54 protein-coding genes (2 of these 54 running past the window's edge) are annotated in these 55,763 nt (G+C 72.8%); 25 read left to right on the top strand and 29 right to left on the bottom strand.

Annotated elements, in window-relative coordinates; translation table 11 throughout:
• Positions 1–750, top strand: the 3' portion of a protein-coding gene (locus VKA29_RS06690; protein WP_420718450.1) for a CDP-alcohol phosphatidyltransferase. It extends 1,047 nt beyond the left edge of the window; the window shows 750 of its 1,797 coding nt (coding positions 1,048–1,797); its start codon lies off the left edge, out of view; the stop codon is at positions 748–750.
• Positions 751–805: 55 nt separating this feature from the next.
• On the opposite strand, the gene dusB is transcribed toward VKA29_RS06690, so the two are convergent.
• On the bottom strand, positions 806–1,975 hold the full coding sequence (gene dusB / locus VKA29_RS06695) for a tRNA dihydrouridine synthase DusB (protein ID WP_324784272.1): 1,170 nt from the start codon (positions 1,973–1,975) through the stop codon (positions 806–808).
• Between the two features lie 105 nt (positions 1,976–2,080).
• Between dusB and VKA29_RS06700 the strand changes: the two genes are divergently transcribed.
• On the top strand, positions 2,081–3,526 hold the full coding sequence (locus VKA29_RS06700; protein ID WP_324784273.1) for an MFS transporter: 1,446 nt from the start codon (positions 2,081–2,083) through the stop codon (positions 3,524–3,526).
• A gap of 50 nt (positions 3,527–3,576) precedes the next feature.
• Here the strand turns inward: VKA29_RS06700 and VKA29_RS06705 are convergent, their stop codons facing one another.
• Positions 3,577–3,804, bottom strand: coding sequence for a hypothetical protein (locus tag VKA29_RS06705; protein ID WP_324784274.1), 228 nt, complete (start codon positions 3,802–3,804; stop codon positions 3,577–3,579).
• Between the two features lie 191 nt (positions 3,805–3,995).
• Here VKA29_RS06705 and VKA29_RS06710 point away from each other — a divergent pair, with 191 nt between their 5' ends.
• Both VKA29_RS06710 and VKA29_RS06715 read left to right on the top strand, forming a co-directional pair.
• The gene (locus VKA29_RS06710) at positions 3,996–4,190 is read left to right on the top strand and encodes a hypothetical protein (protein WP_324784275.1); all 195 of its coding nucleotides are present in this window, start codon (positions 3,996–3,998) and stop codon (positions 4,188–4,190) included.
• Complete coding sequence (locus tag VKA29_RS06715) at positions 4,191–5,633, top strand: hypothetical protein (protein ID WP_324784276.1); 1,443 nt, start codon at positions 4,191–4,193, stop codon at positions 5,631–5,633.
• Between the two features lie 96 nt (positions 5,634–5,729).
• On the opposite strand, the gene VKA29_RS06720 is transcribed toward VKA29_RS06715, so the two are convergent.
• Together VKA29_RS06720 and VKA29_RS06725 are read right to left on the bottom strand one after the other, a co-directional pair.
• Positions 5,730–5,951: a hypothetical protein gene (locus VKA29_RS06720; protein WP_420718451.1), complete on the bottom strand. Its 222-nt coding sequence runs from the start codon at positions 5,949–5,951 to the stop codon at positions 5,730–5,732.
• 90 nt (positions 5,952–6,041) lie between these two features.
• Positions 6,042–7,424 (bottom strand): glycine--tRNA ligase, encoded by a 1,383-nt coding sequence (locus VKA29_RS06725; protein WP_324784277.1) that lies wholly within the window; start codon positions 7,422–7,424, stop codon positions 6,042–6,044.
• 162 nt (positions 7,425–7,586) lie between these two features.
• Here VKA29_RS06725 and VKA29_RS06730 point away from each other — a divergent pair, with 162 nt between their 5' ends.
• Genes VKA29_RS06730 through VKA29_RS06745 form a run of 4 tightly spaced genes read left to right on the top strand, consistent with a single transcriptional unit; the run spans position 7,587 to position 10,719 of the window.
• Positions 7,587–8,543, top strand: coding sequence for a metal ABC transporter substrate-binding protein (locus tag VKA29_RS06730; RefSeq protein WP_324784278.1), 957 nt, complete (start codon positions 7,587–7,589; stop codon positions 8,541–8,543).
• Positions 8,544–8,560: 17 nt separating this feature from the next.
• Positions 8,561–9,337, top strand: coding sequence for a metal ABC transporter ATP-binding protein (locus VKA29_RS06735; RefSeq protein WP_324784279.1), 777 nt, complete (start codon positions 8,561–8,563; stop codon positions 9,335–9,337).
• The gene (locus tag VKA29_RS06740) at positions 9,337–10,239 is read left to right on the top strand and encodes a metal ABC transporter permease (protein WP_324784280.1); all 903 of its coding nucleotides are present in this window, start codon (positions 9,337–9,339) and stop codon (positions 10,237–10,239) included. Before VKA29_RS06735 ends, VKA29_RS06740 begins: the two co-directional genes overlap by 1 nt.
• Positions 10,240–10,296: 57 nt before the next feature.
• The gene (locus VKA29_RS06745) at positions 10,297–10,719 is read left to right on the top strand and encodes a Fur family transcriptional regulator (RefSeq protein WP_324784281.1); all 423 of its coding nucleotides are present in this window, start codon (positions 10,297–10,299) and stop codon (positions 10,717–10,719) included.
• 1 nt (position 10,720) lies between these two features.
• Here the strand turns inward: VKA29_RS06745 and VKA29_RS06750 are convergent, their stop codons facing one another.
• The 3 genes from VKA29_RS06750 to recO form a co-directional block, all read right to left on the bottom strand.
• Positions 10,721–11,257 (bottom strand): YcxB family protein, encoded by a 537-nt coding sequence (locus tag VKA29_RS06750; protein ID WP_324784282.1) that lies wholly within the window; start codon positions 11,255–11,257, stop codon positions 10,721–10,723.
• A gap of 106 nt (positions 11,258–11,363) precedes the next feature.
• Positions 11,364–12,215, bottom strand: coding sequence for an isoprenyl transferase (locus tag VKA29_RS06755; RefSeq protein WP_324784283.1), 852 nt, complete (start codon positions 12,213–12,215; stop codon positions 11,364–11,366).
• 33 nt (positions 12,216–12,248) lie between these two features.
• Positions 12,249–12,995 (bottom strand): DNA repair protein RecO, encoded by a 747-nt coding sequence (recO, locus tag VKA29_RS06760; RefSeq protein WP_324784284.1) that lies wholly within the window; start codon positions 12,993–12,995, stop codon positions 12,249–12,251.
• A gap of 122 nt (positions 12,996–13,117) precedes the next feature.
• Here recO and VKA29_RS06765 point away from each other — a divergent pair, with 122 nt between their 5' ends.
• The 3 genes from VKA29_RS06765 (at position 13,118) to bla (ending at position 17,528) form a co-directional block, all read left to right on the top strand.
• Entirely contained in the window at positions 13,118–14,848 is a 1,731-nt protein-coding gene (locus VKA29_RS06765) for an FAD-dependent oxidoreductase (protein ID WP_324784285.1), read from the top strand.
• Positions 14,824–16,503, top strand: a complete 1,680-nt coding sequence (locus tag VKA29_RS06770; RefSeq protein ID WP_324784286.1) for an NAD(P)/FAD-dependent oxidoreductase — start codon at positions 14,824–14,826, stop codon at positions 16,501–16,503. The genes VKA29_RS06765 and VKA29_RS06770 overlap by 25 nt, the downstream gene beginning before the upstream one ends.
• Before the next feature lie 143 nt (positions 16,504–16,646).
• Positions 16,647–17,528: a class A beta-lactamase gene (bla, locus tag VKA29_RS06775; protein WP_324784287.1), complete on the top strand. Its 882-nt coding sequence runs from the start codon at positions 16,647–16,649 to the stop codon at positions 17,526–17,528.
• On the opposite strand, the gene VKA29_RS06780 is transcribed toward bla, so the two are convergent.
• Complete coding sequence (locus tag VKA29_RS06780) at positions 17,525–17,968, bottom strand: protein phosphatase (RefSeq protein WP_324784288.1); 444 nt, start codon at positions 17,966–17,968, stop codon at positions 17,525–17,527. The two genes, bla and VKA29_RS06780, sit on opposite strands and share 4 nt — an antisense overlap.
• Positions 17,969–18,063: 95 nt before the next feature.
• Here VKA29_RS06780 and VKA29_RS06785 point away from each other — a divergent pair, with 95 nt between their 5' ends.
• Positions 18,064–18,999, top strand: coding sequence for a dihydrodipicolinate synthase family protein (locus tag VKA29_RS06785; RefSeq protein ID WP_324784289.1), 936 nt, complete (start codon positions 18,064–18,066; stop codon positions 18,997–18,999).
• 168 nt (positions 19,000–19,167) lie between these two features.
• On the opposite strand, the gene VKA29_RS06790 is transcribed toward VKA29_RS06785, so the two are convergent.
• The 6 genes from VKA29_RS06790 to leuA form a co-directional block, all read right to left on the bottom strand.
• Positions 19,168–20,391 (bottom strand): JmjC domain-containing protein, encoded by a 1,224-nt coding sequence (locus tag VKA29_RS06790; RefSeq protein ID WP_324784290.1) that lies wholly within the window; start codon positions 20,389–20,391, stop codon positions 19,168–19,170.
• Between the two features lie 244 nt (positions 20,392–20,635).
• A complete protein-coding gene (locus VKA29_RS06795; protein WP_324784291.1) occupies positions 20,636–21,298 on the bottom strand; it encodes a response regulator transcription factor in 663 nt (220 codons plus the stop codon).
• The gene (locus tag VKA29_RS06800) at positions 21,295–22,527 is read right to left on the bottom strand and encodes a sensor histidine kinase (protein WP_324784292.1); all 1,233 of its coding nucleotides are present in this window, start codon (positions 22,525–22,527) and stop codon (positions 21,295–21,297) included. Before VKA29_RS06800 ends, VKA29_RS06795 begins: the two co-directional genes overlap by 4 nt.
• A 153-nt stretch (positions 22,528–22,680) precedes the next feature.
• Positions 22,681–24,774 (bottom strand): MMPL family transporter, encoded by a 2,094-nt coding sequence (locus VKA29_RS06805; RefSeq protein ID WP_324784293.1) that lies wholly within the window; start codon positions 24,772–24,774, stop codon positions 22,681–22,683.
• Positions 24,775–24,947: 173 nt separating this feature from the next.
• Positions 24,948–25,643 carry a TerB family tellurite resistance protein gene (locus tag VKA29_RS06810; protein ID WP_324784294.1) on the bottom strand — a complete coding sequence of 232 codons (696 nt, stop codon included), beginning with the start codon at positions 25,641–25,643 and terminating at the stop codon, positions 24,948–24,950.
• 185 nt (positions 25,644–25,828) lie between these two features.
• Positions 25,829–27,550, bottom strand: coding sequence for a 2-isopropylmalate synthase (gene leuA, locus VKA29_RS06815; protein WP_324784295.1), 1,722 nt, complete (start codon positions 27,548–27,550; stop codon positions 25,829–25,831).
• A 319-nt stretch (positions 27,551–27,869) separates the two neighbouring features.
• Between leuA and VKA29_RS06820 the strand changes: the two genes are divergently transcribed.
• The 4 genes from VKA29_RS06820 to VKA29_RS06835 are packed head-to-tail and all read left to right on the top strand — an operon-like array spanning position 27,870 to position 31,864.
• Positions 27,870–28,943 carry a M4 family metallopeptidase gene (locus VKA29_RS06820; RefSeq protein WP_324784296.1) on the top strand — a complete coding sequence of 358 codons (1,074 nt, stop codon included), beginning with the start codon at positions 27,870–27,872 and terminating at the stop codon, positions 28,941–28,943.
• 21 nt (positions 28,944–28,964) lie between these two features.
• Positions 28,965–29,231: a protealysin inhibitor emfourin gene (locus tag VKA29_RS06825; protein WP_324784297.1), complete on the top strand. Its 267-nt coding sequence runs from the start codon at positions 28,965–28,967 to the stop codon at positions 29,229–29,231.
• A 57-nt stretch (positions 29,232–29,288) separates the two neighbouring features.
• Positions 29,289–30,596 (top strand): GH1 family beta-glucosidase, encoded by a 1,308-nt coding sequence (locus VKA29_RS06830; protein WP_324784298.1) that lies wholly within the window; start codon positions 29,289–29,291, stop codon positions 30,594–30,596.
• Positions 30,593–31,864, top strand: a complete 1,272-nt coding sequence (locus VKA29_RS06835; protein ID WP_324784299.1) for an MFS transporter — start codon at positions 30,593–30,595, stop codon at positions 31,862–31,864. The genes VKA29_RS06830 and VKA29_RS06835 overlap by 4 nt, the downstream gene beginning before the upstream one ends.
• 124 nt (positions 31,865–31,988) lie before the next feature.
• Here VKA29_RS06835 and era read toward each other — a convergent pair whose 3' ends face one another.
• Entirely contained in the window at positions 31,989–32,948 is a 960-nt protein-coding gene (gene era, locus VKA29_RS06840; protein ID WP_324784300.1) for a GTPase Era, read from the bottom strand.
• A gap of 174 nt (positions 32,949–33,122) precedes the next feature.
• Between era and VKA29_RS06845 the strand changes: the two genes are divergently transcribed.
• The gene (locus VKA29_RS06845; RefSeq protein ID WP_324784337.1) at positions 33,123–34,433 is read left to right on the top strand and encodes an ammonium transporter; all 1,311 of its coding nucleotides are present in this window, start codon (positions 33,123–33,125) and stop codon (positions 34,431–34,433) included.
• The gene (locus VKA29_RS06850) at positions 34,430–34,768 is read left to right on the top strand and encodes a P-II family nitrogen regulator (RefSeq protein ID WP_324784301.1); all 339 of its coding nucleotides are present in this window, start codon (positions 34,430–34,432) and stop codon (positions 34,766–34,768) included. The genes VKA29_RS06845 and VKA29_RS06850 overlap by 4 nt, the downstream gene beginning before the upstream one ends.
• Here the strand turns inward: VKA29_RS06850 and VKA29_RS06855 are convergent.
• From VKA29_RS06855 to VKA29_RS06865, 3 genes are all read right to left on the bottom strand, one after another.
• Entirely contained in the window at positions 34,662–35,768 is a 1,107-nt protein-coding gene (locus VKA29_RS06855) for a WxL protein peptidoglycan domain-containing protein (RefSeq protein ID WP_324784302.1), read from the bottom strand. The two genes, VKA29_RS06850 and VKA29_RS06855, sit on opposite strands and share 107 nt — an antisense overlap.
• Before the next feature lie 162 nt (positions 35,769–35,930).
• A complete protein-coding gene (locus VKA29_RS06860) occupies positions 35,931–37,280 on the bottom strand; it encodes a beta-xylosidase (protein WP_324784303.1) in 1,350 nt (449 codons plus the stop codon).
• Positions 37,281–37,532: 252 nt separating this feature from the next.
• Positions 37,533–38,009, bottom strand: a complete 477-nt coding sequence (locus VKA29_RS06865) for a hypothetical protein (RefSeq protein ID WP_324784304.1) — start codon at positions 38,007–38,009, stop codon at positions 37,533–37,535.
• A 396-nt stretch (positions 38,010–38,405) separates the two neighbouring features.
• Between VKA29_RS06865 and VKA29_RS06870 the strand changes: the two genes are divergently transcribed.
• The 5 genes from VKA29_RS06870 (at position 38,406) to VKA29_RS06890 (ending at position 42,071) form a co-directional block, all read left to right on the top strand.
• The gene (locus VKA29_RS06870; RefSeq protein WP_324784305.1) at positions 38,406–39,479 is read left to right on the top strand and encodes a PhoH family protein; all 1,074 of its coding nucleotides are present in this window, start codon (positions 38,406–38,408) and stop codon (positions 39,477–39,479) included.
• A gap of 13 nt (positions 39,480–39,492) precedes the next feature.
• Positions 39,493–39,990 (top strand): rRNA maturation RNase YbeY, encoded by a 498-nt coding sequence (ybeY, locus tag VKA29_RS06875; RefSeq protein WP_324784306.1) that lies wholly within the window; start codon positions 39,493–39,495, stop codon positions 39,988–39,990.
• Positions 39,987–41,291: a hemolysin family protein gene (locus tag VKA29_RS06880; protein WP_324784307.1), complete on the top strand. Its 1,305-nt coding sequence runs from the start codon at positions 39,987–39,989 to the stop codon at positions 41,289–41,291. The genes ybeY and VKA29_RS06880 overlap by 4 nt, the downstream gene beginning before the upstream one ends.
• Complete coding sequence (locus tag VKA29_RS06885) at positions 41,288–41,647, top strand: MmcQ/YjbR family DNA-binding protein (protein ID WP_324784308.1); 360 nt, start codon at positions 41,288–41,290, stop codon at positions 41,645–41,647. The genes VKA29_RS06880 and VKA29_RS06885 overlap by 4 nt, the downstream gene beginning before the upstream one ends.
• 70 nt (positions 41,648–41,717) lie before the next feature.
• A complete protein-coding gene (locus VKA29_RS06890) occupies positions 41,718–42,071 on the top strand; it encodes a cytidine deaminase (RefSeq protein WP_324784309.1) in 354 nt (117 codons plus the stop codon).
• 208 nt (positions 42,072–42,279) lie between these two features.
• Here VKA29_RS06890 and VKA29_RS06895 read toward each other — a convergent pair whose 3' ends face one another.
• From VKA29_RS06895 to hrcA, 11 genes are all read right to left on the bottom strand, one after another.
• Complete coding sequence (locus tag VKA29_RS06895; RefSeq protein ID WP_420718452.1) at positions 42,280–43,410, bottom strand: carbohydrate kinase family protein; 1,131 nt, start codon at positions 43,408–43,410, stop codon at positions 42,280–42,282.
• A 169-nt stretch (positions 43,411–43,579) separates the two neighbouring features.
• A complete protein-coding gene (locus tag VKA29_RS06900) occupies positions 43,580–44,569 on the bottom strand; it encodes an adenosine deaminase (protein WP_324784310.1) in 990 nt (329 codons plus the stop codon).
• A 20-nt stretch (positions 44,570–44,589) separates the two neighbouring features.
• The gene (locus tag VKA29_RS06905) at positions 44,590–45,495 is read right to left on the bottom strand and encodes a ribonuclease Z (RefSeq protein ID WP_324784311.1); all 906 of its coding nucleotides are present in this window, start codon (positions 45,493–45,495) and stop codon (positions 44,590–44,592) included.
• A gap of 6 nt (positions 45,496–45,501) precedes the next feature.
• On the bottom strand, positions 45,502–45,855 hold the full coding sequence (locus VKA29_RS06910; RefSeq protein ID WP_324784312.1) for a histidine triad nucleotide-binding protein: 354 nt from the start codon (positions 45,853–45,855) through the stop codon (positions 45,502–45,504).
• 93 nt (positions 45,856–45,948) lie between these two features.
• Positions 45,949–49,146, bottom strand: coding sequence for a S41 family peptidase (locus VKA29_RS06915; RefSeq protein WP_324784313.1), 3,198 nt, complete (start codon positions 49,144–49,146; stop codon positions 45,949–45,951).
• Between the two features lie 75 nt (positions 49,147–49,221).
• Entirely contained in the window at positions 49,222–49,767 is a 546-nt protein-coding gene (locus tag VKA29_RS06920) for a hypothetical protein (RefSeq protein ID WP_324784314.1), read from the bottom strand.
• A 121-nt stretch (positions 49,768–49,888) separates the two neighbouring features.
• The gene (locus VKA29_RS06925) at positions 49,889–50,281 is read right to left on the bottom strand and encodes a VOC family protein (RefSeq protein WP_324784315.1); all 393 of its coding nucleotides are present in this window, start codon (positions 50,279–50,281) and stop codon (positions 49,889–49,891) included.
• 31 nt (positions 50,282–50,312) lie between these two features.
• On the bottom strand, positions 50,313–51,071 hold the full coding sequence (locus tag VKA29_RS06930; RefSeq protein WP_324784316.1) for a 16S rRNA (uracil(1498)-N(3))-methyltransferase: 759 nt from the start codon (positions 51,069–51,071) through the stop codon (positions 50,313–50,315).
• Positions 51,068–52,141 carry a nitronate monooxygenase gene (locus VKA29_RS06935; protein ID WP_324784317.1) on the bottom strand — a complete coding sequence of 358 codons (1,074 nt, stop codon included), beginning with the start codon at positions 52,139–52,141 and terminating at the stop codon, positions 51,068–51,070. The genes VKA29_RS06930 and VKA29_RS06935 overlap by 4 nt, the downstream gene beginning before the upstream one ends.
• A 76-nt stretch (positions 52,142–52,217) precedes the next feature.
• Complete coding sequence (dnaJ, locus tag VKA29_RS06940; protein ID WP_324784318.1) at positions 52,218–53,354, bottom strand: molecular chaperone DnaJ; 1,137 nt, start codon at positions 53,352–53,354, stop codon at positions 52,218–52,220.
• Positions 53,355–54,371, bottom strand: coding sequence for a heat-inducible transcriptional repressor HrcA (gene hrcA, locus VKA29_RS06945; protein WP_324784319.1), 1,017 nt, complete (start codon positions 54,369–54,371; stop codon positions 53,355–53,357).
• A gap of 256 nt (positions 54,372–54,627) precedes the next feature.
• Here hrcA and VKA29_RS06950 point away from each other — a divergent pair, with 256 nt between their 5' ends.
• A complete protein-coding gene (locus tag VKA29_RS06950) occupies positions 54,628–55,359 on the top strand; it encodes an MBL fold metallo-hydrolase (RefSeq protein ID WP_324784320.1) in 732 nt (243 codons plus the stop codon).
• Positions 55,360–55,390: 31 nt separating this feature from the next.
• Positions 55,391–55,763: the 5' end (the start) of a DUF3097 domain-containing protein gene (locus tag VKA29_RS06955; protein ID WP_324784321.1), read on the top strand. 434 nt of this gene lie beyond the right edge of the window; only the first 373 of its 807 coding nucleotides appear in the window; the start codon lies at positions 55,391–55,393; its stop codon lies beyond the right edge, outside the window.

Raw genomic sequence — 55,763 nt, forward strand, 5'->3', positions numbered from 1 at the left:
TGGATCGACAACCAGCAGCGGTACCGCACGGTCATGGCCGGCGACCACCTCAGCCTCACCAAGGCGTTCCGGAAGACCGGCGCCTGGGACACGGTGGGCATCATGCCGGGCGTGCAGAAGGCCTGGCCGGAGGCGAAGTTCTACGGCCTGGACAAGGTGCGCAACGCCTTCCAGCTCGGCTACCGGGGGCCGAAGTTCAGCTGGTCGACGATGCCCGACCAGTACGCCCTGGAGGCCTTCCAGCGCCTGGAGCACGGCAGGAAGCGCGACAAGCCGCTGATGTCGGAGATCATCCTCACCTCCAGCCACCAGCCCTGGGCGCCGGTCCCGAAGATGGTCGGCTGGGACCGGCTCGGTGACGGGTCGGTCTTCGACGCGATCCAGAAGGCCGGCACGAAGCCGTCGGACATCATCACCAGCCCGGACAGGTCCCGCGCGGAGTACGGCAAGTCCATCCAGTACTCGGTGACCGCGCTCACCCAGTGGCTGGAGCGCTACGGCGACGACGACACCGTCCTGGTCTTCCTCGGCGACCACCAGCCGATCGCCCGCGTCAGCGGCGAACACGCCAGCCGTGACGTGCCGGTCTCGATCGTCGCCAAGGACCCGCGGGTCCTCGACAGGATCCGCTCCTGGGGCTGGACGGACGGCCTGCGCCCGGCCCACGACGCCCCGGTGTGGAAGATGAGCTCCTTCCGCGACCGCTTCCTGACGGCGTACGGATCGACTCCGCATCCGAAGGAGGGCTGAGGGCTGCCAGCCGGAGCGTCACGGCCAGCGGCGCCGGGCGCCGTCGACGGGCGGGTCAGCCGCCCGACGTGTCCAGTTCGGCGTCCTCGCCGACGCCCGCGCAGTCGTACGGGTCCTTCAGCCAGCCGTCCGGCAGGACCACCCGGTTGTTGCCGGAGGTGCGGCCGCGGGGGCCGTCGGCGCCGGCCGGCCAGGGCTGGTCGAGGTCCAGTTCGTCGAGGCCGGCGCGGAGCTCCTCCAAGGAGGAGGTGACGGCGAGGCGCTTGCGCATCTCGCTGCCCACCGCGAAGCCCTTCAGGTACCAGGCGACGTGCTTGCGGAAGTCGATCACGCCCCGCGAGGCGTCGCCGAGCCATTCGCCGAGGAGGGCGGCGTGCCGGACCATCACGTCGGCGACCTGGCGGAGGGCGGGCCGGGCCATGTCGTCGTCGCGGCCCTCGAAGGCCGCCACCAGGTCGGAGAACAGCCACGGGCGGCCCAGGCAGCCGCGTCCGACGACGACTCCGTCGCAGCCGGTCTCCCGCACCATCCGCACGGCGTCCTCGGCCGACCAGATGTCGCCGTTGCCGAGCACCGGGATCTCCGGGACGTGCTCCTTCAGGCGGGCGATGGCGTCCCAGTCGGCGGTGCCGCCGTAGTGCTGGGCGGCGGTGCGGCCGTGCAGGGCGATGGCGGTGACGCCCTCCTCGACGGCGATCCGGCCGGCGTCGAGGTAGGTGAGGTGGTCGTCGTCGATGCCCTTGCGCATCTTCATCGTCACCGGGAGGTCCCCGGCGCCCGACACCGCCTCGCGCAGGATCGCGCGCAGCAGGTTGCGCTTGTACGGGAGGGCCGAGCCGCCGCCCTTCCTGGTCACCTTCGGCACCGGGCAGCCGAAGTTGAGGTCGATGTGGTCGGCGAGGTCCTCCTCCGCGATCATGCGGACGGCCTTGCCGACGGTCGCCGGGTCGACGCCGTACAGCTGGATCGAGCGGGGCGTCTCGCTCGCGTCGAAGCGGACCAGCTGCATGGTCTTCTCGTTGCGCTCGACCAGCGCCCGGGTCGTGATCATCTCGCTCACGAACAGGCCCTTCCCACCGCCGGCTGCATCCGTTGAGTCGCCCCTGGCGAAGGACCGGCACAGGGTGCGGAAGGGCGCGTTGGTGATCCCGGCCATGGGGGCGAGGACGACGGGCGGCTGGACGCTGTGCGGGCCGATCTGCAGGGGCGTGGTGGGCGTGGGCATTCCCCCATTGTCCCGTACGACGGGCGTTGCCCGTGACTGGCCGGGGAACGACCATGCACAGGCCATTAGTTAGCCGCACTATCGACATCGCCGTACCATGACCGCATGCCCGAGCTCAGCCATCGCCGGCGCTTCCTGGTCCTCGCGATCTGCTGCATGAGCCTGCTGATCGTCAGCCTCGACGTCACCGCCCTGAACGTCGCCCTGCCCTCGATGCAGCGCGGACTGGACGCGAGCACGGCGGGCCTGCAGTGGGCCGTCGACGCGTACACGCTCGTGCTGGCCGCGCTGCTGATGCTCGCGGGCTCCACGGCCGACCGGATCGGCCGCAAGCGCGTCTTCGTCTCCGGCCTGGCGGTCTTCACGATCGGCTCGCTGCTGTGTTCCCTCGCCCCGAACCTCCAGGCGCTCGTCGCGTTCCGCATGCTCCAGGCGGTGGGCGGCTCGATGCTCAATCCGGTCGCCATGTCGATCATCACCAACACCTTCACGGACCCGCGCGAGCGCGCCCGCGCGATTGGCGTGTGGGGCGGGGTGGTCGGCCTCTCGATGGCCGCGGGTCCGCTGGCCGGCGGGCTGCTGGTGGACTCGGTCGGCTGGCGCTCCATCTTCTGGGTCAACCTCCCGGTGGGCCTGGCGGCCCTGCTGCTGACCCTGCGCTTCGTCCCGGAGTCCCGCGCTCCCAGGGCCCGCCGCCCGGACCCGGTCGGCCAGGTGCTCGTCATCGCCCTGTTCGGCTCGCTGACGTACGCGATCATCGAGGCGCCCGCCTCCGGCGCGGCCTCCGTCCTGCCGTTCGCCGCGGTGGCGCTCGCCGCGCTGCTGGGCCTGCTGTGGTACGAACCCCGTCGCGCAGAGCCCCTCCTCGACCTGCGGTTCTTCCGCTCGGCCCCGTTCAGCGGCGCCACGGTGATCGCGGTCAGCGCGTTCGCCGCGCTGGGCGGTTTCCTGTTCCTGTCGACGCTGTACCTGCAGAACGTGCGCGGCTACGACGCCCTGCACGCGGGCCTGTGGATGCTGCCGATGGCGATCCCCTGCTTCCTCTTCGCGCCCCTGTCCGGACGGCTGGTCGGCAGCCGCGGCCCGCGCCTGCCCCTGCTGGCCGCCGGGGTCACGATCACCGCGAGCGGGGTGCTGTTCGCGGCGTTCGAGGCGGAGACCTCGGACGTCACCCTGTTCCTCGGGTACGTCCTGTTCGGCGTCGGCTTCGGCCTGGTGAACGCTCCGATCACGAACACGGCCGTCTCGGGCATGCCGCGCGCCCAGGCGGGCGTCGCCGCCGCCGTGGCCTCCACCAGCCGGCAGCTCGGCCAGACGCTGGGCGTCGCGGTGGTCGGCGCGGTGCTGGCCTCCGGGGCGGGCTCGTCGCCGTACCGGGAGGTGTTCGTCCGGGCGGCCCGTCCCGGCTGGTGGATCATCACGGCCTGCGGCGCCGCGGTGCTCGTCCTGGGCGCCCTGACGAGCGGCCGCTGGGCCCGGCGGACCGCGGAACGCACGGCGGAGCGGCTGGAGTCGGCCGAGGCGCGCGAGGCGGTGCGGGTCGGCGCGTGAGCCGGCCGCCCGACGCCCGGTGTCACCGCCGGACCGCTCGGCGCCCGGTGTCACCGCCGGCCGACGAGCTGGTGCAGCGCCACGACGGCGAGTCCGGCGGTCCCGCCGGCGCTCATCACCGCCTCGGGCCACGTGTGGCCCGAGGTCAGCGCGAGCCCGCCGGCGACCGCACCCAGCAACAGAGCGCCCAGGCAGACCACGGCGGTCCGGACACTGAAGAGCCCCGCCTCCGCATTCGGATCTCCCTGCTGACTCCCGTTCGACGATGACACACTCATTCCCGCTCCTCGGTCCCTTGACGTCCGAACGCCTCAAAAACCATGCTGCGGTGGGGACTTGCGCGCAGACCGATTCCCCGGGGAAGTCACCGGAAATCAGAACGGGGACGGGCCGACGGCCCCCGTTCGACACGCGAAACCGAATGAACCGAACGAAGGCAGTGAACCCGAACGAGCAGCGGAGAGTGCCGATGGGAACCGTCGCGAAGCCGGACCCCGAGTCCATCCGGACCAGGGAGCAACTCGTCCGAGGCCTGCAGCGGTTGTACGAGGCGTCCGGGAAGACCTTCGCCCGGATCGCGGGCGACGCACAGCTGTCCGTCTCGACCGTCCACGGCATGTACAGCGGCAAGTTCACGCCCCGTGTCAGATCGCTGCAACTGTAGGTGGCTGCCTGCGGCGCCGACCCCGAGCCCTGGACGGCGGCCCACGCGCGCGTCCGGCACGGTCGCGGGCAGCAGCCGTCCGCCGAGGCGCCCGCCTCCGGCGACCCGGGCGCGGACGTGTCCGTCAGGCTCGCGCCCTGGGTGAAGTTCTACGACCGCAGCCCCTATGCCGAGGCCCTGCTGCGCCGCGTCCCCAGGGCGCCGAAGCCGGACGAGACGGCCGGTGACCTCACCGAACTGCCCGCCCTCCTGGGACGCCTGACGAACTCCCTGGTGACCGTCGAGGCCGTCACCCCCTACCGGGGCGTGACGCTGCCGGTCGACTCGCCCGAGCGGTTCTGGGCGCTGGTGGGCGCGGCCGTCGTCCTGCGCCGGTTCGAGGGCTCACGGATGTGGCTGCTGCAGGAGACCGAGGAGATCGCCAGAGGGAACAACCCCCGGCACCTGCGCCAACTGCGTTCGGTGTGGGAGGCGCTGTTCGATCTGCTGCTCCGTGCGGACACGCTGGAGCAGTGCGCCTGGCCGCCGAGGCAGGTCGTCGAGGACGTCGACCGGGCGACGAACTCCCGTCCCCGGCGCATCCGTCTGATCATGGACTGGCTGTTCGAGGTCTTCCCCGCGGAGCACGTCGTCGGCAGCGGACTGCGCCGGGCCGCGGCCGGGAAGTTCCCGGGCCTGCCGGTCACGGCCTCGCGCGCGTTCGCCCCGCCGCTGGTCTCCATCGACCCGGTGTTCGTCCCCACCCGGCAGGGAGGACGCAGCTACTCCTTCGAGGCCATGCGCTATCCGCTCACCGTCGGCGACATGCAGGTTCTGTGGCGGAACCGGGTGGGCACCGCGCGCCCTTCCGATCTGCGTCTTCCCTATGTCCTCGGCGGGCACGCCGACGAACGCGGCACCGGACCGGGGCGGTTCCTCCAGGAGCTCGTACGCCGCTGCCTGCTGACGTCCGACGACGACGATCTCGGCGGGGAACGGGTGTGGGCGGTGCCCACGGCACCCGAGTGGCTGGCACTGGCGGGATGCGCGGAGGACGGCCGCCCGTACCCCTGGGGCACGACACCGCCCACCCCTGAGCACGCCAACCTGCGGTTCCCGGACCGGCCCCAGCGGGCGCAGACGGTGGACAGCCACGGAGCCGGAATGTCGGACGACGGGGTCTGGGACTGCTGCGGCAACGTCCACGAGGTCGTGGAGTGGCAGCTGGGCGGCATGGAGCGGGAGGCGCCCACGCCGGCCGACTTCCGGCTGGCCGGCGCGAGTTTCCGCAACCGTCCCGAGAACGCCTCCTGCCGCGCGTTCCGCCTGTTCGCCCTGGAGCCGGAGCCCCGGCACAACGTCGGCGTACGCCTCGTCCGGTACCGCGCCGAGGACGCGGGGCTGCGCAAGGACGCGCTCAGGCGGTTCCACCAGCGACGGTCGGCGGGGCGCGGCCGGGCCTGAGTCAGCGGCCCCGGGCGCGGCCGGCATCCCCGCTCCAGGGCGATGGCGGGCAGCCGCTCCGGGCGCTGCCGCGACTCCCGTCCGCCGGGGCGTAGGTCACCCTGCGGGGCCCGGCTCCGGGGCGAGCCACAGGCCCGTGTGGCCGACGGTGACACGGCCGACGCAACGGTTGCGGAACTCCTTGCGCTTGCCGCGGTGGGCGACGACCTCGTGGCGGTCCCGGACCGCGCGGAACTCCGCGGACTCCGCGCACAGCCGCCCCTGCGGGTCCGGCGTCGAGGCCGCTGACCCGCCGCCGCGGGACGACACGGCGTCCACCGGCGGCGGCACCCCGCCGCACGGCACGAGGCCGGCCCCGACGGGAACTCCGTCGGGGCCGGCCTCGTGCGTGCGCGGGAGCCGGGGCGGCTAGCAGCCCAGCAGGCGGCCCGCCAGGTAGCCCTCGATCTGGTCCAGCGACACGCGCTCCTGCTTCATCGAGTCGCGCTCGCGCACCGTCACGGCGTTGTCCTCGAGGGTGTCGAAGTCGACCGTCACGCAGTACGGGGTGCCGATCTCGTCCTGGCGGCGGTAGCGGCGGCCGATGGCGCCGGCGTCGTCGAACTCGATGTTCCAGTTCTGCCGCAGCGCCTGGGCCAGGCCCTTGGCCTTGGGCGACAGCTCCGGGTTGCGGGACAGCGGCAGGACCGCGACCTTGACCGGGGCGAGGCGGTGGTCGAGGCGCAGGACGGTGCGCTTCTCCAGCTTGCCCTTGGCGTTGGGCGCCTCGTCCTCGACGTAGGCGTCGAGCAGGAACGCCAGCATCGCGCGGCCGACACCGGCCGCGGGCTCGATGACGTACGGCGTCCAGCGCTCGCCGGCCTCCTGGTCGAAGTAGGACAGGTCCTGGCCGGAGGCCTTGGAGTGCGCGCCGAGGTCGTAGTCCGTGCGGTTGGCGACGCCCTCCAGCTCACCCCACTCGTTGCCGCCGAACTGGAAGCGGTACTCGATGTCGGCGGTGCGCTTGGAGTAGTGGGAGAGCTTCTCCTTGGGGTGCTCGTACCAGCGCATGTTCTCCTCACGGAGACCCAGGCCGGTGTACCAGTTCCAGCGCTGCTCCATCCAGTACTCCTGCCACTTCTCGTCCTCGCCCGGCTTGACGAAGAACTCCATCTCCATCTGCTCGAACTCGCGGGTGCGGAAGATGAAGTTGCCGGGCGTGATCTCGTTGCGGAAGGACTTGCCCATCTGGGCGATGCCGAACGGCGGCTTGCGGCGCGAAGTGGTCTGCACCTGGGCGAAGTTGGTGAAGATGCCCTGGGCGGTCTCGGGGCGCAGGTAGGCGATGGAGCCGGAGTCCTGCGTGGGGCCGAGGTGGGTGGAGAGCAGGCCCGAGAACTGCTTGGGCTCGGTGAACTGGCCCTTGTTGCCGCAGTTGGGGCAGTTGACGTCCGCCAGGCCGTTCTCCGGGAGGCGGTTGTGCTTGGCCTCGTAGGCCTCCTCCAGGTGGTCCGCGCGGAACCGCTTGTGGCAGGCGGTGCACTCGGTGAGCGGGTCGGTGAAGGTGGCGACGTGACCGGAGGCCACCCAGACCTCGGAGGCCAGGATGACGGACGAGTCGATGCCGACCACGTCCTCGCGCGACGTCACCATGTAGCGCCACCACTGGCGCTTGAGGTTCTCCTTGAGCTCGACACCCAGCGGTCCGTAGTCCCAGGCGGCACGCTGGCCGCCGTAGATCTCACTGCAGGGGAATACGAAGCCACGGCGCTTGCTCAGGCTGACGATGGTGTCGATCTTGTCGGCGGCCACGGTGCTCTCTTCATTACGACGACGGGCGACGAAGCGAGATGCTTCCAGCGAATGCTTCAGGGTACCGGCGGGGTGTCCCCCTCAACCAAATTGGGCCGTCTCCCCCTCGACCGCTCGACCCGTTGTTGACAACGGTTTCCATCTTCGTTGAAAATGACTGTCATGAACGCTCGACGACCCCTCATACCCGCGGCGGCGACGACCGTGGTCACGGCCCTGGCTCTCGCCTCCCTCTCCGCCTGCTCCGGCAGCGCGGCGGCGGGCAACACCGACAAGTTCGACGTCGTCGCGTCGTTCTACCCGATGGCCTTCCTCGCTGAGCGGATCGGCGGCGGTCACGTCAACGTCACCACCCTGACCCAGCCCGGCCAGGAGCCGCACGACCTGGAGATCAGCGCCCGGCAGACCGCGCAGCTCCAGGAGTCCGACGCGGTGCTCTACCTCAAGAACCTCCAGCCCTCCGTCGACGACGCCGTGGCCCAGTCCGAGGTCAAGACCAAGATCGACGCCGCCTCGCTGACCACGCTCGAGGAGCACGGCAACGAGGTCGGCAGCCACGCGGCCGCGCACGACGGCTCGCACGGCGAGGAGGAGGCCGGCAAGGACCCGCACATCTGGCTCGACCCGGTGCGCTACGCCGAGGTCGCCGAGGGCGTCGGCAAGGCCTTCGAGAAGGCCGACCCCGACCACGCCGCCGACTACCGCAGGAACACCGCCGCCCTGGTCGGGAAGCTGGACGCGCTCGACACCGCGTTCAAGGACGGCCTGGCCGGCACGCGCTCGAAGGTCTTCGTCACCGCCCACGCCGCCTTCGGTTACCTCGCCGAGCGCTACGGCCTGACCGAGGAGGCCATCAACGGCCTCGACCCGGAGTCCGAGCCGAGTGCGGGGAGGGTGAAGGAACTCGCGAAGACGGCGAAGGCCGACGGCGTCACCACCGTCTTCTACGAGACGCTCGTCAGCGACAGGACCGCGAAGACCATCGCCGAGGACGCGGGCCTGAGGACCGACGTCCTCGATCCGGTGGAGGGCATCACGTCCACGTCCCGCGGCAAGGACTACATCTCGGTCATGCGGGCCAACCTCAAGGCGCTGCAGACGGCCCTGGGAAGCGAGTGATCCGCGTGGAGGACGTCATGAACGGCACACGGGAGCCCGTCATATCCCTGCGCGGGGTACGCGCCGAGCTGGGCGCGCGCCCCGTCCTGCGCGGCATCGACCTCACGGTGGGCCGCGGCGAGGTCGTCGCGCTGCTCGGCGCGAACGGCTCCGGCAAGTCCACCGCGGTGCGCAGCGTCATCGGGCAGGTCCCGGTCAGCGCGGGCGAGGTCGAACTGTTCGACGTCCCGCGGCGCCGGTTCCGCGACTGGGCCCGCGTCGGGTACGTGCCGCAGCGCACCACGGCCGCGGGCGGGGTGCCGGCGACGGTGACCGAGGTGGTCTCCTCGGGCCGGCTGTCCCGGGCCCGCTTCGGCGTGCTGCGCAAGGCCGACCACGCGGCCGTGCGCCGGGCGCTGGAACTGGTCGGCATGGCGGACCGGGCGAAGGACTCGGTGAACGCCCTGTCCGGCGGCCAGCACCAGCGGGTGCTGATCGCCCGCGCGCTCGCCGCCGAACCCGAGCTGCTGATCATGGACGAGCCGATGGCGGGCGTCGACCTGACCAGCCAGGAGGTGCTGGCCCGCACGCTGCGCGAGCAGGTCGCCGCCGGGGCCACGGTCCTGCTGGTGCTGCACGAGCTGGGCCCCCTGGAGCCCCTGATCGACCGGGCGGTCGTGCTGCGCGACGGCTGCGTCCTGCACGACGGCCCGCCCCCGAAGGCCGTCGGCCAGCACGCCCTGCCCGGCCACGACCACGTCCACCCGCACGCGCCTGCGGGCACCGAACCGATCCGCACGGGACTGCTGAGCTGATGGACCTCCTGAACTACGCCTTCATGCAGCGGGCGCTGCTCGCCGCCGTCCTGGTCGGCATCACCGCCCCCGCCATCGGCATCTACCTCGTGCAGCGCCGCCAGGCCCTGATGGGCGACGGGATCGGCCACGTGGCGATGACCGGCGTCGGCCTCGGCTTCCTGCTGAACGCCTCTCCGGTGTGGATGGCGACGCTGGTCTCGGTGCTGGGCGCGGTGCTGATGGAGCTGATCCGCTGGTACGGCCGCACCCGCGGCGACATCGCCCTGGCGATGCTCTTCTACGGCGGCATGGCCGGCGGCGTGATGTTCATCAACCTCGCCCCGACCGGGTCCAACGCCAACCTCACCTCGTACCTCTTCGGCTCCCTGTCCACGGTGTCGGAGTCGGACGTCACGGCGATCTGCCTGCTGGCCGGGTTCGTGGTGCTGGTCACCGTCGGGCTGCGCCGCCAGTTGTTCGCGGTCAGCCAGGACGAGGAGTTCGCGCGGGTCACGGGCCTGCCGGTGCGCGCCCTGAACCTGCTCACCGCCGTCACCGCGGCGGTGACGGTGACCGTCGCGATGCGCGTGGTGGGCCTGCTGCTGGTGTCGGCCCTGATGGTGGTGCCGGTGGCGGCGGCCCAGCAGCTCAGCCGCAGCTTCGCGGCGACGTTCGCGATCGCCGTCGCCATCGGCGTGACCGTGACGATCGGCGGCACCGTCACCTCGTACTACCAGGACGTGCCGCCCGGCGCGACGATCGTGCTGCTGACCATCGCGGCGTTCGTCGCGCTGACCGCGCTGGCCGCCCCGCTGGCCCGCCGGCGTGCCCGCGCTGCGGCCGCCGCACAGCCCGCCGGGGACCCCGCCGAGTGCGCGATTCCGGCCACCCGGCCGGCCGCCGACGAGGTCGGCGTCTGACCGCGTCGCGGGCGGGGCTGGCACAATGGCCGGCAGGCAGTGTGAAGGAGGCAACCGGTGACGACCGCTGGACCGCCCGTGAAGGGCCGCGCCACCCGGCAGCGCGCCGCGGTGGCGGCAGCCCTCGACGAGGTCGACGAGTTCCGCAGCGCGCAGGAACTGCACGACATGCTCAAGCACAAGGGTGACTCGGTCGGCCTCACCACGGTGTACCGCACGCTGCAGTCCCTCGCCGACGCGGGCGAGGTCGACGTCCTGCGCACCTCCGACGGCGAGTCCGTCTACCGACGCTGCTCCACCGGCGAGCACCACCACCACCTCGTCTGCCGGGTCTGCGGCAAGGCGGTCGAGGTGGAGGGCCCGGCCGTGGAGAGGTGGGCGGAGGCGATCGCGGCGGAACACGGGTACGTCAACGTGGCGCACACCGTCGAGATCTTCGGCACGTGCGCGGACTGCGCCGGGGCCGCTGAGGGCCGCTGAGCTACCCGCGCGTCAGGTGCCGGTCGAGGATCGCGCGCAGCCGGTCGGCGTCGGCGGGGTCCGGGAGGCCACGCTTGGGCAGCACGGTGAAGCAGGAGGCGTTCTTGTCGTCGCTGTAGGTGATGAAGGCGTCTTCGGTCTCCCGGTAGCGGGGCTGCGCCGCCCAGTCGACCGACGTCGTGCTGTTGTCGGTGGCCATCGTCAGCCCGGCGTCCGCCACGGTCGCGCGATACGTGCCGTTGCGGACGGCGAGCTTGAGGAAGGCGCGGGCCTGGAACCGGGGCATGCAGAGCAGCAGAACCGCGACCAAGGGCATCCAGATCAGCAGGAACCAGTCGGGTTTCCTGCTCCCCGCCACCGAGAGTGCGGTGTTCAGCACGGAAGCGACTGCTATGACACCGATGGCCCAGCGCCGCACCCACCCCCGCCGCCGCACCCGCTCGCGTTCCCGCAGCGCCCCCAGGAAATCCCCCGCGACCGGCCGGTACGCCAGCTCGACCACGCCCTGACCGGCGTCCCGCCCCATGTCCATGACCATGGGGCGGATCGTAGCGGTGCCGGTCAGCTCCGGTCGAAGCACTTACCGGGGGCCGGGGACGGATCTTCCGGGTCCTCGACGGCCCTCATGCAACGGCGGGTGGCCGTCAGGTGCCCGACGGCTCCTCCTCCGTGCGGCCCTCCATGGCCAGCAGCTCCTCGTTGGGGACGGCCCCGCCGAACCGCCGGTCGCGGGAGGCGAACTCGACGCACGCCCGCCACAGGTCACGGCGGTCGAAGTCGGGCCACAGGACGTCCTGGAAGACCAGCTCGGCGTAAGCGCTCTGCCAGATGAGGTAGTTGGAGGTGCGCTGCTCACCGCTGGGGCGCAGGAACATGTCCACGTCCGGCATGTCGGCGTAGTACATGTGCTTCTGGATGATCTTCTCGGTGATCTTCGACGGGTCGAGCCGGCCGGCCCTGACCTCCTCGGCGATCGCCTGCACCGCGTCGGTGATCTCGGCCCGGCCGCCGTAGTTCATGCAGAAGTACAGGGTGAGCAGGTCGTTGTCCTTGGTCTGCTCCTGGGCGACCTGGAGTTCCTTGGCGACCGACTTCCACAGCCGGGGCATCCGGCCCGCCCAGCGCACCCGGACGCCGAGTGCGTCGAGCTGGTCGCGGGACTTGCGGATGAAGTCGCGGTTGAAGTTCATCAGGAAGCGGACCTCTTCGGGCGAGCGCTTCCAGTTCTCCGTGGAGAAGGCGTACAGGGAGATGTTGCGGACGCCGATCTCGATCGCGCCCTGGAGCACGTCGAGGACCTGCTCGGCGCCGACCTTGTGTCCCTCCGTGCGGGGCAGTCCGCGCTCCTTGGCCCAGCGTCCGTTGCCGTCCATGACGATCGCCACATGGTTCGGGACCAGCTCTCCGGGGAGCTTGGGGGGCCGCGCGCCGGAGGGGTGCGGTTCCGGCGTCCTGTACTCCCGGCGCTGACGCCCCAGGAACCCGCGTACGGCCATGTGTCTCTCGTCTCCTCTGACTGCCTTGCTTGCTTACTTCTCGACGTACCGCAGTGAGCGCAGGCCGCGCTCCAGGTGCCAGTGCAGGTAGGCGGACACCAGCCCGCTCCCCTCCCGGACGTGGCGCGGCTCGCACGCGTCCGCGGTCTCCCAGTCTCCCGTAAGCAGCGCGCCGAGCAGTTCCAGGGTGCGCGGCGAGGGCACGACGCTGCCCGGCACCCGGCAGTCGGCGCAGACCGAGCCGCCGGAGGCCACCGAGAAGAACCGGTTCGGGCCGGGCATCCCGCACTTCGCGCAGTCGCCGAAGCTCGGGGCGTAGCCGTTGACGGCGAGGGAGCGCAGGAGGAACGCGTCGAGCACGAGGTGCGGGGCGTGCTCGCCCCGGGCCAGGGTGCGCAGCGCGCCGACGAGCAGCAGGTACTGCTGCACGGCCGGCTCGCCCTCGTGGTCGGTGAAGCGTTCGGCGGTCTCCAGCATGGCGGTGCCGGCGGTGTAGCGGGCGTAGTCCGTGACGATGCCACCGCCGTAGGGGGCGATGGTCTCGCTCTGCGTGCACAGTGGCAGCCCGCGGCCGACCAGTTCGCTGCCCCGCGCGAAGAACTGCACGTCGACGTGGGAGAAGGGTTCCAGGCGGGCGCCGAACTTCGACTTGGTGCGGCGCACTCCGCGGGCGACGGCGCGCACCCGGCCGTGTCCGCGGGTCAGCAGCGTGATGATGCGGTCCGCCTCACCCAGCTTCTGGGTGCGCAGCACGATGCCGTCGTCGCGGAACAGACTCATGCGTCCATTCTCGCCTACGCCGGCCGTGCGGCGGTCCGCGCTCCTCCCTTCCCGATCTAACTCAACGTATGTAGAATTCAACGCACAGTGCATTCAGTGTCCGACCGGCAGTGAGGCCCACGATGGCGACCAGTGGCGCGAACGGTGCGGTGTACGACGTCGGCGTGATCGGCGGGGGCTTCACCGGCCCGCTGCTCGCGGCCGTGCTGGCCCGGGCCGGCGTGCGGACGGTGCTCCTCGCGCCGGGCGACGGGCACAGCGCCGGGCCGGTGCCGGACGTCGCCGTCGGGGAGACCGTCGTGCCGTACGCCTCCGCGCTGCTGCGGGTCGTGGCCCGGCGCTACGACGTGCCCGAGCTGGAGGCGCTCGCGACGCTGAAAGGCGTCGAGCGGGACGTCTCGCCCCGCTGCGGGGTCATGCGGAACATGGGTTTCGTCCTGCACCGCGAGGGCCTGCGCCAGCATCCCGGCGAGGTGTACCAGGTCGTCAACCCCAAGGTCGTCGCCGATCCGCCGCACCTGTGGCGCGAGGACACCGACGGCTATCTGCTCGACGTGGCACGGCACCACGGCGCCGACGTGCGCACCGGGCCCGGGGCCCGCGTCGAGAAGGTGCGGATCGACCCGGAGGCGGGAGCGTGGCTGCGCACCGCCGACGGCACCGCGTGCGAGGTGCGGTACGTGGTCGACGCCGACGGCCGCGGCTCGCCGCTCGCCCGGGAGCTGGGGCTGCGGGAGGACCCCCCGGCGCCGCGGCACCGGTCGCGCACCCTGTTCACCCGGATGACCGGCGTGCTGCCGTACGACCAGACCCCGGCCGGGCGGCTGCACGGCCAGCCCAGCCCCTGGCACGAGGGCACCCTGCACCACGTCTTCGACGGCGGCTGGCTGCGTGTCGTGCCGTTCGGCAACCAGCGCCGGAGCTCGCCGGGTTCGCCGTGCGCCGTCGCGCTCACCCTGGACGCGCGCAGGCACCCGTTCGCCGAGGGCCGGCCGGCCGAGGAGGAGCTGCGTGCGGTCCTGCGCCGGTTCCCGGACATCGGCGCGCAGTTCGAGCGGGCCGTCGCGGCGGGCCCCTGGACGTCCACCGGCCGGCGGTCGCAGTACTCCCGCCGGCAGCCGGTCGGCGACCGCTACTGCCTCGCCGCGCACGCCGCCGGATTCGTCGACCCGCTGTACGCGCGGGGTCCGGCGTACAGCCTGGAGGTCGTCAACGGTCTCGCCCGGCCGCTGATCGACGCCGCGCGCGACGGCGACTGGTCCACCGCGCGCTTCCGGCACGTGGCCGACCTGCAGCGGCGGCTGCTCGCCGCGCAGGACGACCTCGCGTACGCGTCCTTCGTCGCCTTCCGCGACCACGCCCTGTTCAACGCCGTCGTCCGGGTGTGGACGCTCGGCACCGTGCTCGGCGCGCTCGCGGTGGAGGACGCCTGCGCCGCGTTCGGCAGGACGGGGGACGACACGGTCTTCCACGCCCTGGAGCCCGGCCGGCGCCCGGGTGCGCCCTCGGCGGGCGCCGACCACTTCGGCTCGCTCGGCCCGCTCGCCCGCACGCTGTGCGAGGAGGTCGAGCGGGGCGTACGCACCCCGCGGGACGCGGCGGATCACCTCTTCGCCGCCCTCCGCGCGGCCGACTACGTGCCGCCCTCGCTGGGGCTCGCCGATCCCACCGACCGCTTCTTCCACAACACCCCGGCACGCCTGCTGCGGGCCGCCCACTGGGTGCGTACCGAGGCACCCGAGGAGACCGCCGCGCTCTTGAAGTCGGCCATGGGCGGGCTCGTCCGGGAGCGGTTCGCCGGCCGTCGACGACGACAAGGAGACAGCAAATGGAGTCGCAGGACAGCACGTTAGAGCTGGAGAAGGAGACGTTCGACGTCGCGATCCTCGGGTCGGGGGTGGCCGGCTCGATCCTGGGGGCGATCCTGGCCCGCAACGGCGCGAAAACGCTCCTGCTGGACGCCGGTTCGCATCCCCGGTTCGCGATCGGCGAGTCGACCATCCCGTTCACGCTGGTGTCGATGCGCACGCTCGCCGAGCGCTACGACGTACCGGAGATCGCGCACCTGGCGTCGTTCACGGACACCACGCGCGCCATCGGGCCCCGCTTCGGCGTCAAGCGGCACTTCGGGTTCCTGCTGCACCATGAGGGGGCGCCGCAGAACCCGCGCGAGGTCAACGAGTTCAACACCCCGCCGCAGCTCCTGCACGAGGCGGCGCACCTGTTCCGGCAGGACACCGACTCCTACCTGTTCCAGGTCGCGGTGAAGTACGGGTGCAAGATCCGGCAGAACTTCTTCGTCACCGACATCGACTTCGACGGCTCGGGAGTCACGCTGGCCGGCCGGGACGGCACGTACCGGGCCCGCTACCTGGTCGACGCGAGCGGGTTCCGCTCGCCGGTCGCCGACAAGTTCGGCCTGCGGGAGGATCCCTGCCGGTTCAAGCACCACTCCCGTTCGGTGTGGAACCACGTGGTCGGCCTGACCCCCACCGACCGCCTCTTCGAGCACGTTCCGGAGAGCCAGCAGCCGCCCGTGCCGTGGTATGAGGGCACCGTCCACCACATGTTCGAGCGGGGCTGGGCGTGGGTGATCGGCTTCGACAACAACAAGTGGTCGAAGAACCCGCTGTGCAGCGTCGGCATGACCGTCGACCCGCGCCGCTATCCGAAGCCGGAGGGCGTGACGCCGGAGGAGGACTTCCGGCGGCTGGCCGCGCCGTACCCGGACATCGTCCGCCAGTTCGAGGGCATGAAGCCGGTCCGCGAGTGGACGTCCACGGGCCGTCTGCAGTACTCCTCCAAGCAGACGGCCGGTGACCGCTGGTTCCTGCTCTCGCACGCGGCCGGATTCATCGACCCGCTGTTCTCCCGCGGCCTGTCCAACACCACCGAGGCGCTGAACCTGCTGGCGTGGCGCCTGCTGAAGGCGGTGAAGGACGACGACTTCTCCGGCGAGCGCTTCGCCCCGGTCGACCGCCTGCAGCAGGGCCTGTTCGACTACAACGACTCCCTGGTCAACTCGGCCTTCATCTCCTGGTGCGACTACGACCTGTGGAGCGCCGTCTTCCGGATCTGGGCGTGGGGCGCCAACGCGGGCGTCTACCGCATGCAGACCGCGCTGACCGCGTACCGCAAGGACGGCCGCGACAGCCACTTCACGGACCTGGAGGACGTGCCCCACCCCGGCCTGTACTGGCCCGACCACGAGGGTTTCGCCGGCCTGTACGACACGATGGTCAGGCAGTGCGAGGCGGTCGAGGCGGGGGTGGTGAGCGCGCCGGACGCGGCCGACTTCCTCTACGAACGGCTCCAGGCCGCCGACTTCGTGCCGAAGCACTTCGGCTTCGCCGAGCGGGACATCCGCTTCCTCAACCCCCGCCCCAAGACACTGCTGCGCATGGTCCGCTGGGCGGCCACGGAGGCGGACCCGGTCGTCCGCCGCCTGGTGCTCGGCACCGGACGCGAGGCGGTCAAGGCGCGGCTGCGGGGCAAGAAGCTGCTGTGACGTCCGCGCCGGGCCGGACGCGGCGCGCGTCCGGCCCGGCGGCGGAGCAACCGGCGGACGGCGTCCGGGCGTCGATCAAGGAGAGACGGCAGACCCGCATCGAGCGAAGGAGAACGACGATCCCAGGCTCGCACCGGTCCCCGATGACCCGACGCACCCTGCTCGCGGCCGGCACCGCCACCGCGGCCGGCCTGCTCACGAGCGCGCCCGCCCACGCCGCCGCCCCCGACCGCGTCCACGCCGCCGATGCCCGCCTGCGCGAGCTGGAGCGGCAGCACGGTGCCCGGCTGGGCGTGTTCGGGCGCAACGTCCGCACCGGACGCACCGTCGGCCACCGCGCCGACGAGCTCTTTCCCGTCTGTTCCCTGTTCAAGACCCTGGCCGCGGCGGCCGTCCTGCGCGACCTGGACCGGCACGGCGAGGTCCTCGCCCGCCGGATCCACTACACCGAGGCCGACCTGGTGGACGGCTCCGACGTGACCCGCGAGCACCTGGCCGAGGGCATGACGGTCGCCGAACTGGCCGACGCCGCGATCCGGTTCAGCGACAACACCGCGGGCAACCTGCTCCTGCGCGAGCTGGGCGGCCCCACCGCGGTCACCCGCTTCGCCCGCTCCCTCGGCGACCCGGTGACCCGCCTCGACCGCTGGGAGACGGAGCTGAACTCGGCGGAGCCCTGGCGCCGCACGGACACCACCAGCCCGCGCGCGATCGGCCGCACCTACGCCCGCCTGGTCCTGGGCGACGCACTGAACGGCCCCGACCGGGCCCTGCTCACCCACTGGCTGCTGAACAACACGACCGGCGGCAACCGCCTGCGCGCGGGCCTGCCGGCCTCCTGGACGGTCGCCGACAAGACCGGCGCGGGTTCCTACGGCGCCGACAACGACGCGGGCATCGCGTGGACCCCGGACGGCACCCCGGTCGTCCTGGCCGTCCAGGTGACGAAACCGGACCGGGACGCGGCGTGGGACCACGCCCTGATCGCCGAGACGGCGACGGTGCTGGCGCAGGCCCTCGGCTAAGCCCCGTCGGGCCCGAACCGCAGGACGTACCGCTTCTGCCACGGCGTCTCCACCGCGCGGTGGTCGTAATGGCGGCGGACGAAGTCCACCGCCTCCGCGGCCGGTACGCCGTCCAGGACCGCCAGGCAGGCCAGCGCGGTCCCGGTGCGGCCGCGGCCGCCGCCGCAGGCGATCTCGACCCGCCGGCCGGCGGCCCGCGCCCAGGCCTCGGTGAGCGCGGCGCGGGCGTCCGCCCGGTCGGCGGGCAGCCGGAAGTCGGGCCAGCGGACCCAGCGGCACTCCCAGGGGACGGGCGCGGGCCGCCGGCCGAGCAGGTGGAGGGCGTACGAGGGGGTGGGCGTCCCCGGTGCCAGGGGGCGCCGCAGTCCCCGTCCCCGCACCAGCCGTCCCGACGGCAGCCGGAGCACACCGGGGTCCGTGGGCTGCCAGGTCTCCGTCACCCGGCCGGCGTACGGTGCCGCGCGCTGCCGTCATGCTGGAACGCAGGACCAGCCGACGCGCGGCCCCCGTGCGTCACAGCGAGCAAGGAGTGCGCATGACCTTCCCCGCCCCGCTCACCGGAGTCGTCCCGCCCGTGTGCACGCCCCTGACACCGGAGCGCGAGGTGGACGTCCCCTCGCTGCTCAGGCTGGTCGACCACCTGGTGGAGGGCGGCGTGCACGCGCTGTTCGTGCTGGGCTCGTCGTCGGAGGCGGCGTACCTGACCGACCGGCAGCGCGCCCTGGTGGTGGCGTCGGTGGTGGCGCACGTGGGCGGGCAGCTGCCGGTGCTGGCCGGGACGATCGACATGACGACGCCGAGGGTGCTGGACCACGTCGCGGCGGTGACGGCGGCGGGCGCGGACGCGGTGGTCGTGACCGCGCCCTTCTACGCGCGCACCCACCCGGCCGAGATCGCCCGTCACTACCGCCTGGTCGCCGCCGCGTCCCCGGTCCCGGTCGTCGCCTACGACATCCCGGTCTCCGTCCACACCGCGCTGCCCGCCGAACTGGTCCTGGAACTGGCCGCCGACGGCACGCTCGCCGCCCTGAAGGACTCCAGCGGCGACCTGGCCGCCTTCCGCGAGGTCGTCACCGGCGTCCGCGACGATCCCCGGATCACCGGCTTCAGCGTGCTCACCGGCTCGGAGCTGATCGTGGACTCGGCGCTCGCGCTCGGCGCCGACGGAGCCGTGCCCGGCCTCGCCAACGTCGACCCGCACGGCTACGTCCGCCTCGACCGCCTGTGCCGCTCCGGCGACCGGGAGCGGGCCCGGCTCGAACAGGAGCGGCTGTGCGCCCTGTTCGGCATCGTGCGGGCCGGGGATCCCGCCCGGATGGGCGCCGGTTCGGCGGCGCTGGGCGCGTTCAAGGCGGCGCTGCACCTGCGCGGGATCATCGACTGCCCGGCGACGGCGGAGCCGCAGGTGCCGCTGTCGCCGCGGGAGGTGGAACGGGTCGGCGAGCACCTCGCCACGGCCGGCCTGCTGTGAGCCCGGTGCACCGGCCGTCCGTCACGTCTTCGGGATCACCGGGCCGGACTCGCACGCCGCGACCACGACGGATGTCCTCGCCCAGGACCCCGAAGGCGCCGGCGCGCGACGCCGCGACGGTGTGCTCGCCGTGGTGTCGTCGGCGGTGAGCGGGCCGGGCCCAGGGGCTCACCCCTGGTCCTCGGACGGTCCTTCCACCCTGATCAGGCCCGCGAGTGCCATCTCGGCCACCGCGGTCCGGACATCGTCCGTCGTCAGTCCTGCCGGCGCCACCAGACGGCAGACCTCCGCGACGGCCTTGGTCCCACCGCCCACGAGTGCGTCGATCACCGGCCCGTAGGAAGCCGGGTAGCGGTACTCACGTCCCCCCGCCACCACCGTGATGCCGTTCTCCTCGGTGGCCACCGCGGCGAGAGGCGCTTGCCAGGACACGCGACCGGCTTCCGCCACCTCCAGGTCCTCCGCGCCGACCCGGGGGAGGTGAAACACCTGCCGGAACGGCTGGACCTGCTCCGTCGACGAGAGGAAACGTCGTAGCAGGTCGGGCTGGCGAGCATGCCGCTGCACCGAGGACACCAACTGGGCCAGGTAGGCGTCGACGGCCTGGTCGGACTCCCAGCGCTGTGGTACGTCGCTGCGGAAGAACTCGTCCTTGCTGAGCGTGTCGACGAACCAATGCGCCAGATCCATCGCGGTACGGCGGTGGAACGCGACGGTGAGATGGACCGACCAACCGCCCGCCGGGGTCACCCGGTGCCACCAGCCGCGAGGCATGTAGAGGAGATCGCCGCTGCCGAGGACGGTCTCCTCGAGATGCTCCGGCGCACGGTCGAGCTGGGAGACCGCGTCTCCGTCCGGCAGGGGGTACCGAACCGTGGGTGCGGCAAGCGCCCACTTCTTGCTGCCGTGGACCTGTATGGCCAATGCGTCGAGACTGTCCCAGTGCGCGCTGAATCCCGGCGTCTCCCCCTTGCAGATGAAGGCGTCGACTGTCACGCGCTCTCTGATCTCCGACTCGATCGAGTCGGCCAGGCGCCCTATGGGATCACTGAGGTTCTCGATGCCCTTGATCTGCAAGGTCGCCCCGTGCTCCACGGCATCATTGAGTCGAGCCGCCTCGACACGCCGATGGCGAAGCGTGGATCCGGGCACCGTGAAAGTGGAGATCTCGGGATTGAATACGTCGTGACAAACCGCCGTGTGATTCTTGGCCAGCGAGATCTGCGAATTGTCGCTGAAACGATGGTGACTGAGGATCTCGTTGATGGTGTCCCATGGCAGAAGGTGCTCGAACCGGCCGTGCGCGCCACGAATCAGTCGCGATTCCCGCCCCAGCGTCTCACCCAGGAATTCCGAGGCCGACACGGGATGGAGGAGATCACCGAACTTCATTTCGACCCCTTACTTGAAAGACCAGTTTCATCAGGGCCAAGAACACCACGAATGGCCTGTTCCGCGACTTCTGAATGAATAGCCAGATCGATGATCGCACGACTTCCTGCCCGATCGGTGAGTAATTTCCCCTCCAGTTCCCGGAATGTCCGCCGGAGTAATCGTCGGCATCATGAGGAGACCCGCACCGGAACGGACCGGCCTGCTGTGAGCCCGGTCCACCGGCCGTCCGTCACGGCGTCCGTCACGTCGTCCCCGGGGTCACCAGTCCCGACTCGTACGCCACGATCACCAGTTGCGCCCGGTCCCGCGCCCCCAGCTTGCCCATGATGCGGCTGACGTGGGTCTTCGCGGTCAGCGGGCTCAGCGCCAGCGCCTCGCCGACCTCGGCGTTGTTCAGGCCCCGGGCGACCAGGGTGAGCACCTCCCGCTCGCGCTCCGACAGGCACTCCGGTCCGCCCGCCGACGGCACCGCCGGGTTGCGCAGGAAACGCGCGATCAGCCGAGCCGTCGGTCCCGGCGACAGCAGCGCCTCACCGGCGGCGACGGTGCGGATGGCGTCGAGGAGGTCCGCCGGACGGGTGTCCTTGACCAGGAAACCGGAGGCGCCGGCGCGCAGCGCCTCCACGATGTGCTCGTCGGTGTCGTAGGTGGTGAGGACCAGCACCCGCACCCCGGCGAGCTCCCCGTCGGCGGCGATCAGCCGGGTCGCCTCGATGCCGTCCAGGTCGGGCATGCGGATGTCCATCACCACCAGGTCCGGCCGGATCTCCCGGGCCAGCTCCACGGCCTGGCGGCCGGTTCCGGCCTGCCCGACGACCGTCATGTCCGGCGCCGACTCGACCAGCATCGCGAACGCGGCCCGTACCAGCGTCTGATCGTCGGCGAGCAGCACACGGACGGTCATCGGGCCCCTTCTCCGGTCGTCGTCATCGTCAGCGGCAGTACGGCCCGCACCTCGAAGCCGCACTCGCCGCGCGGTCCGGCGTCGAGTGTGCCGCCGAGGCTGCGGGCCCGCTCCCGCATGCCGACCAGCCCGAATCCGTGCGCGGTGCCGGGGGTGGGGCCGGTGCCGTCGTCGGTCACGCTCAGGTGCAGGGCGCCGTCGGTCGCACGCAGCTCGACGCGCACGGCGGGTTCGGGCCCGGCGTGCCGGACGGCGTTGGTCAGCGCCTCCTGCACGATGCGGTAGGCGGCGGCGCCGACGGCGGGCGGGACCTCGGCCGACCGTACGGTGTGCTCGACGCGGGCGCCGGCCAGGCGCGCGGTCTCCACCAGGTCGGGCAGGCCGTCGAGGCCGGGCAGCGGGCCGCGGGCGTCGGGCAGGCCGTGCTCCCGCAGCACCTCCAGGGTGGTGCGCAGTTCCCCGCGGGCGCCGCGGCAGGTGGCGGCGATGTCGTCGAGGGCCTTGGCGAGCGTCTCCCGGTCGAGCCGCTCGGGGTCGGCGGCCAGGACGTGCGCGGCGACCGAGGTCTGCACCCCGATGAGGGTGATGCTGTGGGCGAGCAGGTCGTGCAGGTCGCGGGCGATGCGCAGCCGTTCCTCGGCGACCCGGCGGCGGGCCTCCTCCTCCCGGGTGCGTTCGGCGCGTTCGGCGCGTTCGACGATGGCGGCGACGTACTCGCGGTAGTAGCGCACGTCGACGCCGAAGAACAGCACGGCGATCACCCAGCCGGAGACGCGCAGCAGTTCCACGGCCTGGTGGGTGTTGACGGTGAGCATCGCGCAGATGGAGACGGCGAGGACGACGATGCCGGTGAGGACCGTGCGCAGGGGGCGGCCTGTGACGGCGACGGTGTAGAGGGCGACGTATCCGGCCGGGGTGGGCGCGAGGTGGTTGTTGTCCAGGGCGTGGTAGAGCACGGTCAGCGCCACCACCGCGGCCAGCATCAGCAGCGGGCGGCGGCGCCGCCGCACGAGCGGCACGTGGAGGGCGAGCAGCAGCGCCCAGCCGAGCGCGTCCGGGCGGCGGCCCTCGTCGGTGAACGCCGCGACGCACACGGCCGCCGCGGCGAGCAGCGCGGCGAGCACCGCGTCGTTGCGGGTGCCGTGCGGGGCGGTGCGCGGATCGCGGTTGACGACCGCCATGATCCGCTCGCCCGGCCGGCCCGTCCTTGTCTCCTGCACGGTGTTCATCTTCCGGTAGGCGGACACCCCCGGTCAGCCGGGGGCACCCGGGCGGTCACGTGTCCGGCCGACACCCGGCCGTCGCGGAGTCCGGCCGGCACCCGGCCCCCGCGGAGTCCGGCCGGCACCCGGCCGGCGTGGGCGTCGGCCGGGGTCCGCCGGTCACACGGGTTCCGGCTGGCGTGCGGGCCGCGTCGGCTCCGGGGCGCGGGACAGGTGGCCCGGCCACCACACCCGGCGTCCGAGCAGCACGCTCGCCGTGGTCACCAGGTAGGTCCGCACGAGGAAGGTGTCCAGCAGCACGCCCACCGCGATCACGAACCCGAGCTCGACCAGGGCCACCAGCGGCAGCGTGGTCAGCACGGCGAACGTGGCGGCGAGGACGACGCCCGCGGAGGCGATGACCCCGCCGGTGGTGCGCAGCGCGGTCAGCGCGGCCGCGGCGGGTTCGGCTCCGTTCAGCGACTCCTCCCGCATCCGGTGCATCAGGAAGATGCCGTAGTCGACGCCGAGGGCGACCAGGAAGACGAAGGACAGCAGCCCGAGCCCGGGATCGGTGCCCCGGAAGCCGAGCAGCGGCCCGAACACCAGCCCGCCGATGCCGAGCGCCGCGCCCCACACGGCGACCACCGCGGCCAGCAGCATCAGCGGCGCGACGAGGCTGCGCAGCAGGCCGACGAGGATGACGAACACGGCGGCCAGCACCAGCGGCACGACGACCCCGCGGTCCCGGTCCTGGCTGTGGGCCAGGTCGAGCTGCTGGGCGCTGGGCCCGCCGACGTAGGTGCCGTAGGTGCCGTCGAGCCGGGCGCGCAGGGCCTCGATGGTCCTGGTCTCCCCCGCCGTCTCCGGGGCGGCGGTCGGGTAGACGGAGATCTCGGTCCAGCCCGCGCCGCTGCGGCCGGCCGTCACCTGCGCCACCCCGTCCGTCGCGCGGGAGGCGGCCAGGACGGCGTCGGCGCGGGAGGCGGGGGCGATGACGGTGACCGGCCGGCTGCTGCGCTCGGGGAAGGCGCGGGCCAGGGTCTGCCCGGCCGAGATCGACTCGGGCTTCTCGGTGAAGGAGTCCTCCTGCTTGAGCGTGCCGGACAGGGCGAGCGCGCCGAGGGCGAGGGCGCCGAGGAGGGCGGCCCCGCCCGCGAGGACCGCGGCCGGGCGGCGGGTGGCCGACGTTCCCATCGCGGCGAACAGCGACCGCCGCGCCCTGGGCTCGCTGCCGAAGGCGGGGACCAGCGGCCAGAAGACGCGGCGGCCGACCAGGACCAGCAGCGCGGGCAGCAGCGTGGTCATCGTGACGAGCGCGGCGAGCACGCCGACCATGCCGACCGGGCCCAGTCCCCTGCTGCTGTTGAGGTCGGCGGCGAGCAGGCACAGCAGCCCGGCCGCCACGGTGCCGGAGGAGGCCAGCACGGCCGGCCCGCAGCCGCGCAGCGCGGCCCGCATCGCGTCGTACGGCCGCTCGTGGCGGCGGAGTTCCTCGCGGTAGCGGGAGACGATCAGCAGGGCGTAGTCGGTGCCCGCGCCGAGCACGAGGACCGTCATCACACCGCCGCTCTCGCCGGTGACGGTGACGCCGAAGAGCGCGTGCAGGCCGTACCCGGCGGCCATCGCCATGCCGGCCGCCACCCCGGCGACGGCGAGCGGCACCAGCCACAGGAACGGGCTGCGGTAGATCAGCACGAGCAGCACGGTGACGACGCCGAGGGTGGCGTACAGCAGGGTGCCGTCGACGGTCCCGAACACCTTGTTCATGTCGGCGTTGAGGGCGCCGGGCCCGCCGACCTCGGCGGTGAGCCCCGGGGCGCCGTCCGCGATGTCCCGCACGCCGTCGACGAACGCGTTGCGCCTGTCGTCGTCCTGGCCGGGCCCGGTGCTGGAGACGGGGTACATGAGGGTGCTGCCGTCCCGGGACGGCACGCCCCTCGGGGTGCCGGTCAGCTCGTAGGTCCGCCGCACCTCGGCGAGCTGCCGGGCGGCCGTGCGCCGGTCGGCGGCGGTGAGCCCGCCGTCGCGGTGGTAGACCAGCACCAGGTCGGTGGACTGTCCGCCGGGCAGCCGGTCCTGGATGCGGGCCACCTGGGTGGAGTCGGCGCTGTCGGGGAGGTAGTCGACGGGCCGGTTCTGCTGGATGTCGCCGAACTTCCCGGCGAACGGTCCGGCGAGCACCAGCGCCGCCAGCCACAGCCCGAGCACCGCCCAGGGCACGGCGCGCCGCGCCCCTCCTGTTCGCGTCGTTCGCGTCCTCGCGGCCCCCATGGACGGGCCTCCCTCCGGTCGGGTGTCTGGTCCGGTATCCAGACTCCCGGCGGCCGGGGACGGCCTCGTCGGGCCCGGGGGCGAGTTGCGGGGTACTGCCGCGGGCGTGCGCGGGGGGCGGTTACTCCCGCGGGAGTAACCGGAGGACCGGCCGGGGGTGGTGCCGGGGCGGGTCAGGACGGCGTGCGGGCCGCTTCCAGCAGGCGGCTGACGTCGTCGGCGCAGATGGTCAGGGCCGCGCCGACGGTGGTGAGCACATCGCGTTCGGCGGGCGTGTAGGGGCCGTCGGCGAGGGCGATGCGGGCGCCCTGGAGCAGGACCGCCTCGCGGCCGACGGGGGCCAGGTGCGGGGCGAGCGGGTCGAGGGCCTCGTGCAGTTCTATGGCGAGGCCGGCCCCGCAGGACGGGCCGTGCACCCGCCCGGTGTCGGCGGCCAGCGCCTCGACCAGCGCGGCCAGCTGCTCCTCGGTGCAGTCGTGGAAGCCGGCCGCACGGACGGCGCCCGCCGCCGCCTCCAGGGCCGTACGGGAGGAGGTGCCGCCCGCGGACAGCACCGCGAGGGCGACGGTGTGGACGGCGTCGCGGAGCATGGCGGAGAAGCGGACGGTGGTGGGGTGGTCGAGGACGTCGGTGCCGAAGTGGCGGCGGCAGGCGGCGCACTCGACGACCGGCGCGGTCTCGCCGCGCGGCACGACCGGGACGCCGAGCAGGGTGAGCCGGCGGCGGCCGGTGAGGCGCTGGTAGTTGCGGTCGCCTCCGCAGCCGGGGCAGAAGAACTCGCCGTCCGCGACGGGTGTCCACGCGGTACGGGTGCCCAGGATGCGCGCAGGTCTGGCGGCACGGCCGTTTCGTCCCCGTCCTGGCAGCACGTCGCACCTCCGTAACCCCACGGCAACACTGCCGCGCCTCCGTGATGTTAGCCACATCGGGCAGGCTCAGTCAGCACCTTGGACGAGACCTTTCCGTGACATGCGCGGGCGGATGGCCGACACGCGACGGGGCCCCGGTCGCCGTGTGCGGCGGCCGGGGCCCCGAAATGCCCGGTCAGCGGGGGTCAGCGGGCCGCGCGGTTGACGGCGGAGACGACCGCCTTCAGCGACGCACGCGTCGTGTTCGCGTCGATTCCGATGCCCCACAGCACCTTGTCGTCGATCGCGCACTCGATGTACGAGGCGGCCTGCGCGGAGGCGCCCTCGCTCATCGTGTGCTCCTGGTAGTCCAGCAGGCGTACGTCGATGCCGATGGACTGCAGGGCGTCGAAGAAGGCGGAGATCGGACCGTTGCCGGAGCCGGTCAGGACGGTGTCCCGGCCGTCGACGGTGGCCTCGACGGTGAGGGTGTCCACGCCGTCGGTGTCGGTGGTCGACTGGCCGGTCCGCACCTGGATGCGGCCCCAGGGGTTGTCGGGGTTGGGCAGGTACTCGTCCTGGAAGACCGCCCAGATCTCCTTCGGCGTGATCTCGCCGCCCTCGGCGTCCGTCTTCGCCTGGATGATCTTCGAGAACTCGATCTGCATCCGGCGCGGCAGGTCCAGCTTGTGGTCGTTCTTCAGGACGTAGGAGATGCCGCCCTTGCCGGACTGCGAGTTGACGCGGATGACGGCCTCGTAGGAGCGGCCGACGTCCTTGGGGTCGATGGGCAGGTAGGGCACCGCCCACTCGATGTCGTCGACGGTGACGCCCTTGGCCTTGGCATCGGCCTCCATGGCGTCGAAGCCCTTCTTGATGGCGTCCTGGTGGGAGCCGGAGAAGGACGTGTAGACCAGGTCGCCCACGTACGGGTGGCGCGGGTGGACCTCCATCTGGTTGCAGTACTCCCACGTACGACGGATCTCGTCGATGTCGGAGAAGTCGATCTGCGGGTCGACGCCCTGCGAGAACAGGTTCATGCCCAGGGTGACCAGGTCGACGTTGCCGGTGCGCTCGCCCTGGCCGAACAGGCAGCCCTCGACGCGGTCGGCGCCGGCCATGACGGCCAGCTCGGCGGCGGCGACGGCGGTGCCGCGGTCGTTGTGCGGGTGGACGGACAGGCAGACGTACTCGCGCCGGGACAGGTTGCGGTGCATCCACTCGAAGCGGTCCGCGTGCGTGGACGGCGTCGAACGCTCCACGGTGGCGGGCAGGTTGAGGATGATCTCGCGGCCCGGGCCGGGCTGCCAGACGTCCATGACCGCCTCGCAGACCTCCAGCGCGAAGTCCAGCTCGGTGTCGGTGAAGATCTCCGGGCTGTACTGGTAGCCGAAGTCGGTCTCCGGGCCCAGCAGCTTCTCGGCGTACTCCATCACCAGGCGGGTGCCGTCGACGGCGATCTGCTTGATGTCGTCCTTGGAGCCGCGGAAGACCACGCGGCGGAAGACCGGCGCGGTGGCGTTGTACAGGTGGACGGTGGCGTGCTTGGCGCCCTTCAGGGACTCCACGGTCCGCTCGATCAGGTCCTCGCGGGCCTGGGTCAGCACGGAGATGGTGACGTCGTCGGGGATCGCGCCCTCTTCCTCGATGATCGAGCGCACGAAGTCGAAGTCGGTCTGGCCGGAGGCGGGGAAGCCGACCTCGATCTCCTTGTAGCCCATCTTGACCAGCTGGTCGAACATCCGGCGCTTGCGCTCGGGCGACATCGGGTCGATCAGGGCCTGGTTGCCGTCACGCAGGTCGGTGGAGAGCCAGCGGGGGGCTACGGTGATCCGCCGGTCGGGCCAGGTGCGGTCGGGGATGTCGACCTGCTCGTAGCGGCCGTACTTGTGGATCGGCATGGTGCTGGGCTGCTGGCGGTTCGCCATGTCTGCGGGGCTCCTCAGGATGTCCGGAAGGACGGCCGACGACGCAACGCGAAGCTCCGCGGGGAGGGAGTCGACCTGGACTACAGGCCCTCGCCGCGGCAGCTAAGAAGAAGCAGCCCGAAACGCATGATGCTCCGCATGCTAGCCGAGCCCCTTCGGACGCGGGGCGCCGTATCAGTATGCGGGACTCGTACGACAACCGGGACAAAAAGTGCCCTATACCACTCTGTCACGGAGCGTGCGGCTCACTGTCCCGACATTTCACCAATCATGGTGGCGACCGGTGACAGGGCGGTCACCGAGTGCAAGGGTGCGGCACATGACGAAGACCAACGGGGGCTTCGAGCCCGTCTTCTGCACCGTCGTACCGCCGCACGTCCTCGACCGGCTGGCCCGGCACGAGGACCCCGCGCTCGCGCGTCCCGCCCGCAGGACCCTGGAACGCGACGCCTACCAGCGCACCCACCGCCGGCTGACCACCGTCCTCGGCGCCCCGGCCGTCGCCCCGCCCGCCGAGGCCGCGCCCGGCACGCCGCACCGCACGATCTACGACGCCCGGCACGGCACGGACCTGCCCGGCCACCAGGTCCGCGGCGAGGGCGAGGAGCCCGGCACCGACGCCACCGTCAACCGCGCCTACGCGGGTCTCGGCGCCACCTTCGAGATGTACCTCCGGGCGTTCGGCCGCCGGTCGATCGACGGCGACGGACTCCCGCTCGACGCGACGGTCCACTTCGACCGCGACTACGACAACGCCTTCTGGAACGGCGAGCAGATGGTGTTCGGCGACGGGGACGGGGAGGTCTTCCTCGACTTCACCATCCCCGTCGACGTCATCGGACACGAACTCACCCACGGCGTCACCCAGCACACCGCCAACCTCACCTACTTCGGCCAGCCCGGCGCCCTCAACGAGTCGCTGTCGGACGTCTTCGGCTCGCTGATCAAGCAGTACACGCTGGGCCAGACCGCCGCCGAGGCCGACTGGCTCATCGGCGCCGGGCTGCTCGCCCCCCGCGTGACCGGCCGGGCGCTGCGCTCGATGAAGGAGCCGGGCACCGCGTACGACGACGACGTCCTCGGCAAGGACCCGCAGCCGGCGACGATGGCCGGCTACGTGCGCACCGGCCGCGACAACGGCGGCGTCCACATCAACTCCGGCATCCCCAACCACGCCTTCTACCTGGTCGCCTCCGCCCTCGGCGGCCACGCCTGGGAACGGGCCGGACAGATCTGGTACGACGTGCTGACCGGCGGCAAGCTGAAGCAGGACGCGCTGTTCGCGGACTTCGCCACGCTCACGGCCGAGGCGGCCGGGGAGCGCTACGGGCAGGGCGAGGAACTGCGGGCGGTGCAGAAGAGCTGGGAGCAGGTCGGGGTGCGCGCCGCGTAGTTCCGTACTAGACAGGGACCCATGCGTATTCAGGTGAGGCGCACCGGCGGGTTCGCGGGCATCGAGCGGTACGCCGAGGTGGACACCTCGGGGCGGCCGGACGCGGGCGACTGGCGGTCGCTGGCCGAACAGGCGCTCGCGGCCGGCCGGCGCACGCCTCCGGTCGGCGTCCCGGACGGCTTCAACTACCAGATCACGGTGGACGGCACGACGGTGTACGCCTCCGACCCGCGGCTGACCGACGAGCAGCGCGAGCTGGTCTCCCGGGTGCTGAAGGAGGGTGCGTAACTCGTCGTCCACGCCCGCCCGTTGACTTCCGTTACCGGCGGTAGCGATGATCCGCGCATGGCGACGGACCAGATACCCCAGTTCCCGGCAGGCTTCCTGTGGGGCGTGTCGACCTCGGCCCACCAGATCGAGGGCGCGGCCGACGAGCGCGAACCGTCCGTGTGGGACGCCTTCACGGCCGAGCCGGGGCGGGTGAAGGACGGCTCGACCGCGGCGGTCGCCTGCGACCACTACCACCGCCACCGCGAGGACGTGGCCCTGCTGGCCGGCCTGGGCGTCGACGCGTACCGCTTCTCCGTCTCCTGGCCGCGGGTGAACTCCCCCGGCGGCCTGGACTTCTACGACCGTCTCGTCGACGAGCTGTGCGCGGCGGGCATACGACCGGTCCCGACCCTGTTCCACTGGGACCTGCCGGTCGCGCTGGACTGGCTGGAACGGGACACCGCGTCGCGCTTCGCCGAGTACGTGAGCGTGGTCGCCGAGCGGCTGGGCGACCGGGTGCACAAGTGGATCACCCTCAACGAGCCCGCCGAACACACCCTGCTCGGTCACGCCCTCGGCGTCCACGCGCCGGGCAGGAGGCTGCTGTTCGACGCGCTCCCGGTGGCCCACCACCAACTGCTGGCCCACGGCCTGGCGGTACGGGCGCTGCGCGCGGCCGGCGTCGGGGACATCGGGATCGCCAACTCGCACGGGCCGACCTGGCCGGCGTCCGCCGAGCCGGCCGACGTGGCGGCGGCCGACTTCTACGACCTGCTGCTGGGCCGCCTGTTCGCCGATCCGCTGCTGCTCGGCCGTTACCCGGACGGCATCGGCGAGCTGATGCCGTCGGCCGACCTGGAGTCGGACCTGAAGGTCATCTCCGAGCCGCTGGACTGGTACGGCGTCAACTACTACGCGCCGACCCGGGTGGGCGCCCCGCAGGGCGCGGACGGCGAGTTCGGCGGAATCCCGATCCCGGCCGAACTCCCCTTCTCCGTGCGGGAGATCGAAGGCGTCCCGGTCACCGACTTCGGCTGGCCGGTGGTCCCGGAGGGGCTGACGGAGCTGCTGACCGGCTTCCGCGAGCGCTACGGCGACCGCCTGCCGCCGGTCGTGATCACCGAGAACGGCTGCTCCTACGAGGGCCTCGACGACCAGGACCGCATCGCCTATCTGGACGGCCACATCCGGGCGCTGCACCGGGCGCTGGAGGCGGGGGTGGACGTGCGCGGCTACTTCGTGTGGTCGCTGCTCGACAACTTCGAGTGGGCGGAGGGGTACGCGCGCCGCTTCGGCATGGTGCACGTCGACTTCGCGACACTCCGGCGGACGCCGAAGTCCTCCTACGCCTGGTTCCGGGACGTGCTGCGGGCCCAGAGATGACCGGGACCCGGCCGGTGCGGCCCGCCGGGCCCGCGGGGGCGCCGGCCGAACCGGTCGAGAGGGTCGGCCGCGGCTGGATCGCGGCGCTCTCACTCGCCAACGGCGCGATCTGGGTGGGCTGGTACGGCCCGCTGCAGATCCTGCTGGCCTCCCAGGCGGGGGACTTCGCGCCCGGCTCCGGCATGTCCAAGGAGACGGTGCTGGCGTGGGTGACGGGAGCCGGCGCGCTGGTGTCCCTGGTGGCCAACCCGTTCTTCGGCGCGCTGTCGGACCGGACGACGGCCCGCTTCGGCCGCCGTACGCCGTGGATCGTGGCCGGCGCGGCGGGCGGTGCGCTGTCGCTGCTGCTGCTCGCGGGCGCGGGCGGCGTGGCGACGATGGCGGTGGGCTGGTGTCTGGTGCAGCTGACGCTGAACGCCGCCTTCGCCGCGGTGACCGCCGCGGTCCCGGACCGGGTGCCCGGACGGCAACGGGGCTCGGTGGGCGGCTGGCTGGGCGCGGCGCAGGTCCTCGGGGTGGTCGGCGGGACGGGCCTGGCGACCGTGGCCGGGGGTGTCGCGGCCGGGTACGCGGCGTGCGCGGTGTTCACGGTGGTGGGCGTGGCGCCGTACGTCCTGCGCCACCCCGACCTGCGGCTGGCGCCGGCCGACCGGCCCGCCTGGACCTGGCGCGGGTTCCTGGCCGGGTTCTGGCTGAGCCCGCGCCGCCATCCCGATCTGGCCTGGGCGTGGCTCACCCGGTTCCTGATCAACCTGAGCAACGCGCTGGTGCTGCTGTACCTGCTGTACTACCTGCGGGACCGGCTGCACCGCCCCGATCCCGACGCGGGCGTGCTGATCCTGACCGCGGTGAACGGCCTGACGCTGCTCGCCACGGTCGTCGCCGGCGGGGTCTGGTCGGACCGGGTGGGCCGGCGCAAGCCCTTCGTGGTCTGGTCCGGCGTGCTGATGGCGGTGGCGACGGCCGCGCTGGCGGGCTGGCAGACCTGGCCGGGCGCGATCGTCGCGGCGGCGGTGCTCGGGGTCGGCTTCGGGGTGTTCACGTCGGTCGACTTCGCGCTGATGACCGACGTACTGCCGAAGGCGCTGGACCGCGGCAAGGACCTCGGCGTCATCAACGTCGCCAACGCCCTTCCCCAGGTCGCCGCCCCCGCCCTCGCCGCGCCGATCGTGACGTATCTGGGCGGCTACCGGGTGCTGTACCTGGTGGCGGCCGTGATCGGACTGGCGGGCGCGGTACTCGTGGGCCGGATCCGCGGCGTGGACTGAACAGCGGGCCCCCCTGCCGGAGCCGGTGCGGGCGCTCGTGCGGGTGCTCGTGCGGGGACGGTGCGGGCGCTCGTGCGGGGAAGGTGCGGGTGGCGGGCCCGCGGGACGCAGACCCGCCCCGGCGTCAGAAGCCCAGGCGCCGCAGCTGCTTCGGGTCGCGCTGCCAGTCCTTGGCGACCTTCACGTGCAGGTCGAGGAAGACCGGGGTGCCGAGCAGGGCCTCGATCTGCTTGCGGCTCTTGATGCCGACTTCCTTCAGCCGCTTGCCCTTGGGGCCGATGACGATGCCCTTCTGGCTGGGGCGTTCGATGAAAAGGTTGGCGTGGATGTCGAGCAGGGGCCGGTCGGCGGGGCGGTCCTCGCGGGGCAGCATCTCCTCCACGACCACCGCGATGGAGTGCGGCAGCTCGTCACGGACGCCCTCCAGGGCCGCCTCGCGGATCAGCTCGGCCACCATCACCTGCTCGGGCTCGTCGGTGAGGTCGCCCTCCGGATAGAGCGCCGGGCCCTCCGGCAGCAGCGGGATCAGCAGGTCCGCCAGCAGGCTCACCTGCTTGTCCCCGACCGCCGACACCGGCACGATCTCCGCCCACTCGAACCCCAGCTCCTTGCCGAGCTGGTCGATCGCGATCAGCTGCTCGGCGAGGGCCTTGGAGTCGACCAGGTCGGTCTTGGTGACGATCGCGACCTTGGGCGTCTTGCGGATGCCGGCCAGTTCCTTGGCGATGAACCGGTCGCCGGGACCGATCTTCTGGTCGGCCGGCAGGCAGAAGCCGATCACGTCCACCTCGGCCCAGGTGGTGCGCACCACGTCGTTCAGCCGCTCGCCCAGCAGCGTCCGCGGCTTGTGCAGGCCGGGGGTGTCGACGAGGATCAGCTGGGCGTCCTCCCGGTGCACGATCCCGCGCACCGTGTGCCGCGTCGTCTGCGGCCGGTTCGAGGTGATCGCCACCTTCTGCCCGACCAGAGCGTTCGTGAGGGTGGACTTGCCCGCGTTGGGGCGGCCGACGAAACAGGCGAAGCCGGCCCGGTGGACGGCCTCCGGCATTTCCGACGGCTCGGATGACTGGCTGCGAACGCTCATGCGGCCCATTCTCCCTGATCCACAACGCCCCGCCGCACCGCCGCCCGCCCGGCCCCGTCACCGTGAGGTCCGCGAAACCCCGACGCAACGAAACGCCGCGGAAACACATCCGTACACATCCGGAAACGCACGGCGGTGACCCTCGGACGAGCCCCCGCACCGTTGGAGACGACCGTGACCCTCGCCGCCGCGCACGCAGACACCGGCGACACCGCCTGGCTGCTCGCCGCCACCGCCCTCGTGCTGCTGATGACCCCGGGCCTGGCTCTCTTCTACGGCGGCATGGTCCGCACGAAGAGCGTCCTGAACATGCTGATGATGAGCTTCGTGTCGATCGCCCTCGTCACGGTGGTGTGGCTGCTCGCCGGATACTCCCTCGCCTTCGGCGACGACGCCGGCGGCGGACTGATCGGCGGACTGCGGCACGCCGGGATGGCGGACCTGGGACCGGACAGCGTGCGGGGCAGCGTGCCGACCCTGCTCTTCGCCGCCTTCCAGCTCACCTTCGCGATCGTCACGGCAGCGCTGGTCAGCGGCGCGATCGCGGACCGGGCGAAGTTCGGGGCGTGGCTGGTGTTCGTGCCCGTCTGGACGCTGCTGGTATACGTTCCGGTCGCCCACTGGGTGTGGGGCCCCGGTGGCTGGATCGTGCACGAGCTCGGCGCGCTCGACTTCGCGGGCGGCCTGCCGGTCGAGATCACCTCCGGCGCCTCCGGGCTCGCCCTGTGCCTGGTCCTCGGTCCGCGGCTGGGCTTCAAGAAGGACGCCATGCGCCCGCACAACCTGCCCATGGTCATGCTGGGCGCGGGCCTGCTGTGGTTCGGCTGGTTCGGGTTCAACGCCGGCTCGGCCCTCGGCGCCGACGGCCTCGCGGCCGCCGCCTTCCTCAACACCCTCGCCGCCGGCTGCACCGGCCTGCTCGGCTGGCTCTTCGTCGAGCAGAAGCGCGACGGCCACCCGACGACGCTGGGCGCGGCGTCCGGCGCGGTCGCCGGCCTGGTCGCCGTCACGCCGTCCTGCGGGTCCGTCTCGCTGCTCGGCGCGCTGGTCGTGGGCCTGGCCGCCGGCGCCGTCTGCTCGTACGCGGTGAGCTGGAAGTTCAAGCTGAACTACGACGACTCCCTCGACGTCGTCGGCGTCCATCTGGTCGGCGGTGTCGTCGGCACCCTGCTCATCGGCGTCTTCGCCGAGAAGGCGATGACCGGTCAGGCCGAGGGCCTGTTCTACGGCGGCGGGCTCGCCCAGCTCGGCAGGCAGCTGGTGGCCGTGGCGGTCGTCGCGGCGTACGCCTTCGGCGTCACCTACGGCCTCGGCAAGCTGATCGACGTCACCACCGGCTTCCGCGCGAGCGAGGAGCAGGAGCACGCCGGCCTGGACCTTACGGTGCACGCGGAGACGGCATACGATCACGGCGTCCTGGGGCACGGCGCCCCGGTCGGCCCGTCCCTCCTGTCCTCCGCCCAGAAGGTCAAGCACCAGCCATGAAGCTGATCACCGCGGTCGTCAAGCCGTACCGCCTCGCCGAGGTGAAGACCGCTCTGCAGGAGCTCGGCGTGCACGGGCTGACCGTGACCGAGGCCAGCGGGTACGGCCGTCAGCGCGGCCACACCGAGGTCTACCGCGGCGCCGAGTACCAGGTCGACCTGGTCCCCAAGGTCCGCATCGAGGTCGTCGTCGAGGACGCGGAGTCCGAGGCGGTGATCGAGGCGGTCGTCAAGGCCGCGCAGACGGGGAAGATCGGGGACGGGAAGGTGTGGGCGGTGCCGGTGGAGACGGTCGTGCGGGTGCGGACGGGCGAGCGCGGCCCCGACGCCCTCTGAGCGGCGCGGCGAGCCGCCGGAGCACCGGCCGGGACGGGCTGCCGCCCCGGCGGGCCCGCGCCAGCAGCGCGCCGCCCGCCACCGCCGCGGCGAACGCCAGCGCCACCACCAGCCACGGCAGCGCCAGGAACGACGCGCCGCCCGACTCCCGCGTGCCGTGCGCGCGCGCCGTCAGCGTGACGTCGCCCCGGTCCATCTGCGGCGCCCCGCGCCAGGGCTCGGTGAGCCGGACCCGCCGGCCCGGCAGCAGTTCGGTGGGGACCCGGGTCACCTTCCGCGTCAGCAGCGTCCGGCCGAACAGGCCGCGCGCCTTCAGCTCCACCTCGGGGCGGAGGGTGACGTTGCCGGTGTTGTGCAGGGTGTAGGAGATCGTCGCGGTGCTGTCGCCGAGGCCGGGCACGATCGGCTGGTGGTGGCTGACGCGCACGTTCTCCACGGCGATCGCGGGTAGCACGGGGCCGCCCACCCTGAGGTAGACGCGGGCGCCGACGGCCCGCCGCACCCCGAGCGCCAGGGAGCCGCGGCCCTTCTCCACCCGCTCGTCCAGCGCGACGATCGCCCCGGGGTGGTCGCCCGGTTCGGCGCCCTCGGGCACCCGCAGCGTGAACGGCACGGTGACGGACCGGTGCCCGGGGACCGTCACCCGGGACTTCGCGGGCCGCGCCCACGCGCCCACGCCCCGCATCCGCTCCTTCACCGTGCGCACCGCGAACCCGCCGTCGCGGGCGGTGTTGTAGGCGTCGGCGGCGTAGAGCCGGAAGGTCAGCGGCCGGCCCGTCCTGTTGGCGACGACGACCTCGTCCTGGAGGGTCTGTCCGGGGTCGGCGGAGAGATAGAAGTAGGGCCGCGCGGCGACGGCGGAGGCGGCGGGGTGGACCGACCAGCTCCCGTTGTCCGCGGCGCGGGCGGGGACGGCGGCCGTCACCGGCAGCAGCACCACGCCCAGCAGCAGGGACAGCAGCGGCAGGAGCAACGGGAGGCGGTCGTACGGCTTGCGCATGGGTGCGGACCTCCCAGGGACGTCGCGACGGGTGCGGCGGTGCTGTGGTGCGGCGCTGCGGCTGTGCTGTGGTGCGGCGGTGCCGGGGCGGACGGGCGGGTGCGGGCCGGCGGAGCGGCCGCCCGGCCGCCTGACACGACGGTGCTCGGACGGTGCGTACGGTCAGGTGAGCGTGAGCGTGAGCACGCCGGAGTACGAACCCGGAGGCGTGAACGCCGGTACGTCCAGGGAGAGCCGGGCGTCCGCAGTGAACTCGCCGCCGGTCAGCGTGGAGTCGGGAGCGGAGGCCAGGGTCGCCCCCGAACCGCCCACCGTGCCCGCGGAGCCGGCCTGGCAGGTGCTCGGGCTGCCCGCCTTGGTGGCGCAGGCGGGTGTCCAGCTCAGCTTCCCGGCGTCGATCCTGGCGGCGCCGGGCCCGGTGAAGTCGGTGACCTTGCCGGTCAGGGACCAGCCCGCGGGTCCGCCGCGGAAGTCCTCGACGGTCACCGTCCGCAGGTTCCCGGTGGAGGCCCCGCCCCGGCCGAAGTCGACCGCCGAGAGGGACACGGCGTCCCCGGCCTGGGACATGGACAGCGTCCCCGCCTTCACGGTGGTGGTCAGCTTCTGGCTCCCGGCGGGCACCGGAGTGTCGTCGACGACCGTGTACGCGGCGGGTCCCGCGCCCTTGTCGTCGCTCCACGCGCTGCCCTCGTACGCCACGATCCCCGTCGTGGTCCTGTCGTTGACGGTGAGCGAACCGCTGAAGGTGCCCGTGGAGCCGGCGGTCACCGTCGCCTTGTCCGCGGTCCCGGCCGCCCCGGACCGCCCGGCGAGGGTGACGGTGGCGCCCGGCGTGAAGTCGCTGCCGGTGACGGTCACGCTGTCACCGGGCTTGCCGGATGCCGAACCCAGGCTGATGGCACGGGTGTTGGGCTGTGTCGCGTCGGTCGCGGTGACGCTCTCGGAGACCGGCGCCGGCGGGTTCGTCACCGTGCACGGGGTGTCCAGCTCCATGATGTAGCTGGTGTGGATGTTGTAGTCACCGGGCGAGAGCGTGATCGTGCCCGCGTGGGTCACGGTGAACGTCCCGGTCATCGAGAAGGAGGGGAAGGCCCCCTTGCCCGGCACCGGGTCGTTCTTCTTGGGGCCGGTGACCGTGACGTCGCCGCTCTGGGCGCCGCCGAGGGTCACCTTGCCGGTGGGCGTCATGATGTCGGCCGGCAGGGCCAGTTCGGTGGGGTTGCCGGCGGCGGGCTTCACCACCGTGTAGGTCACCGTGACCGTGTCGCCCACCTTGGCGTTCTCCTTGTCCACCGAGACGTTCGCGGTGGTGGTGCCGTCGATCGGCGGAAGTCCCGCGATCGCCGGCGGGATGCAGTGCGTCGCGTAGTCCACGTCGCTGCCGGCCGCGCCGGCCGGGCAGGCCAGCGCGCCGTTCGCGGTGATCGCGAGAGCGGCCGCGCCGAGCAGCGGGACCAGACGCCGTCTTCGGGATCCCCTGGACCTCCAGGGGCTTCGACCCTTGGAACCCATCCTTGCCCCCTCCTGAAGGGATGCGGGCGCAGCGGCTCGTCTGCACCCGGGCAGGGGGCCATTGATGTGGAGACGAGATGAGAAGTCAATGGAGATGCGGCAGGAAAACTGACGAGCTGTCAGACACATCGTCGGACGCGTCGTCGGACGACGCATCGGCGTCTCGCGTTCTCCTGCCGCATCGGGAGGCCGGTGCGGGGCCGGGGGATCATCCGGAGACCGGCCGGACGTCAGCCGGAGACCGGCCGGACGTCAGTCGAACACGAACGGGCCGGGCGACTGGTTGGCGGTCGCCGTGCAGGTGACGGTGATGCCGAAGATCACCATCTTCAGCGAGCCGCCGTACATGTCGAGGCTGTCGCCCGCGGCCACGGTGCCGGGGAGCGGACCGACGGTGACCGCGGAACCGGCGGCCATGGCCGGGTTCACGGTCCCGCTGAAGACGGACGTGCCGCCGCCCGCCTTGGTCATGGTGAGCGTGGACTTGATCGAGTTCGCCGACAGCGCGAGCGGGGTGGTGATCGCCGTGGACGAGAGGGTGAGGGTGGCCGAGGTGCCGCTCTGGGTGGCCGTGAGGGTGGCGGCGCCGCCGCCGAAGGTGCCGCAGTCGGCGGTGATGGTGGCCGACCCCGGGGTGACCGCCATCGCGCCGGGCGCGAACGCCAGCCCGGCGACCGCGAGGGCCCCCGCCGTCAGTGCCGCACCTGTTCCGATTCGTTTGGCTCTCATGGGATCCGGTTCCCTTCCCGAGTCTGGGAATGCCATGGGGATGGACGGGAGGAATCCGGCCGGGCCGTCGGCGAGCGTGGTGCGGGACGCTGCGCGGGCGGTGGCCGTCGGCGGTGACCGCGGGGGTGACCGCCGGGGCGGACCTGACGGCCCGCCGGAACTGTCGTCCCCATTGATGCGCCCGGGGCCGGGGACGGCAAGGGCGGATTCCGGACCACTTCGGCCCGGACGGGGAACCGGCACACCGCGCACGGCACGCGGCGGCTCCCCGTCGCCGTTCCGGTGCCGAAAAGCCCTACGGCGTTGTCAGTAGCGCGTCGTACCCTTGGAATCGCGAGGCCGCCCTCAGCCAGGCGGCCGTGACGAGGAGGAATCGCAGGCCTACAGAGCCGGCCCATGACTGAGACACCCACAGCTCACACCTCCGCGCAGGAACAGGCACGAGCACAGTTCACCGTCCCCGCCCAGCACCCCATGGTGACGGTCCTGGGATCCGGCGACGTCCTTCTGCGCGTGATCGAGAAAGCCTTCCCGGCGGCCGACATCCACGTCCGGGGCAATGAGATCAGCGTGGTCGGGGATCCGGTGGAGGTCGCCCTCGTCTCACGCGTGTTCGACGAGATGATGCTGGTGCTCCGCACCGGGCAGCCGATGACGGAGGACGCAGTGGAACGCTCGATCGCCATGCTGAAGGCGAGCGAGAACGGGACGAGCGACGGCCACGAGACCCCGGCCGAGGTACTGACGCAGAACATCCTGTCCTCCCGCGGCCGCACGATCCGCCCCAAGACCCTCAACCAGAAGCGGTACGTCGACGCGATCGACAAGCACACGATCGTCTTCGGCATCGGCCCCGCCGGCACCGGCAAGACCTACCTCGCCATGGCCAAGGCGGTGCAGGCCCTGCAGTCCAAGCAGGTCAACCGCATCATCCTGACCCGGCCCGCGGTCGAGGCGGGCGAACGCCTGGGCTTCCTGCCCGGCACCCTCTACGAGAAGATCGACCCCTACCTGCGCCCGCTGTACGACGCGCTGCACGACATGCTGGACCCGGACTCGATCCCCCGGCTGATGGCGGCGGGCACGATCGAGGTGGCCCCGCTGGCTTATATGCGTGGTCGGACCCTGAATGACGCTTTCATCATTCTGGACGAGGCCCAGAACACCTCCCCCGAGCAGATGAAGATGTTCCTCACCCGGCTCGGCTTCGACTCGAAGATCGTGATCACGGGTGACGTGACGCAGGTCGACCTCCCGAACGGCACCAAGTCGGGTCTGCGTCAGGTGCAGGAGATCCTGGAGGGCGTCGAGGACGTCCACTTCTCCCGGCTGACGTCGCACGACGTCGTACGGCACAAGCTGGTGGGCCGTATCGTCGACGCCTACGAGAAGTACGACAGCAAGCACGGCACCGAGAACGGCACCCAGAAGGGCGGCCGGGGCAGGCAGTCCGGGCACAAGGGGAAGTAGACCGAGCAGCACCATGTCGATCGACGTCAACAACGAGTCCGGAACCGAGGTCGACGAGCAGGCGATCCTCGACATCGCCCGCTACGCACTCGCGCGGATGCGCATCCACCCGCTCTCCGAGCTCTCGGTGATCGTCGTGGACGCCGACGCCATGGAGCAGCTGCACATGCAGTGGATGGACCTGCCGGGGCCGACGGACGTCATGTCCTTCCCGATGGACGAGCTGCGTCCGCCGTCGAAGGACGACGACGAGCCCCCGCAGGGCCTGCTCGGCGACATCGTGCTGTGTCCCGAGGTCGCCGCCAAGCAGGGCGCCGAGGCGCCCACGCAGCACTCCATGGACGAGGAACTGCACCTGCTCACCGTCCACGGCGTGCTGCACCTCCTCGGGTACGACCACGAGGAGCCGGACGAGAAGGCCGAGATGTTCGGCCTGCAGGCCGCCATCGTGGACGGCTGGCGCGCGGAGAGGGGCCTGACCGGCCCCTCCCCGGCCCCGACCGTGTCATGAGCCCGCAGATCGTCGCGGGCGCGATCGCGCTGGTCGTCGTCGCGTGGCTGGCCGCCTGCGCGGAGGCGGGTCTGGCCCGCGTGTCCAGTTTCCGCGCCGAGGAGGCCGTGCGCTCGGGCCGGCGGGGCAGCGCCAAGCTGGCGCAGGTCGCCGCCGACCCCACCCGCTACCTCAACGTGGCCCTGCTGGTCCGCGTCGCCTGCGAGATGGCGGCGGCCGCCCTCGTGACGTACGTCTGCCTCCAGGAGATACGGGGCACGACCAGTGCCCTGCTGGCCGCGATCGGCGTGATGGTCCTGGTGTCGTACGTCGCCGTCGGCGTCTCCCCGCGCACCATCGGCCGCCAGCACCCGCTGAACACGGCGACGGCGGCGGCGTACGTGCTGGTGCCGCTGGCCCGGATCATGGGCCCTGTCCCGTCGCTGCTGATCCTCATCGGCAACGCGCTCACCCCCGGCAAGGGCTTCCGCCGCGGCCCCTTCGCCTCCGAGGCGGAGCTGCGGGCGCTGGTGGACCTGGCCGAGAAGGAGTCCCTGATCGAGGACGAGGAGCGCCGGATGGTGCACTCGGTCTTCGAACTCGGCGACACGCTCGTGCGGGAGGTCATGGTCCCGCGCACCGACCTGGTGGTGATCGAGCGGTACAAGACGATCCGCCAGGCGCTGAGCCTGGCGCTGCGCTCCGGTTTCTCGCGCATACCGGTCACCGGCGAGAGCGAGGACGACATCGTCGGGATCGTGTACCTGAAGGACCTGGCCCGCAAGACGCACATCAGCCGCGACGCCGAGAACGAGCTGGTGTCCACGGCCATGCGGCCGGCGTTCTTCGTGCCCGACACCAAGAACGCGGGCGATCTGCTGCGGGAGATGCAGAAGGAGCGCAACCACGTCGCCGTCGTCGTCGACGAGTACGGCGGCACGGCGGGCATCGTCACCATCGAGGACATCCTGGAGGAGATCGTCGGCGAGATCACCGACGAGTACGACCGTGAGCTGCCGCCGGTGGAGGACCTCGGCGACGACCGTTACCGGGTCACCGCCCGCCTCGACATCACCGACCTCGGCGAGCTGTACGGCCTCGACGAGTACGACGACGAGGACGTGGAGACGGTCGGCGGTCTGCTCGCCAAGGCGCTGGGCCGGGTGCCGATCGCGGGCGCGTCGAGCGTGGTCGAGCTGCCGGACGGCCGGGAGCTGCGGCTGACCGCGGAGGCGGCGGCCGGACGCCGGAACAAGATCGTGACGGTGCTGGTGGAGCCGGTGGCTCCGGCCGGGCCGGGCGCGGAGGGGACGCCGGAGTGACCCCGCGGCAGCTGCGCACCCTGTGCCTGTCCTTCAACGCCGCCGTGGAGGACTTCCCGTTCGGCCCGGACACGTCGGTCTTCAAGGTGCTGGGCAAGATGTTCGCGCTGTCGACCCTGGACGCGCGGCCGCTGACGGTGAACCTGAAGTGCGATCCGGAGGACGCGGTCCGGCTGCGCGCCGAGCACGAGGGCCTGATCGTGCCCGGCTACCACATGAACAAGCGCCACTGGAACACGGTCACGGCCGACGGCGGGCTCCCCGACCGCCTGGTCCGGGAGCTCGTGGAGGACTCCTACGACCTGGTGGTGGCGGGGCTGCCGCGCGCGGAGCGGCTCCGCCTCGACCGCCCCTGAGCGGCGGCGGCGCGGGCCGACGGCCACCCCGTGGGCTGATCACCGGCCGAGGTGTTCGTATGCTCGGGGCATGACCGACAGCAACGCACTTGACCCCGAGGACCGCAAGATCGTCACCCTGGCCCGTTCCGCACGGGCCCGCAACGGCGTGCCCGAGGGGGCGGCCGTACGGGACGAGACCGGCCGTACCTATGTCGCCGGGACGGTGGAGCTGGCGTCGCTGAAGCTGAGCGCGCTGCAGACGGCGGTGGCGATGGCGGTGGCGTCCGGGGCGAAGTCCCTGGAGGCGGCGGCCGTGGTGACGGAGGCGGAGACCGCGTCGGCCGGGGACCTCGCCGCCGTCCGCGATCTGGGCGGCGCGGCGACGCCCGTGCTGGTCGCCGCCCCGGACGGCACCCTGCGGGCGACGGTCACGGCCGGCTGAGCCCGCGCCCCCGCCCGGGCGGACGACAACCCACGACCCGCCCGGCCCTCACCCCGGCGGACGACAACCCACGACCCGCCCGGCCCTCACCCCGGCGGGCGGCAACCCCACGACCCGCCCGGCCCTCACCCGGGCGGGCGGCGCCCTGGCAACACGCCGCGCCCCCGTCCGGGCGGACGACACCCCCACGGCGCCTCGCCCTCATCGGTCAGCCCGAGCGGCCGAAACCGATCGTCGGTACCGCCCGTTGCAGTGGCCACGGCCTCGCCGCCGCCGGCAGGAGACGTTCCAGGAAGGCGTACCGGTGCAGGGCCGCCGGGTCCTGGCCGTCGACCGACTGGACCCTGCGCCACCAGGCGCCGATCTCCGACCAGCCGGGGGCCGACAGGGAGCCGCCGAAATCCTGGACCGACAGGGCGGCGGTCAGGCCGGCGAAGGCGAGCCGGTCGGCCAGCGGCCAGCCCGCCAGTGAGCCGGTGACGAAGCCGGCCACGAAGACGTCCCCCGCGCCGGTGGGGTCGAGGGCCTCCACGGCGATGGCGGGCACCTCGGCGCTCTCGCCGGTGCGCCGGTCCACCGCGTACGCGCCCTCCGCGCCGAGGGTGACGACGGCGACCGGCACGTACTCGGTGAGGGCGTGCGCGGCGGCGCGCGGGCAGCCGGTGCCGGTGTAGCGCATGGCCTCCTCCGCGTTCGGCAGGAACGCCTCGCAGTGCCGGAGGTCGGTCAGGCCGGCCAGGTCCCAGGCGCCGGTGTCGTCCCAGCCGACGTCACCGAAGACGCGGGTGCCGGTGCGCGCGGCCTGCGCGATCCAGGGGGCGCTCCGGCCCGGGGTGAGGGAGGCGACGGCGGCACGGGCGCGGGGCGGGCAGTCGGGGGCGGGTTCCTCCGGCGGCGGTTCGTGGCCGTGGGAGACCATCGTGCGTTCGCCCTCGTAGGCCATCGAGACGGTGACCGGGGAGTGCCAGCCGGGCACGGTGCGGGAGGTGGACAGGTCGATGCCCTCGCCCTGTTGCAGGACGTCCCAGCAGTACTCGCCATAGTGATCGTCACCGAAGGCAGCCGCCAGGGAGGTGCGCAGGCCGAGGCGGGCCAGCGCCGTGGCCATGTTGGCGACGCCGCCGGGGCTGGAGCCCATCCCGCGCGCCCAGGACTCCGTGCCGCGCACCGGTGCGGAGTCGAGCCCGGTGAAGATGATGTCGAGGAAGACGGTGCCCGTCAGGTACACGTCCCAGGGCGGGTCGTCCGGGGTACGCAGGGCGGCAAGGGGATCGAGATGGGCCCAGCTCTGCGTCACCCGGGTGAAGGGCGAGGGTCCCTTTCCGTCGGTCGCGGTCACGGTGCACTCCCTGGCATGGTGCGGATCAGGACAGTGTGCACCACAGGACCGGCGGTGAGGGCGGCGCGCGGGGCCGGACGCCGTCGGCGTACCGGGACGGGGATCGAGACGACGGTCCCGGCGGGCGGCGGAACCGTGCGGTGGCGCTGAGCCCCGAGGGGGCCGGAACCTAGAACTCGTACGCCTCCACCTCGGCCAGGTACCGTGCCCGGCGCTCCTCGTCGTCGTCCAGGAAGGACGCGAGGAAGGAGTTGCGGGCCAGTTCACGCAGCCGGTCCTCCGGCAGGCCCAGGACCGTGCGGACGGCGTCGAAGTTGTCGCCGGCGTAGCCGCCGAAGTAGGCCGGGTCGTCGGAGTTGACCGTGCACAGCAGGCCGGCGTCGAGCATGGCAGGCAGGGGGTGGTCGGCGAGGGTGTCCACGGTGCGCAGGCGGACGTTGGAGAGCGGGCACAGGGTGAGCGGGACGCGCTCGCGCACCAGCCGCTCGACCAGCGCCGGGTCCTCCAGGCAGCGCAGGCCGTGGTCGACGCGCTCCACGCCGAGCACGTCCAGCGCCTCGGTGATGTACTCCGGCGGTCCCTCCTCACCGGCGTGCGCGACGCGCCGCAGCCCCAGTTCGGCGGCGGCCCGGTACACCTCGCGGAACTTCGCCGGCGGGTGCCCGACCTCGGCGGAGTCCAGGCCCACGCCGGTGATCCGGTCGAGGTGGGGGCGGGCGGCCTCCAGGGTCTCCATGGCCGACTCGGCCGTCTCGTCGCGCAGGAAGCACATGATGAGCCGGGTCGACACGCCGTGCGCCGCCTCGCCGGTGCCCAGCGCCCGCCACAGCCCCTCGACGACGGTGCCCATCTCCACGCCCCGGGTCAGGTGCGCCTGCGGGTCGAAGAAGATCTCCGCGTGCCGCACGCCCTGGGCCGCGGCGCGGGCCAGGTAGGCGTCCGCGAGGTCGGCGAAGTCCCGCTCGGTGCGCAGGACGGTCATGAGCTCGTAGTACAGGTTCAGGAAGGACTGGAGGTCCTGGAACCGGTACGCCTCGCGCAGCTCGCCGGTGTCCGCCCAGGGCAGGTCGACGCCGTTGCGGGCGGCCAGCTCGAAGGCCAGCTCGGGCTCCAGGGTTCCTTCGATGTGAAGGTGCAGCTCTGCTTTGGGGAGGGGCATCGAAGCATCGTACGGGTGCTTCATCTGCGCTTCGGGAGCGGGACACGCAGCAGGTCGCGCGCCACGGTCAGCTCGCCCTCGAACCCGGCCTCGCGGGCCTGGCGTTCGAATTGGTCGGGCTCGGTGTAGCGCTGGCTGAAATGGGTGAGCACGAGGTGGCGCACTCCCGCGTCCCGCGCCACCCGGGCCGCTTGCCCCGCGGTCAGATGGCCGTGCTCGGCGGCGAGGCCGGCGTCCTCGTCGAGGAACGTCGACTCGATGACGAGCAGGTCGCACCCCTCGGCCAGGGCGTGCACGCCGTCGCACAGCCGGGTGTCCATGACGAACGCGAACCGCTGTCCGCGCCGCGTCTCGCTGACGTCCTCGACGCGGACGCCGCCGAGCACGCCCTCGCGCTGGAGGCGGCCGACGTCCGGGCCCTTGATGCCGTGCGCGGCCAGCCGGTCGGGCAGCATGCGGCGCGCGTCGGGCTCGACGAGCCGGTAGCCGTAGGACTCGACGGGGTGCGAGAGCCGGCGGGCCTCGAGCGTGTACGCCGGTGTCGTCGCGAGGACGCCGTCCGCGTCCACGGGCGCCTCGGTCAGGGCGACGGTCTCGCGGTAGGCGGTGGCGTACCGCAGCCGGTCGAAGAAGCGCTGCCCGGAGCGCGGGTAGTGGGCGGTGACCCGGTGCGGGACCTGGTCGAGGTTGATGCGCTGGATGACGCCGGCCAGGCCGAGGGAGTGGTCGCCGTGGAAGTGCGTGACGCAGATCCGGTTCAGGTCGTGCGCCGCGACCCCGGCGCGCAGCATCTGGCGCTGTGTGCCCTCGCCGGGGTCGAACAGGAGGCCCTCGCCGTCCCACCGCAGCAGATAGCCGTTGTGGTTGCGGTGCCGGGTCGGGACCTGGCTCGCGGTGCCGAGGACCACCAGTTCACGGACGGACACGACGCCTCACCCGGGGGGCCACTGCAGGCCGCGGCCGCCGAGGACGTGGGCGTGGGCGTGCCAGACGGTCTGGCCGGCCCCGCTGCCGGTGTTGAAGACGACGCGGTAGCTGTCCAGCTTCTCCTCGTCGGCGACGGCCTGGGTCTCGCGCAGCACGTCCGCGGCGAGCTGCGGCGCGCCGGCGGCGAGCGCGGCGGCGTCCCGGTAGTGCGCCTTGGGGATCACCAGCACGTGCGTGGGGGCCTGCGGGTTTATGTCCCGGAAGGCGACGGTCGTCTCCGTCTCGCGGACGACGGTCGAGGGGACGGTCCCCGCGACGATCTTGCAGAACAGGCAGTCGTCCTGCGGCTCCCCTGCCATGGTCCCTCCGGGTATCGGCGGCGCTTTACGTGAGGCATCGTATCGTCGCCCGGTGCGGCTGATCGGGGGCCTGCCGGGCGGTCGCCGGCACGGTCATGACGGCAGGCCGGGCGGCGTCTTCGCCGGGCTGGTCTCCAGCGCCCGCAGCGCCGTCCGGATCGCCTCGTCGAGCTGGGCGTCCCGGCCCTCCTGCCAGTCCTGCGGGCGCTGCACCACCTCGATGTCGGGGTCGACGCCGCGGTTCTCCACCGACCAGTCGTAGCCCTCCAGCCACATCGCGTACTTGGGCTGCGTGATCAGGGTGCCGTCGACCAGCCGGTAGCGGCTGTCGATGCCGATGACGCCGCCCCACGTGCGGGTGCCGACCACCGGGCCGATGCCGAGCGCCTTGATCGCCGCGTTGACGATGTCGCCGTCGGAGCTGGACCACTCGTCGGCGACGGCGACGACCGGGCCGCGGGGCGCGTCCATGGGATAGCTGTAGGGCCGCATGCCGCGCGGCACGCCCCAGCCGACGACGCGCCGGGCCAGCTTCTCGACGACCAGCTGGGAGGTGTGACCGCCGGCGTTCTCCCGCAGGTCCACCACGAGCCCCTCGCGCGCCACCTCGATCCGCAGGTCGCGGTGGATCTGCGCCCAGCCGGGGGCCATCATGTCGGGGACGTGGAGGTAGCCGAGGCGGCCGTCGGAGCGTTCGTGGACGTGGGCGCGGCGGTCGGCCACCCAGGCGTGGTAGCGCAGCGGCGTCTCGTCCGCGATCGGCACGACGACCGCGTGCCGCGGCTCGCCCCCGCCGGCCGGCGAGACGGTCAGCTCCACGGGCTTGCCCGCCGTGCCGACCAGCAGCGGGGCGGGACCGGTGACCGGGTCCACCGGGCGGCCGGCGACCGCGACGATCGCGTCGCCCGCGCGGATCGCGACGCCGGGCGCGGCGAGCGGGGAGCGGGCGTCCGGGTCGGAGGTCTCCGCGGGCAGGACGCGGTCGACGCGCCAGCTGCCGTCCTCGTGCCGGGAGACGTCCGCGCCGAGCAGTCCCTGGCGGGGACCGCCGGAGCCGCCGCGGGGCACGACGTAGGCGTGCGAGGTGCCGAGTTCGCCCTGTACCTCCCACAGCAGGTCCACCAGGTCGCTGTGGGTGGCGACGCGGTCGAGGACGGGCCGGTAGCGGCCGAGGACGCCGTCCCAGTCGACGCCGCCCATGTCCGGCCGCCAGAAGTGGTCCCGCATGACGCGGCCGGTCTCCTCGTACATCTGCCGCCACTCGGCGGCCGGGTCGACGGTCTGCCGGACCCGGGTGAGGTCGACGGTGACGTTGCTGTCGCTGTCCTCGTCGCCCGAGGCGCGCCGGTCGCTGGGCACGACCCGCAGGCGGTCGCCCGTCCACAGCAGGACCCGCTTGCCGTCCCCGCTGACCTCGAAGTCCTCGGCGTCGGAGGCGAGGTGCTCGACGCGCTGCTGGAGCAGGTCGTAGCGCTCCAGGTCGCTGCCGGGGTCGGTGTCCTCGGGGGTGGCGCGGGAGGCGCCGAGGACGCCCTCCACCGGGTGGCGCAGCCACAGCACGCCGTCCTTCGCCGCGCGCAGGCCGGAGTAGCGGGCGGCCTCGACCGGGAAGGGCACGATGCGGTCGGCGAGGCCCTCCAGGTCTATGCGGGTGGCGGGGGCGCCCTCGCTGTCGGGGGTCTCGTCCTTGTCGGGCGCGTCGAAGGGGCGGCCGTGCCGCTGCGGGCCGAACGGCGAGGGCGTGGTCGCGGCCAGGGTGATCAGGTACGGGCGGGAGCCGACCACGAACGCCAGGTCGAAGACGTGCTCGTCGTAGACGGGGTCGAAGGAGCGGCTGGAGAGGAAGGCAAGGTGCCTGCCGTCGAGGGTGAACGCGGGGGCGTAGTCCTGGAAGCGCAGCGGGGTGGCCTCGGTGACCGACAGGTCGGCGGTGTTGGCGAGCTTGAGCTGGGACAGCGGGCGCGGGCCGGGGTGGGACCAGGCGAGCCACGCCGAGTCCGGCGAGAAGACCAGCCCGGACACCTCGCCGTCCGCGCTGCGGTCGACCTCGCGCACCTCGCCGCTGTCGCGTTCGACGAGCAGCAGCCGTCCGTCGTGGGAGGCGACCGCGGCGCGGCTGCCGTCGGGCGCCATCGCGAGCTCCAGGACCCGGCCGAGCTGTCCGGCGGCGAGCCGGCGCGGGGTGGCGCCGGGCGCGAGGCCGGTGGCCGGGGCGAACTCGAGGGCGTCGTCGCCCTCGGCGTCCGTCACCCACACCGCCCATTCCTCGCCGTCGGTGCGGAAGGCGCGCGGCAGCCGGGCCCGTACGCCGGGTTCGGCGGCCAGCGCGCGGGCCGGGCCGGAGCGGTGGGTGACCCAGTGGACGGCACCGCGCACGCAGACGGCGCTGCCGCGCGCGGTGTGGTCGGGGGCGGCGGACCGGAAGCAGCGGGCGGCGTCGACGGTGTACGGCTGCAGGTCGGTGCGCTGCCCGCCGAGGCGGATGTCGAGCCGGCGCGGCTCGGCGCCGTCGAGGTCGTCCAGGATCCACAGCTCGCCGGCGGAGCAGTAGACGACGCGGGTGCCGTCGCCGGAGGCGTGCCGGGCGTAGAAGCCGTGCTCGACCGGGGTGTGGCGGCGCAGGTCGGAGCCGTCGGCGAGCGAGGAGTACAGCGCCCCGACGCCTTCGTGGTCGGACAGGAAGGCGATACGGTCCCCCGCCCAGACGGGGCACTCGATGTTGCCGTCGAGGTCCTCGTGCAGCCGTACGAACTCGCCGTCGCCGTCGCGGTCGATCCACAGCTTGCCCGCCGTGCCGCCGCGGTAGCGCTTCCAGCGGGCGGCCTCCAGGCCCATGGGCGCCGACAGCAGCACGGTGCTCGGGCCGTACGCGACGTCGCCGACCGGCCCGTACGGCAGCGTGGTGGCCGGTCCGCCGTCGAGCGGGACGGCGCGGGCCCAGGTGCGGCGCGCGCTCGCCTGTCCGTCGGCGCTGATCGCGAGGACCCGCCCGTCGGGTGTCCAGCCGCGCACGGCGGTCCAGCTGCCCCAGTACGTCAGGCGGGTGGAGGGGCCGCCGTCGACCGGCGCGACGTGCACCTCGGGGGCGCCGTCGCGGGTGGAGGTCCAGGCGACGGTCGTGCCGTCGGGCGAGATGCGCGGCTGGCCGACCGGCATGTTGTCGGCGCTGACCCGCCACGCCCGGCCGCCGCCGAGCGGGGCGAGCCACACGTCGTCCTCGGCGGTGAACGCGACCGAATCGCCGTGCAGATGGGGGTGGCGGAGATACGCGGGCGCTGCGGGCTGTGTCACCCGATCACCCTATGCAGCGGCGGCGCCGCGCGACAGGGGGTGTGGGATCGGTCGCCGGCGCGCCCGGCCGGGCCGTCACTTGCCCTCGACCGGCCGGCACTGCGGGTCGCTCGCGCACCAGATGGTCCGGGTGACCGTGACGGTGGCGGTGGGTCCGGGCTGCCCGCCCGCCGGGTTGTTGCCGACGGGGGACGGAGTGGCGTCGCAGTTGCCGAGTCCGCTCACGTGGAACCGCACCTTGCCGCCCACCTTTGCGGTGAGGTCGCCGCGCACGCAGGAGCCGTTCACGGCGCGGGTGACGGTGCCGGTGACGGTGATCTCCCGGCCGTCCTTGGTCCTGCCCCGGCAGTCGACGTTCGCGACGCCGGTCTCGCTCGCCGTGGGCGCGGAACCCTTCGCGTCGTTGCCGTAGTCGGCCGTGCAGCTCAGCCACTGCACGTCGAGTTTCTGCCGCTCCAGCGCCTTGGTCGCCGTCTGGTCGGTGGTGTACGCGACCGCCGCGGAGCTCAGTCCGCCCGGCTCGCAGGCCACGATCCCGCCGACGCCCGCCACCACGATCCCGGCCACGGCCGCCGCCCGCGACCCGCGTGGCCGGCGCCGATACCGCCTCAACGCCCCCATGAAGGGCAGCCTGCCACCGACCGCGCCGGCGCGGTAGGGCGCATACGGCCACGAACGCGCCCCCGGGCGGCTCTTGCGGGGCGGCCGGGGGTCGTCCGCGACCGCCCCGGAAGTGCGGTCGTCAGGTGCGCAGCAGGAGCCACTCCTGAAGTTCCACCAGGTTGCCCTCGGGGTCCTTGAGATGGGCCACGCGCAGGCGGTCCGTCATGGCGGCCGGGCCGTGCAGCAGGGTCGCTCCGCGAGCGGTGATCTGTTCGCAGTAGGCGTTCAGGTCGTCGACGCGCAGCACCACCAGGGAGCGGTGTCCGTCGGCCGGTCCGCCCAGTTCGTCGAGGATCTCCGCCATCACCGCCCGGTCCTGCAGGGCGATGCCCGCGGAGCCGGCGGCCGGGCTGAACTTTTCGTACGGTCCCCGGCTCGCCCCCGACTGCGGCTTCAGCCCGAGGACGTCGGCGTAGAAGCGGTAGCAGGCGGGGAAGTCGCTGACGAGGAGCCGGACTTGGGCGAGTTCCACGGGGTCTCCCTGAGCGGTCAGGAGGGGGCGGTCAGGACCAGCGGCCGGTACGGCCGAGGAGCAGGGCGGTCGCCGCCGTGCCGGCGGTGGAGGTGCGCAGCACGCTGCGGCCCAGCCGGTACGTCTTCGCCCCCGCCTGCTCGAACAGTTCCAACTCCTCGGGGGAGACGCCCCCTTCGGGGCCGACGACCAGCACGATCTCGCCCTCGGCAGGGAGTTCGGCGGTGGCGAGCGGCACGCTGGGGTAGGCGCGGTCCTCGTGCAGCACGGCGGCGAAGTCGGCCTCGGCGAGAAGTGCGGCGACCTGCTTGCTCGTCGCCGCGTCCGCGACCTCGGGGAAGCGGACCCGGCGGGACTGCTTGCCGGCCTCCCGGGCGGTCGCCCGCCACTTGGCGAGGGACTTCAGGCCCCGCTCGCCCTTCCACTGGGTGACGCAGCGGGAGGCCGTCCACGGCACGATCGCGTCGACGCCGGTCTCGGTCATCGTCTCCACCGCCAGCTCGCCCCGGTCGCCCTTGGGCAGGGCCTGCACGACGGTGATGCGGGGCTGCTCCGGGGGCTCCTCGTGGACGCTCTCCAGGTCCATGACGACGAGGCGGTCCTTGCCCTCGGCGGCCTTGACGACGCCCTCCGTCCAGCGTCCGCGGCCGTCGGTGAGGATGACGTCCTCGCCGGGCCGCATCCGCTTCACGGAGACGGCGTGCCGTCCCTCCGGGCCGTCCAGGACGTACTCCCCTCCGCAGAGGTCCGGCAGGACCAGCGGATCGAGCACGAACACCGGGGCCGTCATCGCACACCGCCTTCCGACAGCGCCGCTCCCGCTTCCTCGAGTTCGGCGGCCAGTACCTCCACCAGCTGTCCCGCGGACAGCTCCCGGGCCATCCGGTGGCCCTGCCCGGCCCACAGCGCCATGCCCTGCGCGTCGCCGGCCTTCGCCGCCGCCTTCCGCAGCGGCGCGGTGAGGTGGTGGACGTCGGGGTAGGCGGCGGGGGCGTACGGGCCGTGTTCCCGCAGGAAGCGGTTGACCAGGCCGCGGGCCGGGCGGCCGGAGAACGCGCGGGTCAGCTCGGTGCGGACGAACAGGGGGTTGGTCAGCGCCTGCTTGTGCACGGCGCTCGCCCCGGACTCCGGGGTGACCAGGAACGCGGTGCCGAGCTGGGCGGCGCTCGCGCCGGCGGCGAGGACGGCGGCGATCTGGCTGCCGCGCATGATGCCGCCGGCGGCGACGACCGGGATGCTCACGGTCTCGCGGATCTGGGCGACCAGGGACAGCAGGCCGATGCCGGCGCGGTCGTTCTCCGGGACGTCGCGGTGGGTGCCCTGGTGGCCGCCGGCCTCGACGCCCTGGGCTATCACCGCGTCGGCGCCGGCCCGCTGCACGGCGAGGGCCTCCTCCGCGGTGGTCGCGGTGGCCATGGTGAAGGTGCCGGCGCGGCGCAGGGAGTCGAGGACGTCGCGGGTGGGGACGCCGAAGTGGAAGGAGACCACCGGGACCGGGTTGTCGAGCAGCACGGCGAGCTTGGCGTCGTAGCCGTCGTCGCGGCCGTTGTCGGGGTCGCCGAGCTCGGTGCCGTACCAGGAGGCCTCGCCGGCCAGCTGGTGGGCGTAGAGCTCCACCGTGGCGGGGTCGGAGTGGTCGGGCTGCGGCATGAAGAGGTTCACGCCGAAGGGCCGGTCGGTGATGCTCCGCAGCTGCTTGATCTCCTGGTACATGCCGTCGGCGGTCTTGTACCCGGCGGCGAGGAAACCGAGCCCGCCGGCCGCGCAGACGGCGGCGGCGAGGTGGGGCACGGAAACGCCGCCCGCCATGGGGGCCTGCACGATCGGGTGGGGACAGAGATCGGTCAGTGCGGAGGACATGACCGCATGTTGTCACGTCCCATGGACAAGTCCGAATCGGGACGCCCCCGGCCGGGGCCAGGGGCGTCCGGTGTCGTCAGCGCCCGTTGAAGGCGTCCTTGAGCCGGGAGAACAGGCCCTGCTGGCCCGGCTGGAACTGGCCCTGCGGGCGTTCCTCGCCGCGCAGCTTGGCGAGCTCGCGCAGCAGGCGTTCCTGCTCGACGTCGAGCTTGGTGGGGGTCTGCACCTCGACGTGGACGATGAGGTCGCCCCGGCCGCCGCCGCGCAGATGGGTGACGCCCCGGCCGTGCAGCGGGATCGACTGGCCCGACTGGGTGCCCGGGCGGATGTCGACCTCTTCGAGGCCGTCGAGGGTCTCCAGCGGGACCTTGGTGCCGAGGGCGGCCGCGGTCATCGGGATGGTGACCGTGCAGTGCAGGTCGTCGCCGCGCCGCTGGAACATCGGGTGCGGCAGTTCGTGGATCTCGACGTAGAGGTCGCCGGCCGGGCCGCCGCCGGGGCCGACCTCGCCCTCCCCCGCGAGCTGGATGCGGGTGCCGTTGTCGACGCCGGCCGGAATCTTGACGGTCAGCGTGCGGCGGGAGCGGATCCGGCCGTCGCCCGCGCACTCCGGGCAGGGGGTGGGCACGACCGTGCCGAAGCCCTGGCACTGCGGGCAGGGGCGGGAGGTCATGACCTGCCCCAGGAAGGACCGGGTGACCTGGGAGACCTCGCCGCGGCCGCGGCACATGTCGCAGGTCTGGGCGGAGGTGCCCGGCGCGGCGCCCTCACCGTTGCAGGTGGAGCAGACGATCGCCGTGTCGACCTGGATGTCCTTCGTGGTGCCGAAGGCCGCCTCGTCGAGGTCGATCTCCAGGCGGATCATCGCGTCCTGGCCGCGCCGGGTGCGCGAGCGCGGGCCGCGCTGGGACGCCGTACCGAAGAAGGCGTCCATGATGTCCGAGAAGTTCCCGAAGCCGCCCGCGCCGAAGCCGCCCGCGCCGGCGCCGCCGGACTGCGAGAGCGGGTCGCCGCCGAGGTCGTAGACCTGCTTCTTCTGCGGGTCCGACAGCACCTCGTAGGCGGCGTTGATCTCCTTGAACCGCTCCTGGGTCTTCGGATCGGGGTTGACGTCCGGGTGCAGCTCGCGTGCGAGCCGCCGGAAGGCCTTCTTGATCTCTTCCTGCGACGCGTCGCGGCGCACGCCGAGAACGGCGTAGTAGTCCGTGGCCACTTACGACTCCGCCAGGATCTGTCCGACGTACCGTGCCACTGCGCGTACCGCTCCCATCGTTCCCGGGTAATCCATGCGGGTCGGTCCGACCACGCCGAGCTTGGCGACTGCCTCGCCGCCCGAACCGTAGCCGACCGAGACCACGGACGTGGAGTTGAGTCCTTCATAGGCGTTCTCGTGCCCGATGCGCACGGTCATGCCCGAATCGCCTGCCTCGCCGAGGAGTTTGAGGAGGACGACCTGCTCCTCCAGGGCCTCCAGGACGGGCCGGATGGTGAGGGGGAAGTCGTGTCCGAAGCGGGTCAGGTTGGCGGTGCCGCCGATCATCAGCCGCTCCTCGTTCTCCTCGACGAGCGTCTCCAGGAGGGTCGACAGCACCGTCGAGACGGTGCCGCGGTCCTCGACGTCGAAGCCCTCGGGGAGGTCTTCCACCAGCCGCGGGACGTCCGTGAACCGGCGGCCCGCGACCCGGCTGTTCAGCCGCGCCCGCAGGTCCGCGAGGGACGCCTCCCCGAACGGCGCCGGGCAGTCGACCATGCGCTGCTCGACCCGGCCGGTGTCGGTGATCAGCACGAGCATCACGCGCGCGGGGGCGAGCGAGAGCAGTTCCACGTGCCGGACCGTGGACCGGGTGAGCGACGGGTACTGCACGACGGCGACCTGCCGGGTGAGCTGCGCGAGCAGCCGCACCGTGCGCGCCACGACGTCGTCGAGGTCGACGGCGCCGTCGAGGAAGTTCTGGATCGCGCGCCGCTCGGGGGCGCTCATCGGTTTGACGCCCGCGAGCTTGTCGACGAACAGCCGGTAGCCCTTGTCGGTGGGGATGCGCCCGGCGCTGGTGTGCGGCTGGGCGATGTATCCCTCGTCCTCCAGGGCCGCCATGTCGTTGCGCACGGTCGCCGGGGACACGCCGAGGCTGTGCCGCTCGGTCAGGGCCTTCGACCCGACCGGCTCCTCGGTGCCGACGTAGTCCTGGACGATGGCGCGCAATACCTGGAGCCGTCGTTCACTCAGCATGGCGCACACCTCCAGAAAGTCGTCCCCTGACGCCTTGCCTGGCACTCTGCGCGTGCGAGTGCCAGCGTTCCCCGGCCAGTGTACGGCGGTGGGGTACCGACTGGGCAAGGTCGGGCCTGCCGGGGCGGGTCCGTACGGCCGGGCCCGTCTGGCGATTCCCGTGGTCCGCCCGAAGGGCGGGCCTCGCGGCGTCTGGCGCGCGTGCCAGGCGTCGCGAGGCAGGCGGGAATCGTCAGACAGGCACTAGCGTCGCGGTATGACGGTGACTTGGGAAGAGCTCGGGTGGGAGCGGCTGGCGGCCGGGGTCGGACGGTGCCGGCTTCCGGGCTGGGACTGCACGGCCGGGCTGGTCGTCGGGGCCGGCACGGCGCTGGTGGTCGACGCGGGGTCGAGCCTGCCGGAGGGGGCGCGGCTGCGGGCGCAGGCGCAGCGGCTGGCCGGTCACCGTGTGACCCATCTCGCTCTCACCCACCCCCATTTCGACCATGTCTTCGGGGCGGCGGCGTTCGCGGGCGCGGAGGTGTTCGGCGCGGTCGGCGCCGAGGCGGTGTTCACCGGGCGGCACGGGCGCGAGGAGCTGCGCGCGGACGCGGTGCGGTGCGGACTGGACGCGCGGCTGGCCGAGGAGGCTGTGGACGCGCTCACCGCGCCCCGCCATCACGTCAGCGGCGAGTGGACGCTCGACCTGGGCGGCGGCCGGCAGGTGCTGCTGGCGAACGTGGGCCCGGCGCACACCGCGCACGACCTGGTCGTGCTGGTCCCGGGCGCCCCGGAGGTCGTCTTCTGCGGGGACCTGGTCGAGGAGTCGGGCGAGCCGCAGGCGGGCCCGGACGCGGTGCCGTCGCGCTGGCCGGCCGCGCTGGACCGGCTGCTCGCCCTCGGCGGCGAGGACGCGCTGTACGTGCCCGGTCACGGAGCGGTGGTCGACGCGGCGTTCGTCCGGGCGCAGCGGGACGCGCTGGCGGACCGTTTCGGCGTGTCGCGGTGATCGGCGGGACGGTTCTCCTATCGTCGTTCGAATGCGCCAGTACTCTCCGGACCTGACCCCTCCGTGGAAGAAGCCCCAGCCCGTGCCGGAGGTCCCGGCGGAGCCGGGCCTGGTGGTCGAGGAGCCCGCCAGCGGCTTCTGCGGGGCGGTGATCCGCTGCGAGGCGGGCGCGGTGACCCTGGAGGACCGCTTCGGCAAGCACCGGGTGTTCCCGCTGGAGCCGCGCGGGTTCCTGCTGGAGGGCCGCCCGGTGACGCTCGTCAAGCCTGCTTCCGGCCCGCTGCGGCCCACCCGTACGGCGTCCGGTTCGGTCGCCGTGCCCGGCGCACGCGCGCGGGTGGCCCGCGCCGGGCGCATCTACGTCGAGGGACGGCACGACGCGGAGCTGGTCGAGAAGGTGTGGG

Origin of the sequence: Streptomyces sp. H51 (genome assembly GCF_035656535.1) — a bacterium.
Lineage (GTDB): Bacteria > Actinomycetota > Actinomycetes > Streptomycetales > Streptomycetaceae > Streptomyces.

Excerpts from the sequence above, each read along its gene's own strand:
- dusB (WP_324784272.1), bottom strand. The coding sequence starts at position 1,975 with ATGCCCACGCCCACCACGCCCCTGCAGATCGGCCCGCACAGCGTCCAG.
- VKA29_RS06700 (WP_324784273.1), top strand. The coding sequence starts at position 2,081 with ATGCCCGAGCTCAGCCATCGCCGGCGCTTCCTGGTCCTCGCGATCTGC.
- VKA29_RS06705 (WP_324784274.1), bottom strand. The coding sequence starts at position 3,804 with ATGAGTGTGTCATCGTCGAACGGGAGTCAGCAGGGAGATCCGAATGCG.
- VKA29_RS06710 (WP_324784275.1), top strand. The coding sequence starts at position 3,996 with ATGGGAACCGTCGCGAAGCCGGACCCCGAGTCCATCCGGACCAGGGAG.
- VKA29_RS06730 (WP_324784278.1), top strand. The coding sequence starts at position 7,587 with ATGAACGCTCGACGACCCCTCATACCCGCGGCGGCGACGACCGTGGTC.
- VKA29_RS06735 (WP_324784279.1), top strand. The coding sequence starts at position 8,561 with ATGAACGGCACACGGGAGCCCGTCATATCCCTGCGCGGGGTACGCGCC.
- VKA29_RS06740 (WP_324784280.1), top strand. The coding sequence starts at position 9,337 with ATGGACCTCCTGAACTACGCCTTCATGCAGCGGGCGCTGCTCGCCGCC.
- VKA29_RS06750 (WP_324784282.1), bottom strand. The coding sequence starts at position 11,257 with ATGGTCATGGACATGGGGCGGGACGCCGGTCAGGGCGTGGTCGAGCTG.
- VKA29_RS06755 (WP_324784283.1), bottom strand. The coding sequence starts at position 12,215 with ATGGCCGTACGCGGGTTCCTGGGGCGTCAGCGCCGGGAGTACAGGACG.
- recO (WP_324784284.1), bottom strand. The coding sequence starts at position 12,995 with ATGAGTCTGTTCCGCGACGACGGCATCGTGCTGCGCACCCAGAAGCTG.
- VKA29_RS06765 (WP_324784285.1), top strand. The coding sequence starts at position 13,118 with ATGGCGACCAGTGGCGCGAACGGTGCGGTGTACGACGTCGGCGTGATC.
- VKA29_RS06770 (WP_324784286.1), top strand. The coding sequence starts at position 14,824 with ATGGAGTCGCAGGACAGCACGTTAGAGCTGGAGAAGGAGACGTTCGAC.
- bla (WP_324784287.1), top strand. The coding sequence starts at position 16,647 with ATGACCCGACGCACCCTGCTCGCGGCCGGCACCGCCACCGCGGCCGGC.
- VKA29_RS06785 (WP_324784289.1), top strand. The coding sequence starts at position 18,064 with ATGACCTTCCCCGCCCCGCTCACCGGAGTCGTCCCGCCCGTGTGCACG.
- VKA29_RS06790 (WP_324784290.1), bottom strand. The coding sequence starts at position 20,391 with ATGAAGTTCGGTGATCTCCTCCATCCCGTGTCGGCCTCGGAATTCCTG.
- VKA29_RS06795 (WP_324784291.1), bottom strand. The coding sequence starts at position 21,298 with ATGACCGTCCGTGTGCTGCTCGCCGACGATCAGACGCTGGTACGGGCC.
- VKA29_RS06800 (WP_324784292.1), bottom strand. The coding sequence starts at position 22,527 with ATGAACACCGTGCAGGAGACAAGGACGGGCCGGCCGGGCGAGCGGATC.
- VKA29_RS06805 (WP_324784293.1), bottom strand. The coding sequence starts at position 24,774 with ATGGGGGCCGCGAGGACGCGAACGACGCGAACAGGAGGGGCGCGGCGC.
- leuA (WP_324784295.1), bottom strand. The coding sequence starts at position 27,550 with ATGGCGAACCGCCAGCAGCCCAGCACCATGCCGATCCACAAGTACGGC.
- VKA29_RS06820 (WP_324784296.1), top strand. The coding sequence starts at position 27,870 with ATGACGAAGACCAACGGGGGCTTCGAGCCCGTCTTCTGCACCGTCGTA.
- VKA29_RS06825 (WP_324784297.1), top strand. The coding sequence starts at position 28,965 with ATGCGTATTCAGGTGAGGCGCACCGGCGGGTTCGCGGGCATCGAGCGG.
- VKA29_RS06830 (WP_324784298.1), top strand. The coding sequence starts at position 29,289 with ATGGCGACGGACCAGATACCCCAGTTCCCGGCAGGCTTCCTGTGGGGC.
- VKA29_RS06835 (WP_324784299.1), top strand. The coding sequence starts at position 30,593 with ATGACCGGGACCCGGCCGGTGCGGCCCGCCGGGCCCGCGGGGGCGCCG.
- era (WP_324784300.1), bottom strand. The coding sequence starts at position 32,948 with ATGAGCGTTCGCAGCCAGTCATCCGAGCCGTCGGAAATGCCGGAGGCC.
- VKA29_RS06850 (WP_324784301.1), top strand. The coding sequence starts at position 34,430 with ATGAAGCTGATCACCGCGGTCGTCAAGCCGTACCGCCTCGCCGAGGTG.
- VKA29_RS06855 (WP_324784302.1), bottom strand. The coding sequence starts at position 35,768 with ATGCGCAAGCCGTACGACCGCCTCCCGTTGCTCCTGCCGCTGCTGTCC.
- VKA29_RS06860 (WP_324784303.1), bottom strand. The coding sequence starts at position 37,280 with ATGGGTTCCAAGGGTCGAAGCCCCTGGAGGTCCAGGGGATCCCGAAGA.
- VKA29_RS06865 (WP_324784304.1), bottom strand. The coding sequence starts at position 38,009 with ATGAGAGCCAAACGAATCGGAACAGGTGCGGCACTGACGGCGGGGGCC.
- VKA29_RS06870 (WP_324784305.1), top strand. The coding sequence starts at position 38,406 with ATGACTGAGACACCCACAGCTCACACCTCCGCGCAGGAACAGGCACGA.
- ybeY (WP_324784306.1), top strand. The coding sequence starts at position 39,493 with ATGTCGATCGACGTCAACAACGAGTCCGGAACCGAGGTCGACGAGCAG.
- VKA29_RS06880 (WP_324784307.1), top strand. The coding sequence starts at position 39,987 with ATGAGCCCGCAGATCGTCGCGGGCGCGATCGCGCTGGTCGTCGTCGCG.
- VKA29_RS06890 (WP_324784309.1), top strand. The coding sequence starts at position 41,718 with ATGACCGACAGCAACGCACTTGACCCCGAGGACCGCAAGATCGTCACC.
- VKA29_RS06900 (WP_324784310.1), bottom strand. The coding sequence starts at position 44,569 with ATGCCCCTCCCCAAAGCAGAGCTGCACCTTCACATCGAAGGAACCCTG.
- VKA29_RS06910 (WP_324784312.1), bottom strand. The coding sequence starts at position 45,855 with ATGGCAGGGGAGCCGCAGGACGACTGCCTGTTCTGCAAGATCGTCGCG.
- VKA29_RS06920 (WP_324784314.1), bottom strand. The coding sequence starts at position 49,767 with ATGGGGGCGTTGAGGCGGTATCGGCGCCGGCCACGCGGGTCGCGGGCG.
- VKA29_RS06930 (WP_324784316.1), bottom strand. The coding sequence starts at position 51,071 with ATGACGGCCCCGGTGTTCGTGCTCGATCCGCTGGTCCTGCCGGACCTC.
- VKA29_RS06935 (WP_324784317.1), bottom strand. The coding sequence starts at position 52,141 with ATGTCCTCCGCACTGACCGATCTCTGTCCCCACCCGATCGTGCAGGCC.
- hrcA (WP_324784319.1), bottom strand. The coding sequence starts at position 54,371 with ATGCTGAGTGAACGACGGCTCCAGGTATTGCGCGCCATCGTCCAGGAC.
- VKA29_RS06950 (WP_324784320.1), top strand. The coding sequence starts at position 54,628 with ATGACGGTGACTTGGGAAGAGCTCGGGTGGGAGCGGCTGGCGGCCGGG.